The organism is Arenimonas oryziterrae DSM 21050 = YC6267, assembly GCF_000420545.1.
Lineage (GTDB): Bacteria > Pseudomonadota > Gammaproteobacteria > Xanthomonadales > Xanthomonadaceae > Arenimonas > Arenimonas oryziterrae.
Genome location: NZ_ATVD01000001.1, coordinates 454022 through 510210 on the forward strand (window position 1 = coordinate 454022; position 56189 = coordinate 510210).

Here is a 56189-nt window from a genome sequence, read left to right on the forward strand (position 1 = left end):
GCGCATACGCGGTGATCTTGAGGAACCACTGCGGAATCTCGCGCTTTTCCACGATCGCGCCGCTGCGCCAACCGCGGCCATCGATGACCTGTTCGTTGGCGAGCACGGTCTGGTCGACCGGATCCCAGTTCACGACCGAATTCTTGCGGTACACGATGCCTTTCTTGAACAGGCGCGTGAACATCAGCTGTTCCCAGCGGTAGTACTCGGGCGTGCAGGTGGTGACTTCGCGGCTCCAGTCGATCGCATAACCGAGCGACTGCAGCTGGCCGCGCATGTGCTCGATATTGGCGTAGGTCCACTTCGCGGGCGCGGTGTGATTCTTGATCGCGGCGTTCTCGGCGGGCAGGCCGAACGCATCCCAGCCCATCGGCTGCATCACGTTGTAGCCGGTCATGCGCCGGAAGCGGCTGATCACGTCGCCGATGGTGTAGTTGCGCACATGGCCCATGTGCAGCGCCCCCGAGGGGTACGGCAGCATCGAGAGGCAGTAATACTTGGGTTTGGACGAGTCTTCGGTGACTTCAAAGGCGCGGGTGTTGCGCCAATGGGCCTGCGCGGCCGATTCCACGGCCTTCGGGCTGTAGGCGCCGGGGTCTTGAGTGTCTTGCATGGGGGATAAGGGCCAACAGGCGAAATCAGGCGTTGAGGGTACCGCAGGCGGGGGGAGCACGAAAACGGGAACGCGCATTCCCACACGAAAACACCGTCATTGCCCTACGCCCGCACCGCCTTCCCACCGACGGCCGCGCACCGGCGACGCGCGCGAACCTGCCGATCACGCCGCCGGAGCCTGCCCATGCCCCTCCTGACCCCCGCCTGCCCGCCGGGCACCACCTGGCATCTGAGCTTCCAGGGCCGGCGTCGGCATGCCTGCCTGACGACGCCGGGGGACTTCCGGCAATACCTGCTGCGCCTGCGGGCCGTGGCCTTGCGCCGGGCCTGTGCTGTGCATGCTTACGCGTTGATGCCCGACCGGGTGCAGCTGCTCGTGACCGCCCTGCTCGCCGACAGCCTGCGTGGCCTGGTGCACGATCAGATCCGGCATGGCGCCGGCAAATACGGCAGCCCCTGGCTCAGCCGGCACGACTGCCGTGCCATCGACGGCGAGCATCACTTGCTTGCCGCCATGCGGCAGGTGGAAACCGCGCCGGTGCGTGCCGGCCTCGCGGCCTGCGCCTGCGTCTACCCCTGGAGTAGTCACCGCGCCAATGCCGAGGGCCAGCGCGATGCCCTGCTCAGCCCGCACCGGGTTTATCTGGCCCTGGGGCGGACGACGAATGAGCGCCGCGCGGCCTATCGCGGGCTTTGCCGCGAAAGCGACGATGCCGCTCTCGCGGCGAGGCTCGCCCAGGCCGGTAGCGAGCACGAGGCGATCGGATCGGCGCCTTTTCTCCCCGATGCGTGCGAGGACAGCACACCCGTCGTGTTCGAACCGGCGCCGTGGCCAGCTCTTCCCGCCGCAGCTCGGGGCGCTATGATCGACGCATGACCCGCCTCGCCCTGCTGCTGTTCGTGCTCGCCCTGCCCGCGCTGGCGCAGGAAACGGCCACTGCACCGATGCCGACCCCGGCCGTCGCGCCTGCGACGCCGGTCGCGGCCCTGCCCGCGAGCCGCCCGATTATCGGTGTGCTCAAGTTCCAGGACGAGACCGGCGCGATGTTCATGCAAGGCGGCGCCGGCCGCGCGCTGACCACAATGCTGACCAATGAACTGTCCTCGCGGTCGGCCTTCAACATCGTCGAACGCCAGAAGCTGCGCGCGGTCCTCGAAGAACAGAACCTGTCCGCGTCCGGCCGCGTCTCGGCCGAAACCAGCATCCAGATCGGCAAGCTCACCGGCGCGCAGTACCTGATCACCGGCACGGTCACCGCATTCGAGGAACAGACCGAGACCAAGGTCAAACGCGGCTTCCTCGGCGTCGGCGCCGGCATCGAGCAGGTTTCGCATGGCGGCTATCTCGCCGTGGACCTGCGCGTGATCGACACCACGACCGGCGAAATCCGCTACGCCCGCACGATCGAAGGCCGCACGGCGCCCAGCGAGGCCAAGGACATGAGCTCGGGCGCCTTCAACATCAGCTCCATCGACGACGGCCCCGGCTCGCGCGCCCTACGCGCCGCCGTCATCGAAATCATCGACTACCTCGAATGCGCCATGACCAAGCGCGACGTCTGCCTGGCCGATTTCGACGCGAAGGAAAAAGCGCGACTCCAGCGGACGCGGGAGTCGGTGCAGATTCGGCGGTAGATGTTCGCGTCCTACCTTTTGGCAATAGCCTAGAAATGAACCCGAAATTTCTTAGAAACGGCCTCGCCGCATCGTGCTTCGGCTTTTTTGCCGTGGCCTCCTGGTTCGCCATGGCCGCCTATGCCTCTCACTTTCCCGAGAGGGGCCGTAGCGCCATGTGGCTTCCCGCCACGCTGGGACTTGCCGCCTTCATGCACTTGGGCATCGCCGCAGCAAACCACGTTGGGCATCGCACTCCCGCATGGCTTGGCTACATCCCAATAGGCTTCGTTGCTGCGTTGCTGGCTTACCGGAACCTGGGATAGTAGCGAGTCAGGCGAAATTGTCGGCCTGGAAGAGGTTGGCATTGGGCCAGTTCCCGCAGCTCTTCCAACGATTGAACCAGTTGGAAGTCGCTACTCATAGGCTCAATACAGCGAACGGCAGATCGCTCGCTGAGCTACACAAAGATGACAAAATTCAGGAGTTTGGACCGAAATGAAAATGCCTACCAAAATCCTGTTCTTCCTCACGCTGGCACTTGCGCCGGCTTGCGCGACGGCCTGTCGACAGCTTCAGCCGGACGTGCGGTTCGAGCTTGCACAGACGGTTGTCGTCGGTTGGGTATCCAGTGCAACCATGCAAGACCTGGAGTCCTTGCCGCCCGGAAGCGATGACTTCGCCGCGTTCGACAAGGTGATCGACGGCAATCGCGATCTCCGCATTGTTGTTACCGAGACGCGCAAAGGCCACGCCACAAACAGGTTGAGCATCAAAGTAGGTTTGTGCACCGGCAGCTTCATCAATGCAGGGCAAAGAGTCATCGCCTACCAGTCCACCGACGGAAGCTGGTCGGTTTCCGACCTTCCCATGGACAGCGCCGAAAAATGAGGTTTCCGACACGGGAGTCCGTTTCAGTCCGGACCTGAAATCCACACTGCGCCAAGGCCATTGAACTGAATTCGCGGAACCCAGCAGTTCGCCGAAGCGCGTCAGGTGCAAGCGCTGTCGCCGCTGGAAAAGGTCAGCGTCCACTACAACTGGACCGAAGCCAAAGGCGTCGCCTGCGTGCGCTACGACGGCATCTACTTCGACAAGTCCGCGCCCACCGCGCAATCGTTCCGCACGTTCCGGGGCGAAACCTGTCGCCATCCGCAGGCCGCCGGAACACTGGTCCAGGTGGAACTGTCGGAGCACACCGCCAGCCGCGAAGCCGCCTACCAGGTCGATCTGATGGAGCTGACGGACGAGGTCTTCGACGGCATTCGTTTCACTGAGCCGCCGGCAACCACGACGGCTAGTCCGACTCGCGGTTGATCTCTTCCTGCATGTTGTATTTCGAGTAGCCGGCGGGAATCGCGAAGCGCGCTTCGTCGACCGCCTGCGTATCGAGCTCCAGCGTCACGCGGCCGCGCACGCTCCCGTCGGGGGCGTAGCAGACCTGGGACAGCGGAAGGCTGTCCTTGGCGCGCGGACGCGCGGTGGTCTGCGTGGCGCTCGGGGCGAAGCGCTTGCTCATGCCCTCGAAACTCTGGCCATAGCGCTGCATCGTGATGATGCCGCGACTGAAACCGCGTTGATCGGCCGCCGGAATCGGCAAGGCCGCGGGCGTCGCATAACAGTCTTCCTGCACGCGCACGCCGTTCTCCCACCGCTCGACGACCTCGCAGCTCACGCCGGCGACCGTTTCCCGGCGATCGGTGTCGCGGATTTCGATCTTCGGCTGCGCCATGCCGGCCGTACGCATCAGCTCTTCCATGTTCGGCATGCTGGCGCAGTCGAGGCCGCTCTTGCGCATCTGGGCGCACTGCGCCTTGAGCTGCTCCTGGATCTTGCCGAGCTGGTTGTCCATGTAGATGCCGGTGCTGTTGGCGACATCGCCGGTGTAGTCGAGCGCATCCTCGTCGACTTCGATCTGATGGAAACGCTTCTTGTCGTGCATCAGATAGGTGATGAGTTCTTCGCTGCCGTCGAAAAGGGTCGTGACATCCATGTCGGCGGTTTTGGTGTCCATGCGCAGCTGGCTGCCGGAGACCTGCACCTGCTGCATCATCGCTTCGCATTGGCCTTCGACGCGGAAGTGCAGGCTGGCATCGGCGAGCGCGGCATTCGTGCCGAGCAAGGTGGCGGCGATCAGCCAGCGGTTCACGACCGGACGCTTCAAGACTGCACGTTTCATGGCGGGCCCCTCGGACGATTGGCCGCAGTCTACGCCGGCGCGGCGGGTGGTTGGCCAACGTCCGGCACATGGTGGCCGCGGGCGGCGACAGCGACACTGCGTCGCCCGCCCCGCCCCTCGCCGCACCGGACCCGATCATGCCCCTCGCCATCCGCACCCGTCGATTGACGCGCCAGTTTCCTGGCGGCTTCGGCGTCCGCGATCTCGACCTGAACGTGCCGGCCGGCAGCATCTACGGCTTCCTCGGACCGAACGGTGCCGGCAAGACCACGACGATCCGCCTGCTGCTCGACCTGCTGCGCCCCGACAGCGGCGAGATCGCCTTGTTCGACCAGCCGCTGGACCGCAAGACGCGCACGACCCTGGGCCTGGTCGGCGCGCTCGTGGAATCGCCGTCGCTGTATCTGCATCTGAGCGGCCGCGAGAACCTCGACATCACGCGTCGCCTGCTCGACGTGCCGAAGGCACGCATCGAACAGACGCTCGAACGCGTCGGCCTGCGCGAGGCGGCCGATCGCCGCGTGCGCGACTACTCCCTGGGCATGCGCCAGCGCCTCGCGATCGCGCTGGCCCTGCTCGGACAGCCAAAGCTGCTGATCCTCGACGAGCCGAGCAATGGCCTTGATCCGGCCGGCATTCTCGACATGCGCCAGATGCTGCGGCGCCTGGTCGATGAAGACGGACTCACCGTGTTTGTGTCCAGCCATCTGCTCAGCGAAATCGAACTCATCGCCAGCCACGTCGGCGTGCTGCATGGCGGACGACTGCGTTTCGAAGGGCGCCTCGAAGACCTGCGCAGCCGCGTGAAACCGCGCCTGATCCTGCGCTGCGACTCGCCGCTGCGCGCCCTTGAATTCCTGCTCGCGCACGGCGAAGACGCCAGCCTGACCGACCCGCAGACACTACAGGTCCAGTTGACCGTGCGCACCGGCGGCGAGATCAACCATCTGCTCGTGACCCACGGCATCACCGTGACCCATCTCGCGCGCGAGACGGTGTCGCTGGAATCGCTGTTCTTCGATCTCACCCTCGACAGCGCCCTGGAGCACGCCGCATGAGCCCGCTGATGCGCGCCCTGTCCGCGGAGAGCGTCAAGCTGCGCGGCACGCTGGCGCTGTGGATGTGCCTGATCGCGCCGACCGTCGTCGTCGCGCTGTACGTGCTGCAGATGAGTTTCAGCAAGATGGGCGATCACGCCCTCGGCGATCCGGCCGCCGCCTGGCGCCTGTTCGCACAATCGTGCCTGGCGCTGTGGGCGATCCTGATGCTGCCGCTGTTCGTCACGCTGGAAGCGGCGCTGCTGGCCGCGCTCGAACACAACGAACGCCTGTGGAAGCACCTGCTCGCCCTGCCGGTGCCGCGTCGCGTGCACTACCTGGCCAAACTCGTCGCGCTCGCGGCGATGGTGCTGCTGGCCACGGGCGTGCTGGCCGTGCTGATCCCGATCGGCGGCGGCGTGCTGATGCTGGTCAAACCCGCGATGGGTCTGGCCGGCGCACCGCCCTGGGAATTCATCGCCACGCGCGGCGCCGGACTGTTCGTCGCCGCCCTGCTGATCGTCGCACTGCATACCTGGATCTCGATCCGCTGGCGCAGTTTCACCGTCGCGGTCGCGACGGGCATGACGGCGACGGTCATGGGTTTCCTGATCGGACAGTCGGAACGCTTTGGCCACTGGTTTCCGTGGACGATGCCGATCCAGATTCTCGCCGGCGAAGGCAAGTACGTCGCTTTCGTGCTCGTCGCGGGACTCGCCGGCGGCGCCTTGGTGACCGTGTTCGGCCTGTGGGACTACCTGCGCCGCGAATTCGCCTGACGCGAACTGCGAGCGGGCTTCAGGGACAGGGCGTTGCCTTGACCTGCACCTGGCCCACGGCTTCCTGCAGATCCATGTCGATCGCACTCAGGATGGTGCCGTCGTATACCCAGGGACCGGTCTGCGCGGCCCCTTTCGGACCACCACCCATCCATAGTTTTGCTTCACTGCCCGGCGTCTCGACGAAGATGCCGATTTCGCGCGCCTTGGTACCGCTGAAATCCCACGCGACTTTCGCAGTGATCGCGCCTTTGTCCGCATCGCAACGGCGGAACGTCGCCGGCGTGACCGAAAAATGCGGATCGACGACGAGCTTGGGCGGCGGCAGCGGTGTCGCAACGGGAACCGGCGCAGGGATAACCGCAGCCGGCAGACTCGGCGCGGCGGCGGGCGCCGTCTCGCGCTGGCACGCGGCAAGCAACACGACGATGGAAAGCACTGCCAATCCTGCGGTCTTGTTCATGCCTTGCCCCGATACCTTGAATGATCCTGCGCGCGCAGGGACGGCACGAGTCTAGCGCAGTCGCCGTCGCTCATTCCTGCCAGGCGAACACGTCCTCGACACCGGTGCCGAAAGCGCGCGCGATGCGGAACGCCAGCTCCAGCGAGGGCGCATATTTGCCGGCTTCCAGGGCGATGATGGTCTGTCGCGTCACCTGGCAACGGCGCGCGAGTTCTTCCTGCGTCATCTCGCCACGCTCGAAACGCAGGCGGCGGATCTGGTTGCTGACCGGGACCGTGCTCACGCGCGGTCGCGCCGGTATTGCCAGACCGCGGAGAAATGTTCGGCCAGAATGGAGGCGATCAACAGTCCGATCAGCCAGTGCGCGATGTTCAGCGGCGTCGCATACGACGCGAACACCGAGCCGCCGAACCCGAGATTCAACACCAGGCCAATCAGCGCGACGACCAGCACGATATGCGCATGCGCGGCGGCACGCGCGGCGATCTGCCGATCGCGCTCGTCCTCGACCGCTTCCTGGCCGGCGCGCGCCCGCAAGGCCGCCATGAGCACATAACTCAACACCAGCATCAGCACGATGTTGCGTCCGAGCGAGCGCACGCCCGGCTGTTTCAGATCGGTCACCTGCCAGCCCATCTGCTGCATCTTCAGCACGAAGAACACCGCGACCACGCCGGTGAACGCCAACGACAGCGTCGCGAGCTGCTCGCCGAGCGACCACGACAGCCCGGCCAGGGGCGCGGATTTGGACCACAGATAGAACGTGATCCAGGCACTGCCGATCAGGATCGCATTGCCGATCCAGCCGTAGTCTCGGTCGGGCGCGAAATACAGCAGGTACAGACCGACCAGGGCCATCAGGCTCAGGGCGATGTCGCGGACGCGGGTCAGACTCATGGCGTAACCTCCACAGAACTAAATGTAATCTATGTATTACATTATGTGCTGTCAAGTGCACATCTATCGAGGCCGGACTGTCCTGCCCCGGCATAGGACTGCGTGCGCCTAGCCGGTAGATTGACCCGCCGGCCTCGCCTGCCAGCCCCCGATGGAGACCCCCGAATGTTGCTGCGTTGCCTGCTTGCCTGCCTTATCAGCGCCCCCGTTTTTGCGGCCCCGTCACCTGCCCCGGCCGTTCCGGTCGAACGCGAGTTTCGCGACTGGGTGGTGACCTGCGACAACCTGCGCCACTGCGTCGCCGAAGGCGCCGATGCGGACACGCCCAGCCTGGTCCTGCGCTTCGTTCGCGCCGCCGGTCCGGAGGACGACCTGTCCCTGGAAATCTTCGGCGCCGATCCCGGCCCCTTGCTGCCCCGCCTGCAACTCGACGGCAAACCGCTGCCGCTGGCGGCCGAGCGCTGGGATCACGACGACACCGATCCGCAGGCACCCTGGCTGACCACCGACGCCGACGTCGTCACCGGCGTGATCGACACGCTGCGCAACGGCCAGCGCCTGTCGGTCGGCGACACCGGCGCTTCGCTCGACGGCCTGGTCGCTGCCCTGTTGTTCGTCGACGACGTGCAGCAACGGCTCGGCCACGAAAGCGCCTGGATCCGCCGCGGCGACGCGCCGGCTGACACCGTGCCGGCCGCGCCGAAGCCGCCGAAGCGCCAGGCCCGGCCCTATGCCGGCGCCGCGCTCGACAAGAAGAGCGAGCAGTCCCTGATCGACGCGGCCGCCGTGCTCGCGCTCGCACCCGAGTCGGACTGCGACGTGGAAGCCGAAGACGAGCCCGAGCGCCACGCGTTCCGTCTCAACGACACCGACGCGCTCGTCCTGCTCGAATGCGGTCGCGGCGCCTATCAGTCGGGCTATCGCGCCTTCCGCGGCCCGATCGCGCAGCCGGACAAGCTGCGCCGGATCGGACTGCCGGGGATTCCCGGCGACGCCGCCGAAGATTGGCTGATGAATGCCGACTACGACCCGAAGACCGCGCGACTGAGCGAATTTTCCAAGGGCCGGGGCCTGGGCGATTGCGGCAGCGAACACGAGTGGTTGTTCGACGGCCGCGACTTCGTGCTGGTCGCCGCCGCGCGGCAGACGCGTTGCCAGGGCGTGATGCTTGATTTTCCGAGTCTGTGGCGCAATGAATGAGGATCGCTGCGATCCGCGCCGGATCGCGCATTCCTGACCCAAGATCGATCGGACCGCCATGACCCAGCCCGCCCACGTTTTTGACGCCACCCTGCCCCGTTTCGAGGACGAGGTCCTCAAACGCTCGCTGCAGGTGCCGGTGCTGATCGATTTCTGGGCAACCTGGTGCGGCCCGTGCAAGACGCTGGGCCCGATCCTGGAAAAGCTCGCGGCCGAATTCAACGGCGGCTTCATCCTGGCCAAGGTCGATGTCGACGCCGAGCAGCAGCTGGCCGGCTATTTCCAGATCAAGTCGATTCCGACGGTGATGCTGGTCAAGGGCGGCGAAATCGTCGACGGCTTCCCCGGCGCCCTGCCCGAGGGCCAGCTGCGCGAGTTCCTCAAGCATCACGGCGTGGAAGCCAAACCCGCCGACGAGGCAGCGCCTGCAGAAGACGTCGCTGCGCCGCCCGTCGATCCGCACGCGGAAGTCGTGCGCCTGCGCGCGGCGATCGCGGCCGAACCGGACAAGGACGAACTCAAGCTCGATCTCGTGCTCACGCTGTTGCAGACCGGCGGTGTCGCCGAAGCAGAAAAGCTGCTTGATGCCCTGCCCGCGAATCTCGCCACCGACGAACGTGCGGTGAAGGCGCGTGCGCGCCTGGGCTTCGCCGCCCTGCTCAAGGACGCGCCGCCGCGCGAGCCCCTGCTCGCCGCGATCGCCGCCGACCCCGATGACCTGCGCGCGCGCCATCTGCTGGGCGTGCGGCAGATCGTCGAAGGCGATTCCGAAGCCGGACTGCAGCAGTTCCTGGAAATGCTGCGGCGCAACCGCGCCTATGAAGACGGCCTGGCGAAGAAGGCGCTGATCGATGCCTTCCGCGTCGTCGAGGACGAGGATCTGGTCGGCGCCTACCGCCGGAAGATGGCGTCGGTGTTGTTCTGACGCCCATGTCGGCCCGCCGCCTGCGTCGCCTGTTCAATATCTATCCGCCGTTCCTGTTCTCGGGCATCCGGGTGCCGACGGTGTCGGACGACTACCGGCAGGTGCGCGTCGAGCTGCGCCAGCACTGGTACAACAAGAATTACGTCGGCACGCATTTCGGCGGCTCGCTGTTCGCGATGACCGATCCGTTCTGGATGATCATGGTCATGCGCAACCTCGGGCCGGGCTATCTGGTCTGGGACAAGGCGGCCGAGATCGAATTCGTCAAACCGGGCCGCGGCACCGTCTGGGCGGAATTCCGTCTCGAGGACGCGGTGATGGAGGAAATCCGGGCGGCCACCGAGGGCGGCGATAAGCTGCTGCGCTGGTTCGACACCGAGGTCCGCGATGCCGGCGGCGACGTCGTGGCGCGTGTCCGCAAGCAGGTCTACGTGCGCCGCAAACGACCCGATTCCGCCCCCGGTCCGGCGACCTAACCCGGTTCGGCAGGAAACTGTGACGTGGCTCGCAGTTTCACATGAGTGTTCCCGGCCGATGCCAGCTGGCTTATGCTCCCCAATCCAGCCCTTGCCCTTGCGGTAGCCATGCCTTCCGAAGAGCTCTCACCCGAAGAACTGTCGGCCCTACTGACCAGCTACATGCCCGAGATCCCCGGTTACCGGGTCATGCGGCGCATCGGCAAGGGCGGCATGTCCTACGTCTATCTCGGCGTGCAGGAGTCTCTGGACCGGCAGGTCGCGGTGAAGGTCATGTCGCCCGAGGCGCTGACCGACGAGAAGAGCAAGCAGCGCTTCGAGCAGGAAGCCCGCACGATCGCCAAACTCGAGCACCCCTGCATCGTCGGCATCCACGAGGTCGGACGCACGCCGCAGGGTCTGCTGTATTACGTGCTGCCCTACCTGGCCAAGGGCCATCTGGGCCAGCGCGATTTCACCGCCGACGAAGGCCGCGTCACCGAAGTGCTGCGCTCGCTGCTGTCCGCGCTCGAATACGCGCATGCGCGCGGCATCGTGCATCGGGACGTCAAGGCCGAGAACGTGCTGTTCGACAATGCCGACCGACCCTTGCTCACCGACTTCGGCATCGCGCTGTCCAAACGCGACAACACCCGCATCACGTCGGCCGGCCTCGCGGTCGGCAGCGGCGGCTACATGGCGCCGGAACAGGCACGCGGCGAAGCGGTCGACGGTCGCGCCGACCTGTACAGCGTCGGCGTGCTCGCCTACGAATTGCTGACTGGCCGACTGCCCTATCTGTCGAGCGATCCGCTCGCACTGGCGCTGATGCATGCGCAGGATCCGATTCCGCGCCTGCCCGTCGAGAAAAAACACTGGCAGCCGTTCATCGACCGCGCGATGGCGAAAGCGCCCGACAACCGCTATCGCAACGCGCAGCAGATGCTCAGCGCGCTCAACCAGATCGCCACGCGCGAACGCAGTGCAGCCGGCGAAAGCCCGCGCGCCGCACCGATGGGCGGCGAACCCGGCACAGCGCTGAGCGCGCGTCCGTGGTTCAAGCCCGTGCTGTTCGGTGTGCTCGGCATCGCCCTGATCGCGATCGTCGCGATCGCGATGCGCCAGCGCCCGGAGGCGCCTCCGAAAGCGCCGGATTTCTACACCGGCGAAGAACCGGCCGCCCCCGCGACGCCCGCGCCGGTGACCGCGCAGACACCGCCGGCGATGCCGACGACCACGCCCACCACACCCCCCGCGACCACGCCGCCAAAAACGCCCGGCACGACGACGCCCGCGCCCGAGGTACTGCCGTCGCCGTTCGCGCAGGTCAAGACCAATGTCACGGTCACGCCGCTCGACTACGACCCGGCTGTGCCCGGCGCACGCGAATTGTCGGCCGCGCGCCGGCAGATCAAGGCCAATCGCCTGAGCACGCCCGTTGGCGACAACGCCGCCGAATCCCTGCTGGTCGTGCGCCGACTTGCGCCGCGCCATCCCGACCTGCCCAAGCTCTCCGATGAAGTCATCAGCGGTTTCGGCAAGACCGTGCTCGATGCGATCAAGGCCGGTCGCGACGACACCGCGAAGAACACCTACCAGCGCGCGCAGAAATTCGCGCGCGACACCGGCCGCCTGCAGGGCGCCGCGTGGACGAACCTGCAGACCTTGTTCCCGCCCGCCTTGATCGCGCGCCTGGAAAAAGACACCAAGAGCTTCAACTACGCCGGCATCGGCAAGACCAAGGCGCTCGCCGCGATCCTGGAAGTACCGCAGGAATCGCTGGAGCCGGCCTGGAGCCGCGCCAACACCAATGTCCTGCCCAAGCCCGGCGACCTGATCGCCAAGGGCAACGGCCCGACCCTGGTGCTCGCGACCTTGCCGACCGAATCACGCACGGGACTGGCGGTCATGCGCGAGGAAGTCACGCGCGGCGACTACGCGCAGTTCGCCAACGCCACGCGCCGCGCGCCCAGCCGTTGCAGCAATGCGCGCAACGCCCTCGCGACCATCTTCGGCGGCAAGCGCAGCTGGAACAGCCCCGGCTTCGCGCAGACCGACGCGCATCCGGTCGTCTGCGTGAGCCATGCCGACGCGCGCGCGTACGCCGAGTGGCTGAGCCGGCGCACCGGCGAACGTTATCGCCTGCCGACGCAGGCCGAATGGCGCAGCTTCAACGACTACCGCGGCGGCGATGCCTGCCGCAGCGGCCAGGTCGCCTGCGGCGCCAAGGGCACGGCCTCGGGCAGTTCGTTCGTGGCCAGCCCGATCGGTATCCAGGACCTGCACGGCAATGTCAGCGAATGGCTGGGCGATGCTGCGGCGGGCAACCGCTTCTTCGCCGGCGGATTGAGCTGGCGCGACCCGCCGACAACGGCCGCGAGCCGCGTCAGCGCCGAAGCCGGCGACAAGGGCTACGACGAGGTCGGCTTCCGACTGGTGCGCGAACTGGGTCCGCAAGATCTCGACAAGCCCTGATCGGCACGACGCGCACGCTACACTAGGCGCATGCGCAAACTGCAATCGTTGTTCCTCACCGGCCTGCTGACCCTGCTGCCGATCTGGCTGGTCTGGATCGTCTTCAAGTTTGTCTTCGTGCTGCTGTCCGACATCAGCCGTCCGGTCATCGGCCCGATGACCGCACAGATCGCCGCGAGCGATCCGCGCTTGCTCGGCTGGCTGGACGACAATTGGGTGCAGACCGCAATCGGCCTGGTCGTCACCCTCGCCTTCATCATCACGGTCGGCGCGCTCGCGCGCCGCGTCGCCGGACAGACGATGCTGGCCTGGGTCGAAAAATTCATCGCGCGCATTCCGCTGGCCAAGACCATTTACGGCAGCGCACGGCAATTGCTCGACCTGCTGCAGACCAAGCCCGACGGCACCCAGCGCGTGGTGCTGATCGACTTTCCGCACAACGAGATGAAATCGGTCGGCTTCGTCACCCGCATCCTGCACGACGAACATACCGGCGAAGAACTCGCCGCGGTGTACGTACCGACCACGCCCAATCCGACCTCCGGCTATCTGGAGGTCGTGCCGGTGGGCAAGCTCACGCCGACCGACTGGACCGTCGACCAGGCGATGACCTTTATCATCTCCGGCGGCGCGGTTAGTCCCGATCGCATCCCGTTCCAGCGGCCGGCTGCGAAATAATCCCCGCCTCCCGCCCGGAGATCACTTGCCCATGATCGAATTCACCCGCGCGCAAAAACTCTTCGTCGTCCTCGCGGCCTTTTTCGTCGCCAACGCCGTGCTCGCCGAGTTCATCGGCGTCAAGATTTTCGCGCTCGAGGAAACGCTGGGCCTGCAGCCGTTCGAATGGAACCTGTTCGGACAGAGCGGCTCGCTGAATTTCACCGCGGGCACCCTGCTGTGGCCGATCGTGTTCATCATGACCGACACGGTCAACGAGTATTACGGACGACGCGGTGTTCGTTTCATCAGCTGGCTCGCGGTGGGCCTGATCCTCTATGGCTTCGCGTTTGCGTTCGCCGCGATCCATCTCGCGCCCGCGACCTGGTGGATCGGCGTCGCCGCCGAGCAGGGCGTGCCGGACTACCAGGCCGCCTTCGCGGCGGTGTTCGGCCAGGGCCTGTGGACGATCTGGGGCTCGGTGATCGCTTTCCTGCTCGGTCAGCTCATCGATGTCAGCGTGTTCCACCGCATCCGCCGTGCCACCGGCGAACGCGCGGTCTGGCTGCGCGCGACCGGGTCGACGGCGATTTCGCAGCTCATCGACAGCTTCGTCGTGCTCTACATCGCCTTCGTCATCGGCCCGCAGCACTGGTCGATGGGCCTGTTCCTCGCCGTCGGCACCTTGAACTACGCCTACAAGATGTTGGCGGCGCTTGCCCTGATACCGCTGCTGTACGCCATGCGCTCGCTGATCCATCGTTACCTGGGCCATGACCAGGCCCGGGACATGATGGCGGCCGCAGCACAGGAGTAAGCTCGGCCCGTACCCGGGCGCACCGCTGACCAATGGCACGTGCATGTCGCCCACCGAGCCGGCCCAATGCCGGGTCGGGTGCCCACCACCCCAAGCCGGAATCCGTTCTATGGCGGGAGCATTGCGCAGACAGATCAGCAACAGCTCGGGCCTGATGCTCTTTGCATCGGTGCAATTCGTCGTGCTGACCTTGCTGGCCATGTGGGTGTATCCGGGCGGCGCGAAATTCGACCTCGCCAGCGACCACTACCTTTTCTTCGGCAACTTCTTCAGCGACCTCGGCGCGACCCACACCTACGCCGGCCACCGCAACTTCTGGTCGATGGCGTTGTTCGTCGTCGCCGCCACCGTCAACGGCCTGGCCCTGATGCGCTTCGGCAACGCCTGGCGCGCCGTCTACGCGCGCCGGCGGCATGCGCGCGGCGCCGGCCAGCTGTCCCAGGCCAGTCTCGTGGTCAGCGGCGTGTGCTTCATCGGCATCGCGGCCACACCCTGGGATCACCTGCTGTCGGCGCACATGAACTTCGTACATGCCGCGTTTTCGCTGCTGCTGGTCTACGTGGTGTCGCTGATCGTGTTGCAGGCACAGAACCGCTGGCCGCGCCGCTACATCGCGCTCAATGTGCTCTATCTGATGGTGCTGGCCGGCTACGTGCTGATGCTGTTCATGGGCCCGACGCTGGAAACCGCTGCCGGCCTGGGCGCACAGGTCGTCGCGCAGAAAATCATCGTGTATTCGTCGGTGTTCAACATCGGCGTGCAGGCCCTCGGCGTGCGCGGCCACCTCACCGGACTTTGACGTGTTTCCCTTCCCCCCGTTTCAGAACCCACGGAGTTCCGCATCCATGCGTCCGATGATTCTTCCCCTGGTGCTGGCCGCCGCGTTCGCGGCGCCGGCACTGGCACAGCCTGTTCCGGCCGCCGCCAAACCGGTCACTGTTCCCGGCGTCGACCAGGTGGTCGTCAAAACCCTCGCCAACGGCCTGAAGATCGTGGTCTGGCCCGACCACGACATTCCCAATGTCGCGCTGTACAACTGGTACCGCGTCGGCAGCCGCAACGAGCACGCGGGCATCACCGGCATCTCGCATTTCTTCGAACACATGATGTTCAACGGCACGAGCACGCGCAAACCCGGCGAATTCGACCGCGTCATGGAAGCCAACGGCGGCGCCAACAACGCCTACACCAGCAACGACGTCACCGTGTATCAGGACTGGTTCCCGCGCAGCGCGCAGGAAATCATCTTCGATCTCGAAGGCGACCGCATGGCCAACCTCAGCTTCGACCCGAAGGTCGTCGAGAGCGAGCGCGGCGTGGTCTATTCCGAGCGTCGTTCGTCGGTGGATAACGACAACCTCGGCGCGCTGATCGAACAGATCGACGCGACCGCATTCGTCGCCCATCCCTACCAGATTCCGACCATCGGCTGGCCGTCCGACATCGAGGGCTGGAAGCTCGGCGATCTCAAGGATTACTACCGCACCTACTACGCGCCCAACAATGCAGTCATGTTCGTGGTCGGCGACGTAAATCCCGACGAGATCTTCGCGCTCGCGGAAAAACATATCGGCAAGATCCCCGCGCAGCCCGCACCGGTCGCGGTCACGACCAAGGAACCCGAGCAGCTCGGCGAGCGTCGCGTCGACCTCAAGCGTCCGGCGCAGACGCCGGTGCTGGTGTTCGCCCATCACGCGCTCAGCGGCGGCGACGCCGATGCCCCGGCCCTGCAGTTGCTGATGTCGATCCTCGCCAGCGGCGATTCCTCGCGTCTGTACCAGGACCTGGTCGAACATCAGCAGCTCGCCGTCGACATCGGCAGCCAGACCAGCGCTGGCTTTGATCCCGGCCTGGTCTATTTCTACGCAGTGCTGCCGCCCGGCGGCGATCTGGCCAAGACCGAAGCGGCGCTCGACGCCGCGCTCGCGAACATCGCAAAGAACGGCGTGACCCAGGCCGAACTCGACAAGGCGCGTACGCAGAAGCTCGCCGCGTTCTGGCGTTCGATGGCAACCATCTCCGGCAAGGCGCAGGCGATGGGGACGTATGAAGTGTTCTCCGGCGACTATCGCAAGTTGTTCGACGCGCCCGCGTCCTACGACCGCGTCACCCCGGCCGACCTCCAGCGGCTCGCCGCCAAGATCTTCCGCCGCGACAACCGCACCGTGGGAACGGTCGCGCAGTCGCCGGCCCCGTAAGGACACGACTTCATGACCACTCCCTATCGTTTGTTTCTCGCGACCGTTCTCGCGGCATCGCCGATGCTCGCGCTCGCCGATGGCGTCGCCCTGCCCGCCTATGAGCAGGTCACGCTCGCCAATGGCGCGCAACTGCTGCTGATGGAAAAACACGACGTGCCGTTGATCGCGCTCGACGTGCGCCTGCGCGGCGGCGCACTCGCCGATCCTGCGGGCAAGGAAGGCAGTGCCGCCTTGCTCGCGGAGCTGCTGAAAAAAGGCGCGGGCAAGCGCAATGCCGCGCAGTTCGCCGAGGCGATCGATGCCGCGGGCGGCAAGCTCAACGTTGGCAGCGATCTGGAATCGCTGGATCTCTCGGCCGAGTTCCTGTCGCGCGATGCGCAGCTGATGATCGACCTGAGCGCCGACGCCCTGCTGCGTCCGGCGATGGATGCCGGCGAATTCGCCAAGGTGCGCGAACGCGCGATCCAGTCGATCGCCGCCGCCAAGGACAGCGATCCGCGCCAGCTGGTCGGTCCCTACGGCCGCGCCTGGCTGTTCCGCGGCCATCCCTACGGCCGACCGGCCGATGGCGACGAGACGAGCCTGGCGACGGTCACGCTCGCCGACCTGCAGGCGTACCGCACGCGGCTCGGTGGCGATCGCCTGATCATCGCCGTCGTCGGCGATTTCCAGACCGCCGACATGAAGCAGCGTTTGCAGGCCGCGTTTGGCGGCTGGGGTAAGGCGCAGGGCGAGCTGCCGACCGTGCCGGTGAAGGCCAAGGAAACCGGACGGCGCGTGCTGCTGGTCGACAAGCCGGGCGCAACGCAGAGCTATTTCTGGCTGGGCAATGTCGGCGTCGACCGCCGCGATCCGGAGCTGCCCGCGCAGACGCTGGTGAACACGGTGTTCGGTGGCCGCTTCACGTCGATGATCAATACCGAGCTGCGCATCAAGTCGGGCCTGAGCTATGGCGCGAGTTCCGGCCTGGCGCGCTTCGACAAACCGGGCACGGCGCAGATCACCTCGTTCACGCGCACCGAAGCGACCGGTCAGGCGATCGATCTCGCGCTCGCCACGCTCGACCGCCTGCACAAGGACGGCATCGCCGCGGACATGCGCGAATCGGCCAAGAACTACGTGCTCGGGCAGTTCCCGCCCGATCTCGAAACCGGCCCCGATCTCGCTGACAAACTGGCCGAGCTGGCGTTCTACGGCCTGGATCGCAGCGATGTCGACGCCTACGGCGAGCGCATCCGCGCCGTGACGCCCGAGCAGTTCGCCAAGGGCATCACCGTGTATCCGGACACGAAGGATCTGGCGATCGTGATCATCGGCGATGCGTCGAAACTGCGCGAAACCGCAAAGAAATACGGCCCGGTCACCGAGATGAAGATTTCCGACCCGCACTTCGCGCCCTGACCCGGGCGCCGACGAACGCCGTCTTTCCGCAAGGGAAGGCGGCGTTTTTCTTTGCGGGCGTTACTCAGACTTTTCGCTGCATTTCCGGCCGCGCCAGCAGCACTTCCGCACCGGTCTTCTGCCGCAACCTCAGCGCCAGCGCATCGCGCGCGTCGTCTTCGCCATGCACGAGCACGATTGGCGGACGACCGCCGATATGCGTGGCCCAGGCGATGAGCCCGTTCTGGTCGGTATGCGCCGACAGGCCGCCAACCGTATGCCGCTGCGCGCGCACCAGAACCTCTTCGCCGAAGATGCGCACGCGCTCCGCTCCGTCAACGAGACGGCGGCCCAGCGTCCCCTGCGCCTGGTAACCGACAAAAACGACGTGGTTGCGGGGATTGGGCAGCCCGTGGCGCAGGTGATGCCGGATGCGTCCGCCGTTGCACATGCCCGAACCGGCGATGATGATCGCGCCGGATTGCACGCGATTGATCGCCTGCGAGGCGGAAACGTCGGCGGTGAAATGCAAGTTGGGCAGGCGGAAAGGATTGGGCTTGTCGCGCCAGACGCGGCGCGCGTCCTCGTCGAACAGTTCTTCGTGGCGGTCGTAGACCTCGGTGACTTTCGCCGCCATCGGACTGTCGAGAAAAATCTGCCACGCCGCCAGACCCCAATCGTCGTAGTGACGTGCGAACCAATACAGCAGTTCCTGGCTGCGGCCGACCGCGAAAGCCGGGATCAGTACATTGCCGCCGTCGCGTTTGGCCTTGGCGAATATCTCGCCGAGCTCCACGATGGTGTCGGCGCGATCGCGATGCGTGCGGCCGCCATAAGTCGATTCCATGAGCAGAAGATCGGCCTGCGGCACCGGTGTCGGGTCGCGCAGGATCGGCGTGCCGTTCGGACCCAGGTCGCCGGAGAACACCAGCCGACGCGTACCGCTGGCCTCATCGGCGCGAATCTCTACGCTGGCCGAGCCCAGGATATGCCCGGCATCACGCAGCACCAGGGTCACGCCGGGCAGGATTTCCAAGGGCACGTCGTAGGGATGACCTTGCACCTGTTTCATCACGCGGGCGACGTCCTCGCGCGTGAACAGGGGCTGGTGATCGCTGCGTCCCTCGCTGCGGTGACGGTTGTCGCGTTCGGCGTCCATCTCCGCGAGTGAAGCCGCATCCTCGAGCATGACCTTGAGCAGATCGGCGGTCGCCGCCTGCGTGTGGATCCGCCCGCGGAACCCGCGCCGCACCAGCAGAGGCAAGCGCCCGCAGTGATCGATATGCGCATGGCTGAGCACGACCGCGTCGATCTTGCCGGCTTCGAAAGCGAAGGGCTCGGCATTGCGCGCTTCGTCGGCCTCGCTGCCCTGGATCATGCCGCAGTCGAGCAGCAGGCGATGGCCGTTGGCTTCGACCTCGTGACAGGAGCCGGTCACTTCGCCGGCGGCACCGTGGAATCGGACGAGCATGGGCGTTCTCCCTGGCTGTCCGGACATTGAATCACGTCTGTCGCGGCCACGTATTTGCCAAAAGAGAAGGCCGGGTTTCCCCGGCCTTCATCTGGTGTTGTCCCGGTGTCGGTCGCCAGCGAGCTGGCTCCTACATGCCGATTTCCTTGAGCAGGCGCGGCGCCGGATACACCTGTTCCATGATCCAGGTGATGTAGCGGCTGTCGACCGAGATCATGCGGTTGTAGGTGCCATCGAACACCCAGTTCGAGCTCACGCTTTCCCAGTTGCCGTCGAAAGCCAAGCCGACCAGCTCGCCGCGCGCGTTCATGACCGGCGAGCCGGAATTGCCGCCGGTGATGTCGAGGTTGGACAGGAAATTCACCGGCAGCGTACCCAGCTTGGCGTCGGCATGGCTGCCGTAGCGCTTGGCCGAGACCGCGTCGAGGATCGCCTGCGGTGCATTGAACGGATCCTGCCCCGTCGCCTTCGCGGCCATGCCTTCGGCCGTGGTGAACGGTTCGAACGTCGCGCTGCCCTTGGCGCCGTAGCCGGTCACGTTGCCGTAGGTGATGCGCAGGCTGGAATTCGCATCCGGATACACGCCTTCGCCCTTGCTGCGCTTGTAGTCCTGTACAGCCGCGAGATAGACCGGGCGGTAGCGCAGGTTCTCGCCGGTGCGCGCCTTGCCCTCGTCCTCAAGCTTCATCAGCGTCGGTGTCAGCGCAACCGCCAAGCGGATCATCGGATCGGTGCTCGCCTCGAACGCGGCCTTGTCGGCCTTGAACCATTCCAGACGCTTGCCGACATCGCCCATCTGCGAACCGGCATACAGCGTGTCGACGGCGCGCGTCACGGCGGCGGCATCGTTGCCGCCCAGCCAGGTGTCGACGGCGGCTATGCGCTGCGAGGCCGGCAGCTGGATGTACTGGCTCAGCCAGTAGGTCATCAGCTGCTTTTCCATATCCGGGTGATAGCGCTGCTGCAATTCCTTCAGACCGCCCTCGATGCGCGGCAGATCGCGGTCCTGATAGCCGGGCGAACGCTCGGCATTGGGTTTGGCCTTTTCGATCGACAGGCGGTACAGGCTGCGCGCCGAACCGAGCGTGCCCAGACCGACGATCTGGCCGACGACGAGATCGCGCTCGCGCGTCGAACGCGTCTGCGCGATCAGCGCGACGATCTTGTCGTGCGCTTCGAGCGCAGGCTTGCCCGCATCGCCACGCGTGGCCAACCAGGCGAGCAGCGCGTTCTCTTCCTTGCGCTTGCTGGCTGCGGCATTCACGCGCGCAAAGCCGGCGAGCTGGCCGTCGTAGTTCTTGAGCACGTTTTCCCAGCTCTTGACCGTGCTGGCGTACTTGATGGCGATATCGGGATTCTTCTCGCCTGCCGCATGCACGAGATCGCGCACGTGCTTGAGATGCGCGCCGACGGTCGGGTACGACCAGCCGGCGGTGTTGTCGAATTCATCCGCCAGGGCGTAGCGATTGGTGCTGCCCGGGAAGCCGGCAACCATGACGAAATCGCCCGGGCGCAGCGGCGTATGCGTGAACGGCAGGAAGTGCTTGGGCTGGTAGGGCACGTTGTCGGCGGAGAACGCCGCCGGCTTGCCGTCCTTGCCCACGTACGCGCGGATCAGGCTGAAATCGCCGGTGTGGCGCGGCCACATCCAGTTGTCGACTTCGCCGCCGTAGTTGCCGATGCTCGCTGGCGGCGCATACACCAGGCGCACGTCCTTGAGTTCGATCTGGCGGAACAGGCGGTACTGCAGACCGCCGAAGAAGCTGTACACGGTGCAGCGATAACCGGGCTCGGCTTCGCAGGCGGCGACCAGGGCTTTCTGCGCGGTTTCAATCGCCTTCTGGCGCGCCAGTCCGTCCAGCGTCGGCGCGACTTCGGCCAGCACCTGGGCGGTGACATCGGTGATCTGGTCCATGACGTACACGCGCGCATTCGGGCCGGCACTGACTTCGTCGCCGAGCTGGGCGGCATTGAAACCGTCGCGTATGAGATTGCGTTCGGGCGTGGAATTGAGCTGGATCGAACCGTAGGCGCAATGGTGATTGGTCGCGATCAGACCCTGCGGCGACACGAACGAGGCCGTGCAACCATTGATCGCCACGACCGCGCCCATCGGCTGACCGGTGAGATCGGCGAGCTGTTTGGCATCGAGTTTGAGGCCGGCCTGTTTCAGCGGTCCGGCGATCTCCGGCAATTGCTGCGGCACCCACATGCCCTCGTTGGCTTGCGCGGCGAAAGACAGGGTCAGGGACAGGGCGATGGAGGAGCTCAGAACCAGGCGACGCATGCGGGAATCTCCGAAGATGCGGAAGGAGGCAACGGCCGAGTATCAGGGACGCGAGGAGGTGAAGACCGTGCCAAAAGTTGGCTAGACTGTCCCGAGCCACCGGAGTACCCCGCATGTGCAAGCTCACCCCGCTCGCCCTGGCCACCGCCGCCCTGTTCTCGACCCCTGCCCTGGCCCAGCGCGGCCTGCCGCCGGCGGACGCCCTGGCGGTGAGCTGGCAGCGCATCTGCGCGACCGCGCAGAACGGCACCCTGCTGCTGGTGCGCTGCGGCGAAACCGCCGCCTCTACCGACCCCATGGCCGACTACATCGCCGCCACCGGCCAGCGCCTGGACGAGATCCCGGGCCAGGGCCGCATCGCGAGCCGCGATTTCACCGGCCTCAACACCAGCACCTTCGCCGACCTGGCGGGCAATCCGGTCACGGTCGCGTTTGGCCAGAATCAATTCGGCGGCCTGAGCCTGAATGCCGAAGACGAACTCGCGCCTCAGCTGTCGCTGTTCTTCTCCGCCGACGTGGGCCGCGTGAAACGCCGCCGCGGCGTGAACGAAGCCGCTTTCGATGCCGACACCAGTTCCTTCACCGCCGGCCTCAACTGGCAGGCCTCGCCGAGTTGGCTGCTCGGCATCGCGGCCAATCACACGCGCGAGAATCTCGACTTCAGCCTGAGCCAGGGCAGCGCCGACACGCGCTTCACCGGACTCATCGCCACAGCCAGCCATCCGTATGCCGGCAGCTGGAGCCTCGACGGTTACGCCGGCTATCAGCGCGGTCGCTACGACTTGCTGCGTTCAATCCACTACGTACTGCCCACCGGCAGCGGCTCGGTGACCGTCGACGGCAGTGCCTTCGCCAATCCCGATGCCACGCGCACCTTCCAGGGCGTCACCACGACCGGCAACTGGTCGAAGAACGGCTGGGACCGCACGCTGACCTTCGGCGTCGACGGCAGCAAGACCAAGATCGATCCCTACACCGAAGGTGGCGGCGTGGGCTTGGCGCTCGTTGTGCCCGGTCGCGCGGTCAAGACGTTCCGCGGGCTTGCGGACTTCTCGATCTCGCGGACGATTTCGCGCGACTGGGGCGTCTGGCAGCCGTCGCTGCGTGTCGGCTGGCGCCAGGAATTCAGCAACGAACGTCGTTCGGTCACGCTGCGTCTGGCGCAAGACCCGGTCAACAATCCGATCACCTTCGACACCGAGGATCCGGACCGCGGCTGGGGCGAGGTGGCCGTCGGCAGCGTGTTCACCTTTACCAAGGGCCGCTCGGGCTTCATCCAGTATCAACAGCGGTTCGCGCATGCGTATCTGCAGGAGCGGATTTTCGCGGTGGGGTTCCGTATCGAGCTTTGATCGGCACGAATGCGTCGCAGAAAAAGGCCAGGAAATTCCTGGCCTTTTTACGTCCTGAACTATGGTTCGATCAGGGCGACAGATTCATTTCCTGCAACAACTCCGGCGCCGGATACACCTTTTCCATCAGCCAGCGCAGATAACGCATGTCCACATGCACGGCGCGTTTGTAGCGCGGGTCGAATTTCCAGCTGGCGCTCACGGCTTCCCAGTTGCTGTCGAAGTTCAGCCCCACCAGTTGCCCGCGGGCATTGAGCACCGGCGAGCCGGAGTTGCCGCCGGTGGTGTCGAGGTTGCTGAGGAAGTCGACGGTCTGCGTTTTCAGCACGGGGTCGGCCGTGTGACCGAATTCGCCGCGCGCGATCGCCGCAAGCAGCGGCGCCGGCGCATCGAACGGCGCCTTGCCCGTGTGCTTTTGCACGATGCCCGCGACCGTGGTCACCGGCGCGTAGTCCACGCCGTCGCGCGGCGAAAACCCGGCGACCTTGCCGTAGCTCAGGCGCAGCGTCGAGTTTGCGTCCGGATAGATGCTGCGGCCCTGGCTGCGATACCACGCAATTTGCGCGGCCATGTAGGCCGGACGCAGACGCAGAAGTTCGCCGTCGCGGCGCTTGCGCTCGTCTTCCAGGCGCAGGGTGGCGGGCAACAACTTTGCAGCCAGCTGGAGCATCGCATCATCGCTCGCCGCCAGCGAAGGCGCCTCCGCCTTCAGGCTCGCCAGACGCACCGCTTCGTCGCCGAAGCGCGTGCTGCCATAGACGCGCGTCAGGATCTGCTGCAGCTCCTCGGGCGTGCGTCCGAACGCGGCATCGAATTCGGGCACGTGCTGTGCCGCAGGCAGCTGCTGATAGCGTTGCACGATGTCGGCGAGCAGGCGCTGCTCGACGACCGGCGAATAGCGGCGCTGCAGCTGCTTGAGCTGGCCTTCGATCAGCGCCTCGTCGCGCTGCTGGTACCCCGACTCGCGCGCCTGGTCCGGCTTGCCACGTTCGATCGCCAGTCGCTGCACGACCATCGCCAGGCGCAGCAACTGCGTCTGCGTGCTGACCTGTCCGATCAGCAGATCGCGTTCGCGCGTCGCACTCGCCTGCGCCAGCAAGGCCTGCGCCGCATCGATGTCGGCGCGCGTAGCTGCCGGCAGGGCGGCGCGATCGAGCCAGGCCAGCATCGCGTCCTCCTGTTGTTTTCGCGCGGCAATCCCGTCGCTGCGCACCAGGCCTTCAAGCTCACCCTGAAAGCGCTTGCGGCTGTTTTTCAGGCCCGCGAGTTGGCTGGCATAGGTCACGGCGGCGGCCGGATCCTTGCCGCCTTCGTCCTCGATGATGGCGATCAGGCGGCCCAAGGCATCGACCTGCGCAGGCAGACGCCAGCCGATCTGCTCGGCGAACTCGCTGGCCATGCGATGACGATAGGTCGTGCCGGGGTAGCCGGCGAGCATGACGAAGTCGCCCGCCTTCACGCCGTCGCGCGCGATCTGCAGATGCGCGGGCGCGCGATACGGCACGTTGTCGGCCCAATACGCCGCCGGTTTGCCGTCCTTGCCGACATAGGCGCGCAGCACGGTGAAATCGCCGCTGTGCCGCGGCCACATGAAGTTGTCGATGTCGTCGCCGTAGCGGCCGATCGCTTCAGGCGGCGCGTAGACCAGCCGGATGTCGCGCAATTCCAACTGGCGGATGAGATAGAAATCACTGCCGTAGTACATGTTGGCGATCGAGCAGCGCATGCCGGGTTCGCGCTCGCACTCGGCGACGAGTGCCTTCGACGCAGCGTCGACGGCATCGAAGTAGGCACGCCCGGTTTTTCCTTTCGCCGCTGCGAGCACGCGTTCGCTGACGCGATCGAACCCGGTCGTGACCAGGACGCGATAGTCGGGATTGGCCGGCAGCTCGTCGGCGCGTGCATGCGCGACAAAGCCTTCGCGCAGCAGATTTCGCTCAGGTCGGGAGTTGTACTGGATGACGCCGTAGGCGACATGGTGATTGGTGAGCACCAGACCGTCGGCTGATACGAAAGCACCGGTGGAGCCACCGACCTTGACCACGGCATTGAGCGGCGGCCCGGCCAGATTCGCCAACGAGCCCGGCTGGCCAGTGTATCCGGCGGCCTTGAGTTGCGCCGCGAGTGCGGGCATCTGCGACGGCATCCACATGCCTTCGTCGGCGAGGGCCGGGGTCGCGGCGATCAGGCCGCCAAGCAGGACAAGACAAAGGCGCACAGGGAATCCTTGGGCATCGGGACAGGCCGCGAAGATAGTCACAAGGCGCCGCCACGGGCAAATGCCGGACGTCGACCCGGAGGACCCTGTGGCAAGATGCGGCGATCCCCGACGCGCCGACCCGCTCAGCCCATGATCAAGATCAGTTTCGGAAGCGGCGGCGTGGTCTTGCCCGGCTGGATCCATGTCGATCTCAACCCGCATTGCCGACCCGACGTCGTCGCCGACGCCACGCGTCCGCTGCCGTTTCCCGATGCTGTCGCCGATTTCCTGCATTCGGAGGATTTCCTCGACCAGCTCAGCCTCGTCGAGGGCGAAAACTTCATCGCCGAATGCCGGCGCATCCTCAAGCCCGGCGGCGCGATGCGCCTGCTCACGCCCGATCTGCGCCGACTGGTCGATCTGTACGTGCGCGGTGCGCCGGAGCTGCTGACCTTGTGGGAAGAAGGCGTGGGCATCCCCCTGCGCACGCGCACGCTCGGCGAGGTGCTCAACGAGGGCATGCGCCAGTGCGGTCACCGCTTCGTCTATGACGAGCAAACGCTGCGCGCGCTGCTGGAGCCACGGGGTTTCCGCGTGACGGCCGTCGCCTGCAACCAGAGCGCCTGGCCCGAGCTGCGCGGCCTGGACCTGCGCCTGCCCGACACGGCGCTGAGCATGTATTTCGAGTGCACGCCGGTCTGAGCCCGCGGCCCGGTTCCGGCCGCCCCGGATCCCTACCCGGCCCCGGGTCCTGCCCGGCGGTATAATCGCGGTCTTTCCGTACTCCCTCGCAAGGAACGATTCGATGGCCGCGATGATGAAAGCCCTGGTCAAGCGCAAGCCCGAGAAAGGCATCTGGATGGAACAGGTGCCGGTGCCGACGCCCGGCCCGAACGAGGTGCTGATCAAGCTCGAGAAGACCGCGATCTGCGGCACCGACCTGCACATCTACAAATGGGACGAGTGGTCGCAGCGCACGATCAAGCCGGGCCTGGTCATCGGTCACGAATTCGTCGGCCGCATCGTCGAGCTCGGCACGGGCGTCACCGGTTACCAGATCGGCGACCGCGTCTCGGCCGAAGGCCATATCGTCTGCGGTCACTGCCGCAACTGCCGCGCCGGACGCCAGCACCTGTGCCCGAACACCGTCGGCATCGGTGTCACCCGCCACGGTGCCTTCGCCGAATTCATCACCATGCCCGCGTCCAACCTGTGGCCGATCCCGGACCAGATTCCGTCCGAGCTCGCCGCGTTCTTCGACCCTTACGGCAACGCCGCGCATTGCGCGCTGGAATTCGACGTGATCGGCGAGGACGTGCTGATCACCGGCGCCGGCCCGATCGGCATCATCGCCGCGGGCATCTGCAAGCACGTCGGCGCGCGCAACGTCGTGGTCACCGACGTCAATGACTACCGTCTCAAGCTCGCCGCCGACATGGGCGCGACGCGCGTGGTGAACGTCGCCAAGCAGTCGGTCAAGGACGTCATGAAGGACCTGCACATGGAGGGCTTCGACGTCGGCCTGGAAATGAGCGGCAATCCGGCGGCGTTCAACGACATGCTCGATTGCATGTACCACGGCGGCAAGGTCGCGCTACTCGGCATCCTGCCCAAGGGCGCCGGCATCGACTGGGACAAGGTGATCTTCAAGGGCCTGACCCTGCAGGGCATCTACGGTCGCCGCATGTACGAGACCTGGTACAAGATGACGCAGATGGTGCTGACCGGCTTCCCGCTGCAGAAAGTGCTGACGCACCAGGTGCACATCGACGATTTCCAGAAGGGCTTCGACCTCATGGATGCGGGCAACTGCGGCAAGGTCGTCTGCAGCTGGTCGTAAGCGCGCGGACCGGAACGTCGGGCAAAAAAAACGGGGCGCCGAAGCGCCCCGTTTCTTTTGGCAGTCGCCTGCCGGATCGCGTGGATCAGCCGCCGATCGACAGCGTCAGCACGAACGCGTCGGAAACGCGCGGATCGTCGATGTCGGTGTCGTAGTAGCCGAGCGCGGCATTGACCGGGCCGAAGTCGCGGTTCACGCCGACGTTCCAGTTGGTGTAGTTGTCGGTGTTGTCGGTGTTGGTGTGGCCGATGCCGGCGTCGAACTTCCAGCCGCTGCCGATATCCCAGCTGCCGTCCACGCCGACGAAGGTCGAGGCTTCGCCGCTGTTGGCGTAGTCGTTGGTGTAGCCGAGCGTGAAGGTCAGCATTTCGCTGTAGGCGAGCTTGCCGATCAGTTCGTTGTAGTCGATGTCGCCGTAGACGTCGCGCGCGCCGTAGTAGCTGTAGCGGGTCACGGAAACATCGAGGTTCCAGTCGTCGCTCAGGTCGGTCGCATAACCGATGTAACCGTCCACTTCGATATCCGGGCCGTCGCGGTCGGCGAAGTCGACATTCGAGCCCCAGACGCCGGCGTAGAAGCCCGAGTCGCCGAACGCGTAGTCGAGGCCGCCCTGCAGGGCGCCGTCTTTGTTGGTCTGGGAAACGCCGCGGAACACGTAGTCGCTGGTCAGCGCCAGGTTCCAGGTGAGGTTGGATTCGGTGGCGGTGTCTGCGGCGGCGTCGCTGGACGGCGCTTCTTCCTGCGTGGCTTCCGTGGTTTCTTCCTGCGCCATCACCGACATCGGGAGCGCAAGCAGGGCCAGAGTCAGGGCAAGGTTCAATTTCTTCAAGGACATGGTTGTCTCCTAATGGTTATATGCAGCGGCAAAGCAGGGGCATTATCGTGGATCGCCGGGCCCGAAACCGGGCCAGACCGCGCTATGTTGCGCCCGCGAGCCGGCGGGTTGCCGAATTTTTAACACAAAATTGCCATAAATTGCGATACGCGGGGGTATGCCTGGCCCCCGATCCGCCCCGCTTGGGCCGGGGGGAAGGCATGACCGATAATCCCCTCCCCCGCCTTCCCGAGCTTCCACGCCATGAGCAGCCCCACCAGCGACCGTTTCCGCAGCGAACTCGCGAGCATCCGCGAGCAGGGACTGTTCAAGTCCGAACGCGTCATCACCTCGGCGCAATCGGCGGAAATCGAGCTGGAAGACGGCCGCCGGGTCCTGAACTTCTGCGCCAACAACTACCTGGGCCTGGCCGACAATCCCGAGATCATCCAGGCCGCCAAGGACGCCCTCGACAGCCACGGATTCGGGATGGCCAGCGTCCGCTTCATCTGCGGCACCCAGGACCTGCACAAGCAACTGGAGCGAAAGATCGCCGAGTTCTTCGGCACCGAAGACAGCATCCTGTATGCGGCCTGCTTCGATGCTAACGGCGGATTGTTCGAGCCATTGCTCGGCGAACAGGACGCCATCATCTCGGACGCCCTCAACCATGCCTCGATCATCGACGGCGTGCGCCTGTGCAAGGCCAAGCGCTACCGCTACGCCAACAGCGACATGGCCGACCTCGAAGCGCAGCTCAAGCAGGCCCGCGCCGACGGCGTGCGCGACATCCTGGTGACCAGCGACGGCGTGTTTTCGATGGACGGTTTCATCGCACCGCTCGACGAAGTCACCGCGCTGGCGAAGAAATACGGCGCGCTCGTGCACATCGACGAATGTCACGCGACCGGTTTCATCGGCGCGACCGGTCGCGGCTCGGCCGAGGCGCGTGGCGTGCTCGACCAGATCGACATCTTCACCGGCACCCTGGGCAAGGCACTCGGCGGCGCGCTCGGCGGCTTCACGACCGGCAAACGCGAGGTCATCGAATTGTTGCGCCAGCGTTCGCGGCCCTACCTGTTTTCCAACTCGCTGCCGCCGCACGTCGTCGCCGCGGGCATCAAGGTGTTCGACATGCTGGCCAATGCCGGCGACCTGCGCGAGAAACTCGCCGACAACACCCGCTACTTCCGCGAGCGCATGACCGCCGCCGGCTTCGATCTCAAGCCCGGCATCCATCCGATCGTGCCGGTGATGCTGTACGACGCACCGCTGGCGCAGAAATTCGCTGCCGGCCTGCTCGAAGAAGGCATCTACGCGATCGGCTTCTTCTTCCCGGTCGTGCCCAAGGGCCAGGCACGCATCCGCACGCAGATGAGCGCGGCGCATACCCGCGAGCATCTCGATCGTGCGATCGCGGCCTTCACCAAGGTCGGCAAGGACCTCGGCGTGATCTCCTGATTCGTCACTAGAGCGATACGGACAACGCAGCGATTTCCTCGCCGCCGAGTTCGCGCCACTGGCCTTTGGCCAGGTCGCCCAGCACCAGCGGGCCGATCGCCACGCGGATCAGGCGCAACACGGAAATATCGAACGCCGCCAGCAGGCGGCGGATCTGCCGGTTCCTGCCCTCGTCGAGCACGATCTCCAGCCACGCGTTCTTTTCGCCGCTGCGCAGCAGGCGCACGGACTTGGCCGACATCCTGACTCCGTCGATGTCGACGTCGACCTGCAAGGCCGCGATCGTGCCCGCATCGGGGATGCGATCGACCTGCACGTGATAGGTCTTGTCGGGTCCGCGTTCGGGATCGGTGATGGTCGCCGCCCACGCGGGATCGTTGCAAAACAGCAGCAGGCCTTCGCTGGCCTTGTCCAGGCGCCCCACGGGCGCGATCCACGGCAGCCCGGCGCCGTCGAAACAGCGGTAGACCGTATCGCGTCCCTGCTCGTCTTTCGCGCTCGTGACCAGACCGCGCGGCTTGTTGAGCATGAGCACGCGACGTTCGACGACGGCGACCGTCTCGCCCGCGACGCGAATCGTGTCGACGCCCTGACGCACGGGAAATTCCGGATCGCGCACCACGCGTCCGTTGACGCTCACGCGGCCTTCGCGCACCCAGCCGGCCGCTTGCGTGCGCGAGGCCAAGCCCTGCTTCGACAGCACGCGTGCGATGCCGTGACGGGGGCTGACGGCGTCGGAGTTTTTTTTCTGCATCCGCATAGCATCGCCGAACGTATGTCCGATGGCTATGCACGGAGTCGCGATGTCGCAATCGCGAAGCCGGCATGGCCCTCCCCGATGTGCAGACAGCGTGATCGTCCGGACATCGATCCAAGCAGATTTAGTTCCGGTTCACCCTGCCATCACCGCGCGCTGAAGAGCATTACCCCCATGAGCGAGACCGATTCTTCCGCCACCTCCCCCGTCTGGCGTCGCGCAAGCGTGGCCCTGCTGCGCTGGTTCGATACCGGCCAGGACGTCGTCGTCGATGCCACGCAGGCCGACCGCGTCGACTGGCTGCGCGTCATTCCCTTCATCGGCCTACACCTGGCCTGTCTGGCAGTGTTTGTCGTCGGCGTGTCCTGGTTCGCCATCGCCGTGGCCATCGCGCTGTACGCCCTGCGCATGTTCGCGATCACCGGCTTCTATCATCGCTATTTCTCGCACAAGGCGTTCCGCACCTCGCGACCGGTGCAGTTCGCGTTCGCGGTACTCGGCGCCGCCAGCGTGCAGCGCGGCCCCTTGTGGTGGGCGGCGCATCATCGCCACCACCATCGCCATGCCGATACCGAACACGACATCCATTCCCCGCGCCATGGCTTCTGGCGCAGCCACATGACCTGGTTCCTGACGCCGCGCGGCTTCGGCACCAACCACGACGCGATCAAGGACCTCACGCGGTTCCCGGAACTGCGACTGCTCGACCGTTTCGACATCCTGGTGCCGGCTTTGCTGGCGGTGGGGCTCTACTGGCTCGGCGATACGCTGCAGTCGCAAGCGCCGGCGCTCGGCACGAACGGTCCGCAGTTGCTGGTCTGGGGCTTTTTCGTGTCGACGATCGTGTTGTTTCACATCACGGTCACCATCAATTCGCTCGCGCACCGCTGGGGCAGCCGCCGTTTCGCCACGCGCGACGACAGCCGCAACAACTGGCTGCTGGCCCTGCTGACGTTCGGCGAAGGCTGGCACAACAACCATCACCACTTCCCCGGCTCGGCGCGCCAAGGCTTCACCTGGTGGGAAATCGACCTGACCTACTACGCCCTGCGTTTCCTGTCCTGGTTCGGCCTGGTCTGGGATCTGAAGTCGGTGCCGCCAGCCTTGCGCAAGCCCACTGCGGCCGCACTGCGGGCGTCCTGACATGCGGATCGCCATCATCGGCAGCGGCATCGCTGGCCTCGGCGCCGCCTGGTTGCTGTCGCGCGAGCACGAGGTCGTGCTGTTCGAAAAACAATCGCGCCTCGGCGGCCATACGCACACGCACACCGTGCATCAGGCCGGGCGCGAGTACGCGATCGACTCCGGCTTCATCGTGCACAACCGCCTGAACTATCCGCTGCTGACCCGGCTGTTCTCCGAGCTGGGTGTCGCCACGCAGGCGACGACCATGGGCTTTTCCGTACAGGACGCGCGCAGCGGACTGGAATACAACGCGACCAATCTCGATGCGATGTTCTGCCAGCGGCGCAACCTGCTCTCGCCGGCCTTCATCCGCATGGTGCGCGACATCCTGCGTTTCTATCGCGAATGCGGTGCGCTGCTGCAGGAGCCTGGCGACGGCCCGACCCTCGCCGACTACCTGCATGCCAATCGCTACTCGGCGATGTTCATCGACAAGCATCTGGTGCCGATGGCGTCCGCGCTGTGGTCCTCGCCCTCGGCGACGATCATGCAATTCCCGGCCAAGTATCTCGTCCGTTTCATGGACAACCACCACATGCTGCAGGTCGACGAGCGCCCGGAATGGCGCGTGGTCACCGGCGGTTCGTCGAGCTACATCCGCGCGCTCGAACGCGACTGGGCCGTGGACGTGCGCCTGGACTCGGCGGTGCGGCAAGTCCGGCGCGCGCCCGAGGGCGTGTTGATCGCGACGGCGCAGGGCGAGGAACGTTTCGATCAGGCGGTGTTCGCCTGTCACAGCGACGAGGCCTTGGCCCTGCTGGCCGAACCGACGCCGGCCGAGGTCGACGTGCTGGGCGCGATCCCGTATCAGGACAACGATACCGTCCTGCATACCGATGCTCGTCTCCTGCCGACCCGCCGCAAGGCCTGGGCGGCGTGGAACGCCTATCTGCCGGCCGAGCCCGGGGCCGAGTGCACGGTGAGCTACAGCATGAACCTGCTGCAGTCGCTGGCGTCGCCCGAGCCTTTCGTGGTCACGCTCAATCGCAGCGCCGACATCGCACCGGACAAGATCCTGGCGCGCATGCGCTATCGCCATCCCGTGTACACGCACGCCAGTGTCGCTGCACAAGGCCGGCGCGACGCGATCAATGGTGTCGATCGGCTGTGGTATGCCGGCGCGTATTGGGGTTTCGGCTTCCATGAAGACGGCCTGCGCAGCGGCGTCGATGTCGCGCGCGCGCTCGGAGCGAACTGGTGACGCCGGCCCCGTTCAAGAGCGCGATCTACGAAGGCTGGGTTCGGCATCGCCGCTATTCGCCGCGTCCGCACGATTTCCGCTATCGGCTGTTCCAGTTGTATCTGGATCTGGACGAGCTTGACGACGTGTTCAAGCATCGCTGGTTCTGGTCGGTGGATCGTCGCAACCTCGCTCAGATCCGTCGCCGCGACTGTTTCGGCGATCCGGCCCTGCCGATCGGACAGGCAGTGCGCGATCGTGTCGAAGCGGACCTGGGGACACGGCCGACCGGCCCGATCCGCATGCTCACCCATGGCCGCTATTTCGGCGTGACCATGAATCCGGTGAGCTTCTACTACGGCTTCGCCGACGACGGACAGACCCTGGAATGGGTGCTCGCTGAAATCACCAACACGCCCTGGGGCGAACGCCACGCCTATGTCCTGCCCGTCGCCGAGGCGACCGCGCTGGGACGCACCCTGCACTGGCAGTTCGACAAGCGCTTCCATGTCTCGCCCTTCCTGCCGATGCAGCGGCAGTACCAGTGGGCGTTCGAGATTCCCGGCGAGCATCTGCGCGTGCACATGGACGTCCTGGCGGGCGCGGATCGCGAATTCGATGCCACCCTGGTGCTCGATCGCCATGAACTGAACGCCCACACGCTGGCTTCATGCCTGACGCGCTATCCCTGGCTTACCGCTAAGGTCGCGGTGGGGATTTATTGGCAGGCCGCCCGTTTGTGGCTCAAGCGCATTCCTTTCCAACCCCACCCGAAAACCCTCGCCGTACCACCGGCCCGGAGCCCCTGATGAGCAGTCCCGCCGAATCCCTGAGCGCCACCACCCGCAGCGAGGACGTCTACGGCAGCCTGACCCGCCTGCTGCGGCGTCGCCTGCTTGAAGGCCTGTCCGGACTGCGCGGCGGCCAGCTGCGCATCGTCGACGCGCTTGGCGAGACCGTCGTCGGTCAGGCCACGGGACCCGATCCGGTGCGCGCCACCTTGCAGGTTCACGATGGCGGGTTCTATCGCGCCGCCGCCAGCAACGGTTCCGTCGGCGCCGGCGAGTCGTATATGGACGGCCTGTGGAGCTGCGACGACCTCGTCGCCCTGGTGCGCCTGCTGGTTCGCAACCGCGATCGTCTCGACCGCCTGGAATCGGGCATGGCGCGTTTTGGCGGCTGGGCGATGCGCATGCTGCATGCGTTCCGGCGCAATACCCGCCGCGGCAGCCGCAAGAACATTGCCGCGCACTACGACCTGGGCAATCCCTTGTTCCGCCTGTTCCTCGACGAGAACATGATGTACTCCTCGGCGATCTTCACTCGCGCCGACGACACGCTCGAAGTCGCGTCGCGTCGCAAGCTCGACCGCATCTGCGAGAAGCTCGAATTGCAGCCGTCGGACCATCTCGTCGAAATCGGCACCGGCTGGGGCGGAATGGCCCTGCACGCAGCGCGCCAATACGGCTGCCGCGTCACCACGACCACGATTTCGAAAGAACAGCATGCGCTGGCCAGCGAGCGTATCGCTGCCGCCGGCCTGTCGGATCGGGTGACGGTCCTGCTCGAGGACTATCGCGATCTCACCGGCACCTACGACAAGCTGGTCTCGATCGAAATGATCGAAGCGATCGGGCACCAGTACCTGGACACGTATTTCGACAAGTGCGCCTCCCTGCTCAAGCCCGAGGGCCTGGGCCTGGTACAGGCGATCACGATCGAGGATCACCGCTACCAGCAGGCGCTGGATTCGGTCGATTTCATCAAGCGCCATGTGTTCCCCGGCAGCTTCATTCCCAGCGTGAGCGCGATGGTGGAAGCCGCGGGCCGCGCAGGCCAGCTGCGCCTGATCAATCTCGAGGATTTCGGTCCGAGCTATGCGCAGACGCTGCATCACTGGCGTCGCCGGTTCTTCGCCAATCTCGAGAAGGTGCGCGAGCTGGGCTACGACGAGCGCTTCGTGCGTCTGTGGGAATTCTATCTTTGCTATTGCGAGGGCGGTTTCATCGAACGCTCGATCAGCGATGTGCATCTGTTGCTCGCGCGTTCGGGCAACCGGCGCGAGCAGTTCCTTCCAGGTTTGTGATCAGGACATGAGCATGTGGCGCAAGGCCGCGAACGTGATTGGATTCCAATTGGTCTGGTTCGGCTGCATGGTCGGCGCCGGCAACGGCCTGCCCTGGCTGGGACCGCTGGCCTGCGCGATCTTCGTCATCGCCACGCTCGCTGCGGGCGGGCAACGGCGCGCGGACTTGCGTCTGCTACTGGTCGCGCTGCCGCTGGGCATTGCGCTCGACAGCGCCTTCGCGTGGTCGGGCTGGCTGCGCTATGCCGAGGCCTGGCCGTGGATCACCGTCGCGCCGCTATGGATCGCGGCCTTGTGGGCGGCCTTTGCGATGACGCTGAATCATTCGATGGCCTTCCTGCGCGGACGCTTCTGGCTGGCGGCGACCTTGGGCCTGATCGGCGGACCGCTGGCCTACTGGTCGGCCGCTGGTGCGTTTGATGCGGTGAGTTTCGGCGCGCCCGTGGCCTGGGTCCTGATCGCCTTGGCCCTGGCCTGGGGCGCGTTGATCCCGCTGATTTTCCGGCTCGATGCGAACCTCGCGAGCCGACTGCACCACGAAGGAAATGCCGCGTGAGCATGCTGTCGCTGTTGCTGTTGATCTGGGGCGTCTCGGCGCTGGGCATGGCCGCGATCTGGGCGGTTTCGATGCGCGTCAACAACGTCGGCTACGTCGATGTCGCCTGGGCGGGACTCATGGCGGTCGCGGCGTTGCTGGTCGGCGCGTTCGGCGAAGGCGCCGAGGTGCCGCGTGGACTCGTCGCCCTGTTCGGCAGCCTCTGGGGCACGCGCCTTTGCCTGCATCTGCTGCAGCGCGTGCTGCACGAATCCGAGGACGGTCGTTACCAGGCCCTGCGCGCGGCCTGGAACGGCAGTCGCGGCAAGTTCTTCCTGTTCTTCCAGGCACAGGCGCTGATCGTGACCTTGTTCGCCCTGCCCTTTATCGCCGCCGCCAGCCGCCACGACAACAGCTTCGACATCTGGATGATCGCGGCGATCGCGACCTGGTTGCTGTCGGTCGGCGGCGAAAGCCTCGCCGATCATCAGCTCGCGCGCTTCCGTGCCGACCCGGGCAATCGCGGCAAGTCCTGTCGCGCTGGCCTGTGGTCCTGGTCGCGGCATCCGAACTATTTCTTCGAATGGCTGCACTGGTTCAGCTACCTGTTTCTCGCGATCGGCAGCCCGACGGTCTGGCTCGCCCTGGTCGGGCCGGTGCTGATGTTCGCTTTCCTGTACCGCGTCAGCGGTATTCCCTGGACCGAGGCCCAGTCGCTGCGCACGCGCGGCGACGACTATCGCCGATACCAGCAGCAAGTCAGCGCTTTCTTTCCCTGGCCGCCCAAGCGCGGCTGACCCGCACGGAGTTTCCATGTCCCTGATCGATCTTTGCGAACGCGGCCTGATCCCCGACCCGATCACGCGTCTCGGCATCCGCCGTCTGTGCACGCAGCGTCTGCGCGAGGAAGGCGCGTTCGACCTCGACCAGGCCGATCGTCGTTTCCGCGATTTGCTGCGCGGACTGCGCCATAGTCCGATCGCCATCGAAACGGCGGCCGCGAACGAACAGCACTACGAGGTGCCGACGCGGTTTTTCCAGCTATGCCTGGGCAAGCGCCTGAAGTATTCGAGCTGCTACTACGCACGCGGCGACGAAACCCTGGAGCAGGCCGAAGACGCGATGCTCGCCCTCTACGGCGAACGCGCCGAACTCGCCGATGGCCAGCACATTCTCGAGCTGGGCTGTGGCTGGGGATCGCTGACCCTATGGATGGCCGAGCGTTACCCGAATGCGCGCATCACGGCCGTGTCCAATTCCAACACGCAGCGCGAGCACATCGAAGCGGTCTGCCGCGAACGCGGTTTCGACAACGTCGCGGTGGTCACCTGCGACGTCAACCGCCTGGAACTGGTGGCCGGGCAGTTCGATCGCTGCGTCTCGATCGAGATGTTCGAGCACATGCGCAACTACGACACGTTGTTCACGCGCATCGCGTCCTGGCTCAAGCCGGGCGGGAAATTGTTCGTGCACATCTTCTGCCATCGCAGCCTGATGTATCCGTTCGAGACCCAGGGCGATGACAACTGGATGGGCAAGTATTTCTTCACCGGCGGGCTGATGCCGTCGGCCGACACCCTGCTGCATTTCCAGCAGCACCTGGCGATCGAGCAACGCTGGCTGTTGCCGGGCACGCACTACGAAAAAACCTCGAACCACTGGCTCGCCAACCAGGACCGGCATCGCGAAGAAGTCCTGGCCGTGCTGACCGCCGCCTACGGCGCCGACGAAGCCGCGCGCTGGCACCAGCGCTGGCGCATGTTCTGGATGGCGTGTGCGGAGCTGTTTGGCTACGACGGCGGTCGCGAATGGCTGGTGGCGCACTACCGCTTCGCGAAAGCCTGAGCCGCGTCCTTATTTCTTCTTCTTGCCGTCCGCCGGTGGCGTTTCCGCGGGCGGCGGCGCGGCGGCGGCCCCGGTGGGCTTGCCGGTGGCGACGGTGATGCCCTTGGCTTTCATCCAGGCATCGAATTCCTCGGCCGTCATGCGCTTGCCGTTCTGGTTCATGTCGAAGCGCCAGGGCGTGTTGTCGTCCTTGGTCTTGGGCACGTAGCCGGCGGCATTGGTGGTGGCCGCAGGCGCGTTGCTGCGCGCGGCAGGCGTGCTCGGCACTACGCGGGCGGCTTCGGCACGGGCGCGCGTCAGGATGTCCTGTGCGCTCAGGCAGGAGGTCGGAGCGACCTCGCTCCAGCGCATCTCGGGCGCGGCGACATTCAGGCCGCGGGCGATGGCCGGATCGGCAGGACGGCAATTCGCAGCGAGGCTGGCGCCGCTGAGCAGCAGCGACGAGGCCGCGAGGGCGATGGCGTGAATTTTCATGAAGTGCTCCGTGCCGTGATGCGTCGAGAATAGTCTCCGAGGCGATCGGAGGGCAACCCGAAGCGGGAAAAAACGAAGCCCGGCGTGAGCCGGGCTTCGAGTTTGCTGCAGATGAACGCCGATTAGTTCTGGACGTTCAGCTCGGTGCGACGGTTGCGAGCGCGACCTTCCTTGGTGTCGTTGGTGTCGATCGGCTTCAGTTCACCGAAACCATTCGGACCCACGAGACGGCCGGAGTCGATGCCGTGACCGGTCAGGTAGTCGTACACGACGCGGGCGCGACGCTCGGACAGACCCTGGTTGTACTGCTCGGCGCCGACGGAGTCGGTGTGGCCGGCAACTTCAACGCGCAGCTGCGGGTACTTGGCGAGGATGGACACGGCCTCGTCGAGGATCGCCACGGCGTCAGGACGCAGGGTGTCCTTGTCGAAGTCGAAGTTCACGCCCTTCAGATCGATCGTCAGCGGAACCGGGCAGCCGTCCGGGCCGATGGCCTGGCCAGCGGAGGAACCCGGGCACTTGTCGTTGCAGTTGTTCACGCCGTCGCCGTCGTCGTCCATGTCGGCGCAGGTCTGCTGCGGAGCGTCCGGGGTAACAACCGGAGCAGCCGCGGCACCCAGCGGGATCAGGGCGGCGATGCCAGCGTAGGCATCGGTGTAATGGTCGTCGGTACCCGCGCCGCCATCGTCCATGTCGAAGCGCGCACCGGCTTCACCACGGATCGACAGGCCGCCGATCTTCTTCTGGATGCCCACGCCCAGGATACCGAGCAGGTTCGTACCGACGCGGCTGCCCAGGATCGGGTTCAGACCGCCGTCGCGGTGACGCTGCGCGCCCAGACCAGCGGCGATGTACGGGTTCCAGTCACGGCCTTCGTTGACGAAGTGGTAGCGACCGACAGCCGACAGGCTCATCAGTTCCCAGTTGCGGTCAACGCGCTTGACGAAATCCGGATTCGTGTGGGTCAGCTCGGCATCAATCGAGAAATTTTCGGTGATGAACTTGCCAAAGCCGAGGGTGCCATACACTTCGTCGGTGACATTGCGGTCACGGTCGAAACCGGTCACGCCACCGCCCGCGGTGATGTACCAGCGGTCGTCATACGTCTGAGCCATTGCGGACTGGGCCAAGCTCATGGCACCGAGAAGGGCGCAGCACAGAAGCTTCTTCTTCATGTTCAACTCCATTGCACTAGTAAGAAAAGGTCACTTCGGTAATCGGCCCGGCGTGTGCCATGCCATACCTCATTAACGTCCGAAAGCCTTGGGCGTTAACTTGAACATAACAAAATAGGGTGTCACTGCCAAGTGAATTCTTCAGGCGGTGAGCAAATCCATGAAGCGGTGGATGGGGGTGGACTCGAACCGGGAGGTGTCCTGGGTCAGGGCCAGGATCTGCTTGACCCGGTGCGCCGGCAGGTGGCCACCGAGGGCATCCTCGAACTTCTTGAGCAGCACCGGGATGCCCTCCCCGCGGCGGTTGCGGTGCCCGATCGGGAAGTCGATCGAGACCTTGCCGGTCGAGGTGCCGTCCTTGAAGAAGACTTCGATCGAGTTGCCGATATAGCGCTTGTCGGGGTCGAAGTAGTCCTGGGTGAACTGGGGATTCTCCTTGACCTCCATCTTGGCCCGCAGGGCGTCGATGCGCGGGTCGGCCGCGACGGCGTCGGTGTAGTCGTCGGCGGTCAGGCGGCCGAAGATCAGGGGCACCGCGATCATGTACTGCAGGCAGTGGTCGCGATCGGCGTAGTTGGCCAGCGGACCGGTCTTGTCGATGATGCGCACGCCCGCTTCCTGGGTCTCGATCAGGATCTTGTCGACCTGGTCGAGCTTGCCGGCGACCTTGGAGTGCAGCGCCATCGCGCATTCCACCGCGGTCTGCGCGTGGAATTCCGCCGGGTAGCTGATCTTGAACAGGACGTTTTCCATGACGTAGCTGCCGAACGGACGCTCGAACTCGAACGCCTTGCCCTTGAAGAGCACGTCCGAAAAGCCCCAGGTCTTGGCCGTTACGGCGCTCGGATAGCCGACGCAGCCCTTGACCGCGTTCAGCGCATGCGTCACGGCCCGGCGGCAGGCATCGCCTGCGGCCCAGCTTTTGCGCGGGCCGGCATTGGGCGCATGGCGATAGGTGCGCAGCGCGCCGCCATCGATCCAGCTGTGGCTGACGGCATTGATGATCTCTTCCTTGCCGCCGCCCAGCATGTGGGTGGTGACGGCGGTCGAGGCGAGGCGGACCAGGATTACGTGGTCCAGGCCGACGCGGTTGAAGCTGTTCTTGAGCGCGTAGCCGCCCTGAATTTCGTGGGCCTTGATCGCGGCGCTGAGCACATCGCGGACCAGGACCGGCTTGCCGCCTTCGCGCTCGGCCTTGCGGCTGAGGTAGTCGGCCACGGCCAGGATCGCGCCGAGGTTGTCGGAGGGATGACCCCACTCCGCCGCCAGCCAGGTGTCGTTGAAGTCGAGCCAGCGCACCTGCACGCCGATGTTGTAGGCCGCCTGCACGGGATCGAGCTCGAAGGACGTGCCCGGAACGCGGGCGCCGCCGGCCAGGGTCGCGCCCGGCACGAGCGGGCCGAGATGCTTGACGCATTCGGGGTGCTTCATGGCCAGCATCGCGCAGCCCAGCGAGTCGAGCAGCATGTAGCGCGCAGTGGTGAACGCCTCGGCCGTGTCGATCTTGTAGTCGACGACATAGTTGGCGATGTCCACCATCGTCGAATCGGGATCGGGGCGCTTGGCGGATCGGGTGTCGTGATGGCTCATGGCGGTCTCGCGGACAGGTGGTGAAAGCGGGCTATTTTGCCAGAAGGCAGGGTCCCAAAGGAGAAGCAACGCGCCGCGGCCGGCGGACGGCCACCGCCCCGCTCCCGCCGATCGGCTTGTTTGCTTCACGCTAGTCGGGCATCGTTCCGGCCTTCCCTACGCCAGCGTACTCCGATGAGCACCCCGCCCTATCCGCACCTGTTCGCCCCGCTGGACCTGGGTTTCTGCACCCTGCCCAATCGCGTCCTGATGGGCTCGATGCATACCGGCCTCGAAGACAAGAGTCGCGACTACCCGAAACTGGCCGCGTATTTCCGCGAACGCGCCGAGGGCGGCGTCGGCCTGATGGTCACCGGCGGCGTGTCGCCCAATCTGGTCGGCTGGCTCAAACCCTTCGCCGCCAAGCTCAGCTGGCCCTGGGAAATCCACAAGCACCGGATCGTGACCAAGGCTGTGCACGAAGCAGGCGGCCGCCTCTGCCTGCAGATCCTGCACGCCGGACGCTACGGCTATCACCCGCTGACGGTGTCCGCCTCGCCCCTGCAGGCGCCGATCAACCCGTTCAAGCCGCGCGGCCTCAGTGCCTGGGGCGTGGAACGGCAGATCAAGGCCTATGTGAACTGCGCCCGCCTGGCGCGCGATGCCGGCTATGACGGCGTGGAAGTCATGGGATCGGAAGGCTATCTGATCAACCAGTTCCTTTCCGCGCGCACCAACAAGCGGACCGATGCCTGGGGCGGCACGCCGGAAAAGCGCATGCGTTTCGCCGTCGAAATCGTCCGCCGCATTCGCGAGGCCGTCGGCAAGGACTTCATTCTAATCTATCGATTGTCGATGGCCGAGTTGCTGCCCGATGGTTCGGACTGGAACGAGATCGTGATGCAGGCCAAGGCGATCGAAGCCGCCGGCGCGACCATCATCAATACCGGCATCGGCTGGCACGAAGCCCGGATTCCGACGATCGCGACCTCGGTACCGCGCGCGGCTTTCGCCGGCGTCACCGCCAAGCTCAAGCCGCATGTATCGCTGCCCCTGGTCGCGACCAATCGCATCAACATGCCGGAAGTCGCCGAACAGGTGCTGGCGTCCGGCCAGGCCGACATGGTGTCGATGGCGCGACCGCTGCTGGCCGATCCGGCCTGGGTCGCGAAGGCGCGAAGCGGCCGTCGCGACGAGATCAACACCTGCATCGCCTGCAATCAGGCCTGCCTGGATCATGCGTTCGAGAACAAGAACGCCAGCTGCCTGGTCAACCCGCGCGCCTGCGCGGAAACCGAGCTCAACTACACCCGCACGACCTCGCCGAAAAAGATCGCTGTCGTCGGCGCCGGTCCCGCCGGCCTGGCCTGCGCGTCGGTCGCCGCAGAGCGCGGACACAAGGTGACCTTGTTCGATGCGGCGCCGCAGATCGGCGGGCAGTTCAACCTCGCCAAGCAAATTCCCGGCAAAGAAGAATTCCACGAGACCCTGCGCTATTTCGGCAAGCAACTGGCCTTGCATGGCGTCGACCAGCGGCTTGGCGTGCGGGTGACCGCCGACGAACTGCAGGCCGGCGGCTACGACGAGATCGTGCTCGCCACCGGCATCACGCCGCGCAAGGTTGCTTTCCCGGGTTCGGACCATCCCAAGGTCTGCAGCTATCTGGATGTGCTGACGGGCAAGATCAAGGTCGGCGCCAGCGCGGCGCTGATCGGTGCCGGCGGCATCGGTTTCGACGTCGCCGAATTCCTCGTCCAGGACGCGCCCTCGCCCAGCGTCGATACCGCTCGCTGGATGGCTGAATGGGGCGTCCGACCGGATTTCGAAGGCCCCGGCGGCCTGACCAAACCCCATGTCGAGGCACCCGCCCGGCAGATCTGGCTGCTCCAGCGCAGCCCCGGCAAGCCCGGCGCCAAGCTTGGCAAGACCACGGGCTGGATCCACCGTTCGACGCTCAAGGCCAAAGGCGTGAAAGCCCTCGGCGGCGTGGAGTACTTGGGCGTGGACGATGCCGGCCTGCGCATCCGGGTCGGCGGCAAGGAAGAAGTGCTGGCCGTCGACGCGGTCGTGGTCTGTGCCGGCCAGGAGCCGCTGCGGGCCCTGGTCGAACCGCTGCAGGCGGCCGGCCGGACGCCGCATCTGATCGGCGGCGCGGACGTGGCCGCCGAACTCGATGCCAAACGCGCGATTTCCCAGGGCAGTCGCCTGGCGGCTACTTTTTGATCAAGTCTAGCCGCCTGGACCGTTCCGCCAAGACCTAAATCCCCGCCGTGACAGGCCTCCGACAAGCCTCCCGACAAGCGGTCCAGCCCAATTCCGCCCCAACAAAAACCGTGACTTGGCGCACATTCAGAGTAATCACTCCAAGTAAAATCAAGGGTTTATAACAACCCATTCAGGCAAGGTTCGGTTTTCCCCCGTAGGATGCGCCCCCGAACCGACCCGAAAGCACCCGGGTCACCCACGGTCCCGCAGTGCACGGTCAGCGGGAATTTCCAGGACGGCCTACTGAACCGCCGCCAGGAATGCGAGCCACGCTCGTCCATCCCCAACACGTTACGCCCGCCCTCGCCGCGCTGGTCTTTGGACCTGCAGGCAGCGATGCACCGCCAGGACGGACCACGGAGCAAGGACCCCGCGCAATGAAGCTTTCGTTCCTCCTTTGGCTGGCCAGTTTTCTGCCCCAGCCGGCCGCCGATCCCCTGTGTCTGGCGACCACCGTCTATCTCGAAGCCCGCGACCAGTCCGAACTGGGCCAGCGCGCGGTCGCCGAGGTGGCTCTGCGCCGCCAGGAAAGCGGTCGCTGGGGCGACTCGGTCTGCGAGGTCGTCACGGCGCCCAAGCAGTTCGCCCCCACCCTGGTGAACCCGGGCCTGCGCCTGAGCAATGTCGAAGCCTGGCAGCAGGCCGTGAACGTCGCCTTCGCGGCCCAGAAGGATTGGCAGCAGCCGATCGCCGACCGGCATGAGGTGGTTCCGGGGGCCAGCCACTTCGCGGCCCTGGATTTGGCACAGCCGACCTGGCGCAACTACCCGGAAGTCGCGACGATCGGCTCGCACACGTTCTATCGGGTCGACCGCCTGCGCGCGCGCTGAGACACGCGTTTCGGAAAAGAAAGAGCCGCCCAAGGGCGGCTCTTTCTATTTGCGGCGAACGCAGATCGCTCAGCGCTTGTCGATCGGAACATAAGCACGATCTTCCGGGCCGGTGTAATTGGCGCTGGGACGAATGATCTTGCCGTCCTCGCGTTGTTCGATCACGTGCGCCGACCAGCCGCTGGTGCGCGCGATCACGAACAGCGGCGTGAACATCGGCGTCGGAATGCCCATCATGTGGTACGCCGAGGCGCTGTACCAATCCAGATTCGGGAACATCTTCTTCAAATCCATCATCAGCGTCTCGATGCGCTCGCTGACGTCGAACAGGGTCTGATTGCCGCCGTCCTTGCACAGGGCGCGCGAGATTTCCTTGATGATCGGATTGCGCGGATCGCCGATCGTGTAGACCGGGTGACCGAATCCGATGACGATTTCCTTGCGCTCGACGCGGGCGCGGATGTCCGCTTCCGCCTCGTCGGCACTCGCGTAGCGAGAGATGATGTCCATCGCCACTTCGTTGGCGCCGCCGTGCTTCGGACCGCGCAGCGCGCCGATCGCCCCGGTGAGACAGCTGAACATGTCGGAGCCGGTGCCGGCGATCACGCGCGCGGTGAAGGTGCTCGCGTTGAATTCGTGTTCGGCGTACAGCACCAGCGACCGGTCCAGCGAGCGCTCGTGCAGCGCGCTCGGCGGCTCGCCGTGCAGCAGGTGCAGGAAATGCGCGGCGATGGAATCGTCGTCGGTTTCGCAGTCGATGCGTTTGCCGCTGCGGGTGAAATGCCACCAGTACAGCAGCATGGAACCGAAACTCGCCATCAGGCGGTCGGCGATGTCGCGCGCTTCCGCGGCCGGATGCGTTTCGCGCTCGGGCAGCACGGTACCCAAGACCGAGCAGCCGGTGCGCAGCACGTCCATCGGGTGGGCGTTGGCCGGCACGAGCTCCAGCGCGTCGGCGACGATCGCCGGCAGGCCACGAAGACGCTTGAGCTTGGTGCGATACGCCTTCAGCTGCGATGCCGTCGGCAGCGCGCCATGCACGAGCAGGTGCGCGACTTCCTCGAAGGTCGACTGCGTCGCCAGGTCGTGGATGTCGTAGCCGCGGTAGTGCAGGTCGTTGCCGCTGCGGCCGACCGTGCACAACGCGGTATTGCCCGCAGCGGTGCCGCTCAGGGCGACGGACTTCTTGGCCTTGGGAAGAACTTGTTCGGCAGGTGCGTTCATGGAGCGATCTCGTGGCAGGCGCCCGTAGGCGGTTGAATACGGATTTTAGCGCGTCGGCACCACCGGAAGCAGGGTGCGAACAGCCTGAAATCAGCCATTGCCCTTGTCGGCGAACAACTGGTCGAGCTTGTCTTCATAGGCGTGGTAGCCCAGATAGTCGTAGAGCTCGGCACGCGTCTGCAGTGTGTCGATGATGTTCTTCTGCGTGCCTTCGCGACGCACCGTCTCGTAGAAGTTCAGGGCGGCCTTGTTCATCGCGCGATAGGCACCGCAGCAGTACAGAGCGATGTCGACCTGCGCGTCGCGCAGTTCCTCGGTGGTGAAGAACGGCGTGGAGCCGAACTCGGTGAGGTTGGCCAGGATCGGTACCTTCACGGCCGCCTTGAAGCGACGATAGTCCTCAAGCGTTTTCATCGCCTCAGGAAAGATCATGTCGGCGCCAGCCTCGACATAGGCGCAGGCGCGCTCGATGGCGGAATCGATGCCTTCCACGGCAGCAGCATCGGTGCGCGCCATGATCACGAAACCGGCATCGGTGCGGGCGTCGACGGCGGCCTTGACGCGATCGACCATTTCGCCGAGCGACACGACTTCCTTGCCCGGGCGATGGCCGCAACGTTTCTGGCCGACCTGGTCTTCCATGTGCACGGCGGCCACGCCGGCATTGCTGAAGCTGCGGATGGTGCGCGCGATATTGAACGCGCCGCCCCAGCCGGTATCGATGTCGACGAGCAGCGGCAGCTGCGTGGCGTCGACGATGCGGCGCGCATCGGTGAGCACGTCCTCCATCGAACTGATGCCGAGGTCGGGCATGCCCAGGGAATTGGCGGCCACGCCACCACCGGAAAGATACAGCGCCTTGTAGCCGACGCGTTTGGCCATCATGCCGGCATAGGCGGTGATCGCGCCCATGACCTGCAGCGGGGTTTCTGCGGCGAGTGCGGCGCGGAAGCGCGCGCCGGCGGAGTGATTGCTGTCCATCGATAGTCCTTGCAAATGCGAAGGCGACCCGCAGGTCGCCTTCGTGTTTTCCTGCGATCAGCCCAGCAGGCTGGCGACGCCGGCGCGCTCTTCCTCGAGCTCGGCGAGGGTCTTGTTCATCATCTCGCGGCTGTAGTCGTCGATGACCAGGCCCGACACGATCTCGTACTTGCCGTCCTTGCACACCACCGGGAAGCCGTACATGACGTCCTTGGGAATGCCGTAGCTGCCATCGGACGGAATGCCCATCGTCGCCCACTTGCCATCGGTCCCGAGCACCCAGTCGCGCAGGTGGTCGATGGCGGCATTGGCCGCGGACGCCGCCGAGCTCAGGCCACGCGCTTCGATGATCGCCGCGCCGCGCTTGCCGACCTTCGGGATGAAGGTTTCGCGGTTCCAGGATTCGTCGCCGATCTTGTCCTTCAGCGAGCTGCCGCCGACGGTCGCGAAACGGTAGTCGGGGTACATGGTCGGGCTGTGGTTGCCCCAGACGACCAGTTTTTCGATGTCGGCCACGGCGACGCCGGCCTTGATCGCCAGCTGCGACAGCGCGCGGTTGTGGTCCAGACGCAGCATCGCGGTGAAATTCTTCGGATTCAGGTCCGGGGCCGACTTCATCGCGATGTACGCGTTGGTGTTGGCCGGGTTGCCGACCACAAGCACCTTCACGTCGCGCGAAGCGACCTTGTTCAGGGCCGCACCCTGCGCGGTGAAGATCTTCGCGTTCTCGAGCAGCAGATCCTTGCGCTCCATGCCCGGGCCGCGCGGACGCGCGCCAACGAGCAAGGCGACATCGGCGTCCTTGAACGCGACTTCGGCATCGTCCGTGCCGACCATGCCGACCAACAGCGGGAACGCGCAGTCTTCAAGCTCCATCATCACGCCCTTGAGCGCGGCCTGGGCTTTTTCCATCGGCAGTTCAAGCATCTGCAGGATGACGGGCTGGTCCTTGCCGAGCATTTCGCCGGAAGCGATGCGAAACACGAGCGAATAACCGATCTGGCCGGCGGCACCGGTAACTGCGACGCGAACGGGGGATTTCACGATGACACTCCTTCGATCAATTGGGACAGATTCTGTTGACGGCCCCGGCGCGGACCGGGGCGACGCGGGCGGGACTCAGGCCAGTTCGGCGAAGAATTCCTTGAACCGCTTCAAGCCTTCGGGCAACTGCGCCGTCGGGCAGGTGTAGGAAATACGCAGCGCGCGCGGCTCGCCGAACGCCGAACCGGGCACGCAGGCGACGCCCTTGGCTTCGAGCAGCAGATTGCACAGGTCGACGTCGTTCTCGATCTTCTTGCCGTCGTGCGACTTGCCGAACGCGCAGGAAATATCCGGGAACACATAGAACGCGCCCTGCGGCTTCGGGCAGATCACGCCGGGGATGGAGTTCATGACCGCCATGACCTGGTCGCGCTTAGCCTGGAATTCGGCGTTCTTGCTCGTCGGCACATCCTGCGGCCCGGTCAACGCGGCGATCGCGGCGGCGGTGACCACTTCCGGAATATTGGTGATGTGGTTGGAATTGAGCGTGGTGAGCGCCTTGGCCACGAGCTCGGGACCGACCATGAAACCGACGCGCCAACCCGGCATGCCATAGGTCTTCGACAGCGAGTCGACGAAGATCACGCGGTCGCGCAGGCTCGGCTGGAAATGCACGAAGTTGTGATAGCCCAGGCCGTCGAACACCATGCGGTTGTAGATGTCGTCGGTGACGATCCAGGTGTCGGGATACTTGACCAGCACGTCGGCGAGCGCGGAGATCTCGTCCTTGGTGTAGACCATGCCCGTGGGATTGTTCGGGTTGTTGAACAGGAAGATCTTCGGCTTGCTCGCGAGCGCGGCATCGAGCTGCGCCGGCGTGAGCTTGTAGTTCTGGCTCGCCGGGCACGGGAGCTCGAGGCTCTTGGCGTTGCAGATTTCGGCGATGTCGGCGTAGGTCGTCCAGTACGGCACGGCATAGGCGATCGTGTCGCCTTCGTCGAGCAGCGCCTCGGCGAGGTTGTAGAGCACGTGCTTGGCGCCGATGCCGGTCGAACAGTTGGCGCGCGTGTAGCCGGTCAGGCCGGTCGCTTCGATATGCTTGAGGAACGCGTCGAGCAGCGCATCGGAACCGCGATTGGAGCCGTACTGGCCCGAATCCTTGCCCAGCGCATCGCGGGCGGCCGCGTAGACATGCTCGGCCGGCAGGAAATTCGGCACGCCGATCGAGAAACTGATGATGTCGCGGCCGGCGGCCTTGAGGGACTTGGCTTTTTCGGCAACGGCCATGATGGCGCTGGGCTTGGCGCGGCCCATGCGCCGGGCGAGCTGGAGCATCGCGAACCTCGGCAAATTTGGTGGGGTTTTCCGATCGGAACGGGTCGTGAGAATCGGGCGGGAAAGCCCAAAAATTGTAGCACAGCGCCCCTCCCCGACCGGGGGGCTTGCCAGCGGCACACGGCAGGGATCAGGCTTGATCATGGAGAAGCCCATGACCCCTACTCGCAAACCTCGCGTCTCGCCCGTCCGTCTGGTTCTGCTGCTCTTGCTGGCGCTGCTGCTGCCGCTCTCGGCACTGGCCTACAACAAGAACCGCGTCGCCACGGATGCCAACGGCCAGCCCCTGCATATTTCCGGCAGCGTGGTCATCATCGAGCCGGATATCGAGCTGTCCGAAGTCCTGGCCGGCGGCGTCACCGAGCCCCGGCGGGAATGGACCCAGGCTGCGCGTCGGCTGTACCCGGCCGCGGTGCGTTCGCGGCTGACTGGCGCCAGCAAGACCCTGGTTCCGGACTACCGCATTCCCGTCGACCTGCCCCCGGCGTCGCGCATGGGCCAGATCATTCGGCTCAACGAAGCCGTGTCGATGAGCGTGCTGGCCTACTCTTCACCGGGCAACCAGCTCGCCACCAAGGGCAAGCGTCTGGACTGGACGCTCGGCCCGGGCGTGGAGGAACTGCGCAAAGCCACCGGCGCCGACTACGCGCTGTTCACCTACATGCGCGATAGCTACACCAGCGCCGGACGCAAGGCCTTGCGTGTCGTCGGCCTGCTGCTGCTCGGCGGCGACATCGGCGGCGGCTCGCAGATCGGCGTGACCACGCTGGTCGACCTGCGCACCGGCCAGGTCGTCTGGTTCAATTTCCTCGCCAAGCAAACCGGCGATCTTCGCGATGAGCAGGGCGCGTCCGCGACCGTGAACAACATGCTGCAGGGACTGCCGCTTTGAAGCGCCGGCACGCGCTCGCCCTGTCGCTGGCCCTGGCGTTTTCGGCGAACATCGCCCATGCCGGCGCCGCGATCACCTCGGCCAAGCCCGGCGAACGCCCCGCTCCGGGCACCGATGAAGCCGAACTGTGGTTCGCGATGGACGAAGCCGAGCTGCAGTTGCGCCAGGCGCCGCAGCTGGTGCGCGATCCGGCACTCAATGCCTATGTCCGCGACGTGACCTGCAAGGTGTCTGGCGAGTTCTGCAAGGACCTGCGCATCTACATCGTCGAGATGCCCTACTTCAACGCGTCGATGGCACCCAACGGCATCCTCATCGTCTGGACCGGCGCCTTGCTGCGCATGCAGAACGAAGCGGAGCTCGCCCTGGTCCTGGGCCACGAATTCGGCCACTACCGCGAACGTCACAGCCTGCAGCAGTGGCGCCGCATCAAGAAAAGCTCGGCCCTGCTCAGCACGTTTGGCATCCTCACTGCGGGCGCAGGCGTGGGATTGGCCGGACAACTGGCCGGCATCGCCGGTGGCGCGAGCATGATGAAATTCAGCCGCGACAAGGAGCGTGAGGCCGACCGCATTGGCTTCGGCAAACTCGTCGAACAAGGTTACGACCCGCACGTCGGCGAACGATTGTGGGACGGCATGCTGCGCGAGGAGAACGCCCGCGACTACGGCAAGCCGATGCCGGTGTTCGCCAGCCACCCGCAAACCGCCGAACGCCGCGACGACCTCAAGGCCGCCGCCGACGCGGTCGCCTCGCCCGGCAAGGAACTCGGCGAGGACCGCTACCGCGCCGCCGTGCATCCTTTCCTCAAGCAATGGCTGGAAGGCGAGCTGACCCGGCGCATGTACGCCACCTCGATCCAGGTCATCGGCGATCTGCGGAAAACTGCGGCGCCGGCCGACCGCGGTCTGTACACCTTCTTCCTGGGCGAAGCCCATCGTCGCCGCAACAAGAACGATGACAGGGCGCAGGCCGCAACGTTTTACGCACAATCGGTGGGCGAGCCGGGTGCACCGGCCGAAGCCTGGCGCGAACATGGCATGGCGTTGCGCGAAAGCGGACAGAAAGTGGCCGCCGCCTCGGCCTTGCACCACTATCTCGATGCGTCCCCGGATGCGCCCGATCGCGCCTTCGTGCTTAGCTACCTCGCCGAACTGGAGGCCAAACCGTGACCCGTCTGTTCCGCTGCGCCGCGCTGCTCGTCTTCATCGCCCTGCTGGCGTCCTGCGCCAGCCCTGGTCGCAAGCTGGTGGCGGCCAACAGCGGCATCACGGTGCTCGATCTGCAGCTCGACACCTCGTTGGACTGGTCGCGCACGAAAATCACCCGCGCCGAGGTCTGGACGATCGACGGCATTCCGCTGAACCGCTTCCTGGTCATCGCCAACATCCGTCCGAACGAACACGTCTTCCTGGCGGCACGCGAGCGCAAGGGCCGCCCCGACGGCCCGTGGTACCGACCGGGCATGCGCGCCGACGAAATTCGCGACGTATTGCTCGATGCGATGCGCGAGGACGGCTTCAACAACATCAGCAGCTCGAACCTGCGCCCGGCGAAATTCGGCACGGTAGATGGCCTGCGTTTCGACGCGGTGATGACCAGCAGCAACGGCCTCATCTACAAGGCGACCTTCGGTGCGGCCGAGTACAAGGGCAAGTTGACGCACTTCAGCTGGATCGCGCCGTCCGAGCACTACTACGAGCGCGACGTCGCGGCGGTGAATCGCATGTTCGATTCGATCCGCTTCGTGAAATAACCGGGCCGCCGCCAAGGGGCCAAAAAGAAAAACCCGTCACTCGCGTGACGGGTTTTTTGATTGCCGGCAGCGGCGTGCCGAAGCGAACGAACTCAGCGTGCGTCGAGCACCTGGTTCCACTCGGCCACGCGCGGCGCCTGTGCGGCGAGAACGGCATCGACATCACCCTCCAGGGTCACGCTGTCGATCTTGTCGCTGCCGCGGATCGCGTCGACGACCTTCTGGTCTTCGGCGCCGATGACTTCGCCGAACACGGTGTGCTTGCCGTCGAGCCACGGGGTCGCGACGTGGGTGATGAAGAACTGGCTACCATTGGTACGCGGACCGGCATTGGCCATCGACAGCACGCCCGGCTTGTCGTGGCGCAGGTCCGGACGGCATTCGTCCTCGAACTTGTAACCGGGGCCGCCGGTGCCGGCACCCTGCGGGCAGCCGCCCTGGATCATGAAGTCCGGGATCACGCGGTGGAAGTTCAGGCCGTCGTAGTAGCCCCGGCGAACCAGGTTCACGAAGCTGGCCACGGTGACCGGGGCCTTGTCGGCGAACAGGCGGAGGCGGATCGGGCCGCGGGCGGTATTGAAGGTGGCGATCAGGTCGGACATGGGGGCTCCTGAGAGGTCGGGACGGGCCTGAGCCCGCAAAGGGCACCTAGGATGCCACAGGGCCGGCCGTTTCGGCCGATCCGGGCCCGTTTCGGGCTATAATCGCCGGCTTCCTTCCCCAGAGTCAGCGCCGTCTTCCGGCGTGCCCCCTCATGTCCATCGAAAAGCTGCGCAACATCGCCATCGTCGCCCACGTCGACCACGGTAAAACCACCCTCGTCGACCAGCTGCTCAAGCAGTCGGGCACCTTCAGCGAACGCACGGTCACCACCGAGCGGATGATGGACAGCAACGACATCGAAAAGGAACGTGGCATCACGATCCTGTCGAAGAACACGGCGATCCGCTGGAAGTCGCCCGAGGGCGAGGAATACCGCATCAACATCGTCGACACCCCGGGCCACGCCGACTTCGGCGGTGAGGTCGAGCGCGTGCTGTCGATGGTCGATTCCGTGCTGATCCTGGTCGACGCAATGGACGGCCCGATGCCGCAGACGCGCTTCGTGACCCAGAAGGCGTTCGCGATGGGCTTCAAGCCGATCGTCGTCGTCAACAAGGTCGACCGTCCGGGCGCGCGCCCGGGTTGGGTGCTCGACCAGACCTTCGACCTGTTCGACCGCCTCGGCGCGACCGACGACCAGCTCGATTTCCACACCGTCTACGCCTCGGCGTTGCACGGCTATGCCGGTCTCGATCCGGAAGTGCGCTCGGGCAATATGGATCCGCTGTTCCAGTCGATCGTCGACCACGTCAAGCCGCCGCCGGTGAACATGGACGGCCCGTTCCAGATGCGCATCACCTCGCTCGACTACAACAACTACGTCGGCATCATCGGCGTGGGTCGCGTGCAGCGCGGCACGATACGCACGAACATGCCGGTCACCGTGATCGACCGCGACGGCAAGACGCGCAACGCCAAGGTGCTGCAGGTGCTCGGCTTCATGGGCCTGGAGCGCCATGAGGTGAAGGAAGCGAACGCCGGCGACATCATCGCGATCTCGGGCATCGAAGGCCTGAGCATCTCCGAAACCGTCTGCGACCCGTCCGCTGTCGAGCAGTTGGAAGTGCTCACCGTCGACGAACCGACGATCAGCATGACCTTCCAGGTGAACAACTCTCCGTTCGCCGGCAACAAGGACCGCAGCGGCGGCAAGTTCCTGACCTCGCGCCAGTTGCGCGATCGCCTGATGCGCGAGACGCAGCACAACGTCGCGCTGAAAGTCGAAGATACCGAGGACGCCGACAAGTTCAAGGTCAGCGGCCGCGGCGAATTGCACTTGTCGATTCTCATCGAAACGATGCGCCGCGAAGGCTACGAGCTCGCCGTGTCGCGCCCGGAAGTGATCGTCAAGGTCATCGACGGCGTGAAGCAGGAGCCGTATGAGTCGCTGGTCGTCGACCTCGAAGAGCAGTTCCAGGGCGGCGTGATGTCGCGCCTGGGCGAGCGTCGCGCGCAGATGCAGAACATGGAACCGGACGGCAAGGGCCGCGTCCGCATCGACTTCATCATTCCCGCGCGCGGCCTGATCGGCTTCCAGACCGAATTCCGCACGATCACCGCCGGCACCGGCCTGCTGTTCCACGTGTTCGACCACTACGGCCCGAAGGCCGACGGCAACATCGGCCAGCGCCAGAACGGTGTGCTGATCTCCAACGGCACCGGTCCGTCGCCGGCTTACGCGCAGATCGCGATGCAGGAACGCGGCCGCCTGATGGTCGAGCCGGGCGAAGAAATCTACGAAGGCCAGATCGTCGGCATCCACGCCAAGGACAACGACCTCACGGTCAACGCCCTGCGTGGCAAGCAGCTAACCAACTTCCGCGCCTCGGGCACCGACAAGGACGAGGGCCTGATCCCGGCCATCAAGATGTCGCTCGAGCAGGCGCTGGAATTCATCGACGACGACGAACTGGTCGAAGTCACTCCGGTCGCGATCCGCCTGCGCAAGAAAGAGCGCACCGAAAACGACCGCAAGAAGGCCGCGCGCGGCTGATCGCCTGCGGTTCGATCCGATTGCCCCGGGCCCGCCCGGCGCGCAATACTCGCAAGGCCCGGCATGAGAATGCCGGGCCTTGTCCGTTCCGGAGCCTGCGCATGCCCGTGAGCCGCCCGATCCCGATACGCGACGCCTACTTCCGTGGCATGCGCAAGTTCCGGACTTGCGACCCAGACGGGCATGTGGTCTGGTTCGGCCAGGACATGCCACCCGACAATGACGTTTCCTCGAAGGAATGACCATGCGCCGTCTCCTGCTTCTGGCCTGCGTGCTGCTGCTTGCGAGCTGCAAACCCGAAACGAACACGCCCGTGCCGGGCACGACGCCGTCCGCTGGCTCCGGGCCAGAGGTCGCGGAGCTCAGCCTGGTCGATGCACAGAAAAAGCTCGCCTCGGGTGAACTGACCGCGCGCGCATTGACGCAGGCCTATCTCGACCGCATCGCGCGCATCGACAAGGCCGGGCCGACACTGAACTCAGTCATCGAACTCAACCCCGACGCGCTCCGCGACGCCGATGCGCTCGACGCCGAACGCAAGGCCGGCAAGGTGCGTGGACCGCTGCACGGGATCCCGGTGCTGCTGAAAGACAACATCGACGCCGTCGGCATGGCCAATTCCGCGGGTTCGCTTGCGCTTGCCGGCAATCGCCCGACGCAGGATGCGTTCCTGGTCGCGCGCCTGCGCGCGGCCGGCATGATCATCCTGGGCAAGACCAATCTCAGCGAGTGGGCGAACTTCCGCTCGACACGCTCGACCTCCGGCTGGAGTTCGCGCGGCGGTCAGACGCGCAACGCGTATGTGCTCGATCGCAATCCCTGCGGCTCCAGCGCGGGCACGGGCACGGCGATCGCCGCGAGCCTGGCCACGATCGGCGTCGGCACGGAAACCGACGGCAGTATCATCTGTCCCTCGTCCGTGAATGGCCTGGTCGGATTGAAGCCGACGGTCGGACTGGTGAGTCGCAACGGCATCATCCCGATCTCGATTTCCCAGGACACGGCGGGCCCGATGGGTCGCAGCGTCACGGATGTCGCGATTTTCATGAACGCGCTCGCCGGTGTCGATGAAGCCGATCCTGCCGGGCACGCTGCCGCGGGTAATATTCCCGACGACTACGCCGCGTATCTCAAGGCCGACTCTCTCAAAGGAAAGCGCATCGGGGTGCTGCGGCAGACAATGGGCTTCAATCCCGAGGTGGATGCCGGCATCGAAAAATCGATCGCGGCCTTGAAGGCGGCGGGTGCGGAAGTGGTCGACGTCGAGCTGCCCACCTATGGCAAGTGGGACGCGCCGGAATTCGAGATCCTGTTGTACGAATTCAAGGACGGTCTCAACAGCTATCTGAAGAGCCATGGTTCGGCGCACGCTTCGCTCGAAGCGCTGATCGCCTGGAACACGGCCAATGCCGACAAGGCGATGCCGATCTTCGGCCAGGAAATTTTCGAGAAAGCGCAGGCCAAGGGGCCGCTCACCGATGCCGCCTATATCAAGGCTCGGGACGACGCGCGCCGCCTGGCCGGCAAGGACGGTTTGCTCGCCGCCCTGGATGGCGACAACCTCGATGCGGTTATCGCGCCGAGCATGTCGCCGGCATGGCTCACCGACCCGGTCAACGGCGATCACTTCACCGGCGCCGGTTACGGCGTGGCGGCGGTCGCAGGTACGCCCAGCATCACCGTGCCGATGGGCGAGAGCCACGGCCTGCCGCTAGGCGTGACCTTCATGGGACGTCCGTACAGCGAACCGGAACTGATTGGCTTTGCGTATGCGTTCGAGCAGGCGACGAAAGCGCGTAAGGCGCCGGAGTACAAGGCGACGATTTCGCCTTAGTCGCGGTGACGGTCAACGGTTCCCGGCTACTGCGGGAGCCTACTCCGGCAGAATGAGACGTCCGAGCCGGCCACCGTCGCCGCTGAACCAGAAGGTGCGGCCGGCAACATCTACGCTGTCGTAGCCGCGCCCTGTGAGCGGAGACCATGTCTCGGTCTCCGGCTGGAAGCTGTCATTTCCCTCAGGCCCCACGACGACGCAAATCGCTCCACTGGAAAGACACGCCGACCCGGACCGATATCCGCGCAGTCCGGGTATGACGCCCGATCCGACAAAGGGAAAGGCTTCGATCACTCTCGATATCGGTTCCGGAAAGTAAGTCACGTCATTGCCTGATCGATGGACTTGGGGTGGAATGGACTTCTTGCTGTCTTGCAAGAAATGAAGGTAACTAGCCCCCATTCGCAAGGCCAATCCCGTGTTGAGTGGATGCTCGTAGTCTCCTCCCACCATCAGATACCTGCCACTCATCGGCGTGATGGAAAAGAAGCCCGTCGCCGATGAGGATGGAACATCAGATTGTCCAACCGGAATCCAAACACTCTTAGCTTCTGGGTCGTCCAACAAGTAATGCGCGCGTGCGACGGCACCACCCGTCGCGAAGATAGTCAGCTTTTCCTGCTCGTACAAAATGCACGTTCCGCTCGCGGCAAAAGCAGCTTCCCCGGGCTCAGCCTCGGGTCCGTCATCCATCAAGGACCACGTCGATCCCGCGTCCGATGTCCGATAGATCTGAAACTTCCCATCGGTCGGATCTCCCAGCAGCCGCCCTTCTCTGCCATCAAAACTAAAGCAGTCGAAGAACACATTCGGATTGGTGCTCTGCAAGGTGAGCGCCCAATTGCGTCCACCATCGCGCGTGCGATAGACCCGCGAATCCTCGCCCGGCCCAATGCTCAGGATCACCGCCTCATCGGCGCTGAATCCCTCCACGTCGCGGAAATCGAGTTTCTCCGCGCCCGGCACCTTGAACACGCCCCAGGTTTTGCCGGCGTCGACGGTGCGCAGCACGGTGCCTTCGCGGCCGCTGGCCCAGGCGATGTCGTCGCTGACGGCGGACAAACCGCGCAGACGCACGGTGACTGGCGAGGCTAGCGACTGGATTTCGGGGAGTTCTGCGGATGCGGCGGAAGCCGCGAACGTGCCGAGGAAAAATGCGGCGGTGAGAATCCGCCGCATTCGCTCAGGCCTGCGCGGGCTTGGCGAGCTGGCCCTGCTTGCGCACGATCAGCATCGCGATTTCCAGCGACTGCTCGTAGTTCAGGCGTGGATCGACCGTCGACCGGTAAGCACGCTCGAGATCGGTCTCGGTCAGTTCGCGTGCGCCACCCAGGCATTCGGTGACGTTTTCGCCGGTCAGTTCCAGATGTACGCCGCCCAGGCGCGAGCCCAGCGCGGCGTGGATGTCGAAGCTGCGATCGAGCTCGCTGCGGATATTGTCGAAGCGGCGCGTCTTGAAGCCGTTCGACGTGCTTTCGGTGTTGCCATGCATCGGATCGCAGATCCACAGTACCCGCTTCCCTTCGCGCTGCACGGCCTGCACGAGCGCCGGCAGTTTTTCTTCGAC

53 protein-coding genes (2 of these 53 running past the window's edge) are annotated in these 56189 nt (G+C 65.4%); 33 read left to right on the forward strand and 20 right to left on the reverse strand.

What is annotated here, in order from left to right; translation table 11 throughout:
- On the reverse strand, positions 1 to 613 hold the 5' end (the start) of the coding sequence (leuS, locus tag G467_RS0102245; RefSeq protein ID WP_022968104.1) for a leucine--tRNA ligase. The gene continues 2033 nt to the left of window position 1, outside the view; the window shows 613 of its 2646 coding nt (coding positions 1-613); it begins with the start codon at positions 611 to 613; its stop codon lies beyond the left edge, outside the window.
- 186 nt (positions 614 to 799) lie between these two features.
- Between leuS and G467_RS17255 the strand changes: the two genes are divergently transcribed.
- The 4 genes from G467_RS17255 to G467_RS0102270 all read left to right on the forward strand — a co-directional run bounded on the left by G467_RS17255 (position 800) and on the right by G467_RS0102270 (position 3546).
- Positions 800 to 1492 carry a transposase gene (locus tag G467_RS17255; RefSeq protein ID WP_022968105.1) on the forward strand — a complete coding sequence of 231 codons (693 nt, stop codon included), beginning with the start codon at positions 800 to 802 and terminating at the stop codon, positions 1490 to 1492.
- Positions 1489 to 2250 (forward strand): CsgG/HfaB family protein, encoded by a 762-nt coding sequence (locus G467_RS15075; RefSeq protein ID WP_022968106.1) that lies wholly within the window; start codon positions 1489 to 1491, stop codon positions 2248 to 2250. The genes G467_RS17255 and G467_RS15075 overlap by 4 nt, the downstream gene beginning before the upstream one ends.
- 477 nt (positions 2251 to 2727) lie before the next feature.
- Entirely contained in the window at positions 2728 to 3120 is a 393-nt protein-coding gene (locus G467_RS0102265) for a hypothetical protein (RefSeq protein WP_022968108.1), read from the forward strand.
- 105 nt (positions 3121 to 3225) lie between these two features.
- Positions 3226 to 3546, forward strand: coding sequence for a hypothetical protein (locus tag G467_RS0102270; protein ID WP_022968109.1), 321 nt, complete (start codon positions 3226 to 3228; stop codon positions 3544 to 3546).
- Here the strand turns inward: G467_RS0102270 and G467_RS0102275 are convergent.
- Positions 3527 to 4408 carry a hypothetical protein gene (locus G467_RS0102275; protein ID WP_022968110.1) on the reverse strand — a complete coding sequence of 294 codons (882 nt, stop codon included), beginning with the start codon at positions 4406 to 4408 and terminating at the stop codon, positions 3527 to 3529. The two genes, G467_RS0102270 and G467_RS0102275, sit on opposite strands and share 20 nt — an antisense overlap.
- A gap of 137 nt (positions 4409 to 4545) precedes the next feature.
- On the opposite strand from G467_RS0102275, the gene G467_RS0102280 reads away from it, so the two are divergent.
- Positions 4546 to 5466 (forward strand): ATP-binding cassette domain-containing protein, encoded by a 921-nt coding sequence (locus tag G467_RS0102280; RefSeq protein ID WP_026802285.1) that lies wholly within the window; start codon positions 4546 to 4548, stop codon positions 5464 to 5466.
- Complete coding sequence (locus tag G467_RS0102285) at positions 5463 to 6224, forward strand: ABC transporter permease (protein WP_022968112.1); 762 nt, start codon at positions 5463 to 5465, stop codon at positions 6222 to 6224. The genes G467_RS0102280 and G467_RS0102285 overlap by 4 nt, the downstream gene beginning before the upstream one ends.
- Positions 6225 to 6243: 19 nt before the next feature.
- Here G467_RS0102285 and G467_RS0102290 read toward each other — a convergent pair whose 3' ends face one another.
- From G467_RS0102290 to G467_RS0102300, 3 genes are all read right to left on the reverse strand, one after another.
- On the reverse strand, positions 6244 to 6687 hold the full coding sequence (locus tag G467_RS0102290) for a hypothetical protein (RefSeq protein WP_022968113.1): 444 nt from the start codon (positions 6685 to 6687) through the stop codon (positions 6244 to 6246).
- A 70-nt stretch (positions 6688 to 6757) separates the two neighbouring features.
- Positions 6758 to 6970 carry a helix-turn-helix transcriptional regulator gene (locus tag G467_RS0102295; RefSeq protein WP_022968114.1) on the reverse strand — a complete coding sequence of 71 codons (213 nt, stop codon included), beginning with the start codon at positions 6968 to 6970 and terminating at the stop codon, positions 6758 to 6760.
- Positions 6967 to 7584 carry a DUF2178 domain-containing protein gene (locus G467_RS0102300; RefSeq protein WP_022968115.1) on the reverse strand — a complete coding sequence of 206 codons (618 nt, stop codon included), beginning with the start codon at positions 7582 to 7584 and terminating at the stop codon, positions 6967 to 6969. Before G467_RS0102300 ends, G467_RS0102295 begins: the two co-directional genes overlap by 4 nt.
- A gap of 165 nt (positions 7585 to 7749) precedes the next feature.
- Here G467_RS0102300 and G467_RS0102305 point away from each other — a divergent pair, with 165 nt between their 5' ends.
- The 9 genes from G467_RS0102305 (at position 7750) to G467_RS0102345 (ending at position 17715) form a co-directional block, all read left to right on the forward strand.
- Positions 7750 to 8784, forward strand: coding sequence for a DUF1176 domain-containing protein (locus G467_RS0102305; RefSeq protein ID WP_022968116.1), 1035 nt, complete (start codon positions 7750 to 7752; stop codon positions 8782 to 8784).
- A gap of 58 nt (positions 8785 to 8842) precedes the next feature.
- The gene (gene trxA, locus G467_RS0102310) at positions 8843 to 9709 is read left to right on the forward strand and encodes a thioredoxin (RefSeq protein WP_022968117.1); all 867 of its coding nucleotides are present in this window, start codon (positions 8843 to 8845) and stop codon (positions 9707 to 9709) included.
- A 5-nt stretch (positions 9710 to 9714) separates the two neighbouring features.
- The gene (locus G467_RS0102315) at positions 9715 to 10185 is read left to right on the forward strand and encodes a DUF4442 domain-containing protein (RefSeq protein WP_022968118.1); all 471 of its coding nucleotides are present in this window, start codon (positions 9715 to 9717) and stop codon (positions 10183 to 10185) included.
- A 108-nt stretch (positions 10186 to 10293) separates the two neighbouring features.
- Entirely contained in the window at positions 10294 to 12639 is a 2346-nt protein-coding gene (locus G467_RS0102320) for a bifunctional serine/threonine-protein kinase/formylglycine-generating enzyme family protein (protein WP_022968119.1), read from the forward strand.
- A 30-nt stretch (positions 12640 to 12669) separates the two neighbouring features.
- Positions 12670 to 13317: a DUF502 domain-containing protein gene (locus G467_RS0102325; protein WP_022968120.1), complete on the forward strand. Its 648-nt coding sequence runs from the start codon at positions 12670 to 12672 to the stop codon at positions 13315 to 13317.
- A gap of 31 nt (positions 13318 to 13348) precedes the next feature.
- Entirely contained in the window at positions 13349 to 14113 is a 765-nt protein-coding gene (locus G467_RS0102330; RefSeq protein WP_022968121.1) for a queuosine precursor transporter, read from the forward strand.
- 109 nt (positions 14114 to 14222) lie between these two features.
- Positions 14223 to 14912, forward strand: a complete 690-nt coding sequence (locus G467_RS0102335; protein ID WP_022968122.1) for a hypothetical protein — start codon at positions 14223 to 14225, stop codon at positions 14910 to 14912.
- A 46-nt stretch (positions 14913 to 14958) separates the two neighbouring features.
- Positions 14959 to 16311, forward strand: a complete 1353-nt coding sequence (locus G467_RS0102340) for a M16 family metallopeptidase (protein ID WP_022968123.1) — start codon at positions 14959 to 14961, stop codon at positions 16309 to 16311.
- 12 nt (positions 16312 to 16323) lie between these two features.
- Positions 16324 to 17715, forward strand: a complete 1392-nt coding sequence (locus tag G467_RS0102345; protein WP_026802287.1) for a M16 family metallopeptidase — start codon at positions 16324 to 16326, stop codon at positions 17713 to 17715.
- Between the two features lie 64 nt (positions 17716 to 17779).
- Here the strand turns inward: G467_RS0102345 and G467_RS0102350 are convergent, their stop codons facing one another.
- Both G467_RS0102350 and G467_RS0102355 read right to left on the reverse strand, forming a co-directional pair.
- Positions 17780 to 19165, reverse strand: a complete 1386-nt coding sequence (locus G467_RS0102350; protein WP_022968124.1) for an MBL fold metallo-hydrolase RNA specificity domain-containing protein — start codon at positions 19163 to 19165, stop codon at positions 17780 to 17782.
- Between the two features lie 130 nt (positions 19166 to 19295).
- A complete protein-coding gene (locus G467_RS0102355; RefSeq protein ID WP_026802288.1) occupies positions 19296 to 21377 on the reverse strand; it encodes a S46 family peptidase in 2082 nt (693 codons plus the stop codon).
- Positions 21378 to 21565: 188 nt separating this feature from the next.
- On the opposite strand from G467_RS0102355, the gene G467_RS0102360 reads away from it, so the two are divergent.
- On the forward strand, positions 21566 to 22804 hold the full coding sequence (locus tag G467_RS0102360; protein WP_022968126.1) for an autotransporter outer membrane beta-barrel domain-containing protein: 1239 nt from the start codon (positions 21566 to 21568) through the stop codon (positions 22802 to 22804).
- Between the two features lie 70 nt (positions 22805 to 22874).
- On the opposite strand, the gene G467_RS0102365 is transcribed toward G467_RS0102360, so the two are convergent.
- Positions 22875 to 24956: a S46 family peptidase gene (locus G467_RS0102365; protein WP_081644567.1), complete on the reverse strand. Its 2082-nt coding sequence runs from the start codon at positions 24954 to 24956 to the stop codon at positions 22875 to 22877.
- A gap of 198 nt (positions 24957 to 25154) precedes the next feature.
- Between G467_RS0102365 and G467_RS0102370 the strand changes: the two genes are divergently transcribed.
- Both G467_RS0102370 and tdh read left to right on the forward strand, forming a co-directional pair.
- A complete protein-coding gene (locus G467_RS0102370) occupies positions 25155 to 25706 on the forward strand; it encodes a class I SAM-dependent methyltransferase (RefSeq protein WP_022968128.1) in 552 nt (183 codons plus the stop codon).
- 103 nt (positions 25707 to 25809) lie between these two features.
- Positions 25810 to 26844, forward strand: coding sequence for an L-threonine 3-dehydrogenase (gene tdh, locus G467_RS0102375; protein WP_022968129.1), 1035 nt, complete (start codon positions 25810 to 25812; stop codon positions 26842 to 26844).
- 85 nt (positions 26845 to 26929) lie between these two features.
- Here tdh and G467_RS15080 read toward each other — a convergent pair whose 3' ends face one another.
- Positions 26930 to 27679, reverse strand: a complete 750-nt coding sequence (locus G467_RS15080; RefSeq protein ID WP_022968130.1) for a TorF family putative porin — start codon at positions 27677 to 27679, stop codon at positions 26930 to 26932.
- A 243-nt stretch (positions 27680 to 27922) separates the two neighbouring features.
- On the opposite strand from G467_RS15080, the gene kbl reads away from it, so the two are divergent.
- On the forward strand, positions 27923 to 29119 hold the full coding sequence (gene kbl, locus G467_RS0102390; protein ID WP_022968132.1) for a glycine C-acetyltransferase: 1197 nt from the start codon (positions 27923 to 27925) through the stop codon (positions 29117 to 29119).
- Positions 29120 to 29126: 7 nt separating this feature from the next.
- Here the strand turns inward: kbl and G467_RS0102395 are convergent, their stop codons facing one another.
- Positions 29127 to 29879, reverse strand: a complete 753-nt coding sequence (locus G467_RS0102395) for a pseudouridine synthase (RefSeq protein WP_051130366.1) — start codon at positions 29877 to 29879, stop codon at positions 29127 to 29129.
- A gap of 171 nt (positions 29880 to 30050) precedes the next feature.
- On the opposite strand from G467_RS0102395, the gene G467_RS0102400 reads away from it, so the two are divergent.
- The 7 genes from G467_RS0102400 to G467_RS0102430 are packed head-to-tail and all read left to right on the forward strand — an operon-like array spanning position 30051 to position 36707.
- Positions 30051 to 31019: an acyl-CoA desaturase gene (locus tag G467_RS0102400; RefSeq protein ID WP_022968134.1), complete on the forward strand. Its 969-nt coding sequence runs from the start codon at positions 30051 to 30053 to the stop codon at positions 31017 to 31019.
- 1 nt (position 31020) lies between these two features.
- Positions 31021 to 32262: an NAD(P)/FAD-dependent oxidoreductase gene (locus tag G467_RS0102405; RefSeq protein ID WP_022968135.1), complete on the forward strand. Its 1242-nt coding sequence runs from the start codon at positions 31021 to 31023 to the stop codon at positions 32260 to 32262.
- A complete protein-coding gene (locus tag G467_RS0102410; protein ID WP_022968136.1) occupies positions 32259 to 33050 on the forward strand; it encodes a DUF1365 domain-containing protein in 792 nt (263 codons plus the stop codon). The genes G467_RS0102405 and G467_RS0102410 overlap by 4 nt, the downstream gene beginning before the upstream one ends.
- Entirely contained in the window at positions 33050 to 34327 is a 1278-nt protein-coding gene (locus G467_RS0102415; protein ID WP_022968137.1) for an SAM-dependent methyltransferase, read from the forward strand. The genes G467_RS0102410 and G467_RS0102415 overlap by 1 nt, the downstream gene beginning before the upstream one ends.
- Before the next feature lie 7 nt (positions 34328 to 34334).
- Positions 34335 to 34883 carry a DUF2878 domain-containing protein gene (locus G467_RS15085; RefSeq protein WP_022968138.1) on the forward strand — a complete coding sequence of 183 codons (549 nt, stop codon included), beginning with the start codon at positions 34335 to 34337 and terminating at the stop codon, positions 34881 to 34883.
- A gap of 2 nt (positions 34884 to 34885) precedes the next feature.
- Complete coding sequence (locus G467_RS0102425) at positions 34886 to 35659, forward strand: DUF1295 domain-containing protein (protein WP_026802293.1); 774 nt, start codon at positions 34886 to 34888, stop codon at positions 35657 to 35659.
- A gap of 16 nt (positions 35660 to 35675) precedes the next feature.
- Complete coding sequence (locus G467_RS0102430) at positions 35676 to 36707, forward strand: SAM-dependent methyltransferase (protein WP_022968140.1); 1032 nt, start codon at positions 35676 to 35678, stop codon at positions 36705 to 36707.
- A 9-nt stretch (positions 36708 to 36716) separates the two neighbouring features.
- Here G467_RS0102430 and G467_RS17260 read toward each other — a convergent pair whose 3' ends face one another.
- The 3 genes from G467_RS17260 to G467_RS0102445 all read right to left on the reverse strand — a co-directional run bounded on the left by G467_RS17260 (position 36717) and on the right by G467_RS0102445 (position 39946).
- Positions 36717 to 37181 (reverse strand): hypothetical protein, encoded by a 465-nt coding sequence (locus G467_RS17260; RefSeq protein ID WP_022968141.1) that lies wholly within the window; start codon positions 37179 to 37181, stop codon positions 36717 to 36719.
- Positions 37182 to 37303: 122 nt separating this feature from the next.
- Positions 37304 to 38356 carry an OmpA family protein gene (locus tag G467_RS0102440; RefSeq protein WP_022968142.1) on the reverse strand — a complete coding sequence of 351 codons (1053 nt, stop codon included), beginning with the start codon at positions 38354 to 38356 and terminating at the stop codon, positions 37304 to 37306.
- A gap of 141 nt (positions 38357 to 38497) precedes the next feature.
- Complete coding sequence (locus G467_RS0102445) at positions 38498 to 39946, reverse strand: bifunctional 2-methylcitrate dehydratase/aconitate hydratase (protein ID WP_022968143.1); 1449 nt, start codon at positions 39944 to 39946, stop codon at positions 38498 to 38500.
- Between the two features lie 174 nt (positions 39947 to 40120).
- Here G467_RS0102445 and G467_RS0102450 point away from each other — a divergent pair, with 174 nt between their 5' ends.
- Positions 40121 to 42148: an NADPH-dependent 2,4-dienoyl-CoA reductase gene (locus G467_RS0102450; RefSeq protein WP_022968144.1), complete on the forward strand. Its 2028-nt coding sequence runs from the start codon at positions 40121 to 40123 to the stop codon at positions 42146 to 42148.
- A 419-nt stretch (positions 42149 to 42567) separates the two neighbouring features.
- Positions 42568 to 43020, forward strand: coding sequence for a cell wall hydrolase (locus G467_RS0102455; RefSeq protein ID WP_022968145.1), 453 nt, complete (start codon positions 42568 to 42570; stop codon positions 43018 to 43020).
- A 69-nt stretch (positions 43021 to 43089) separates the two neighbouring features.
- Here the strand turns inward: G467_RS0102455 and prpC are convergent, their stop codons facing one another.
- The 4 genes from prpC to G467_RS0102475 form a co-directional block, all read right to left on the reverse strand.
- A complete protein-coding gene (gene prpC, locus G467_RS0102460) occupies positions 43090 to 44244 on the reverse strand; it encodes a bifunctional 2-methylcitrate synthase/citrate synthase (RefSeq protein ID WP_022968146.1) in 1155 nt (384 codons plus the stop codon).
- A 90-nt stretch (positions 44245 to 44334) separates the two neighbouring features.
- Positions 44335 to 45225: a methylisocitrate lyase gene (gene prpB / locus G467_RS0102465; RefSeq protein ID WP_022968147.1), complete on the reverse strand. Its 891-nt coding sequence runs from the start codon at positions 45223 to 45225 to the stop codon at positions 44335 to 44337.
- Between the two features lie 57 nt (positions 45226 to 45282).
- A complete protein-coding gene (locus G467_RS0102470) occupies positions 45283 to 46269 on the reverse strand; it encodes a malate dehydrogenase (RefSeq protein WP_022968148.1) in 987 nt (328 codons plus the stop codon).
- Between the two features lie 75 nt (positions 46270 to 46344).
- Positions 46345 to 47544 (reverse strand): pyridoxal phosphate-dependent aminotransferase, encoded by a 1200-nt coding sequence (locus tag G467_RS0102475; protein ID WP_022968149.1) that lies wholly within the window; start codon positions 47542 to 47544, stop codon positions 46345 to 46347.
- Between the two features lie 154 nt (positions 47545 to 47698).
- Between G467_RS0102475 and G467_RS17265 the strand changes: the two genes are divergently transcribed.
- Genes G467_RS17265 through G467_RS0102490 form a run of 3 tightly spaced genes read left to right on the forward strand, consistent with a single transcriptional unit; the run spans position 47699 to position 50192 of the window.
- Positions 47699 to 48436 (forward strand): hypothetical protein, encoded by a 738-nt coding sequence (locus tag G467_RS17265; protein ID WP_051130367.1) that lies wholly within the window; start codon positions 47699 to 47701, stop codon positions 48434 to 48436.
- Positions 48433 to 49608, forward strand: coding sequence for a M48 family metallopeptidase (locus tag G467_RS17270; RefSeq protein ID WP_022968151.1), 1176 nt, complete (start codon positions 48433 to 48435; stop codon positions 49606 to 49608). The genes G467_RS17265 and G467_RS17270 overlap by 4 nt, the downstream gene beginning before the upstream one ends.
- Positions 49605 to 50192 carry a hypothetical protein gene (locus G467_RS0102490; RefSeq protein WP_022968152.1) on the forward strand — a complete coding sequence of 196 codons (588 nt, stop codon included), beginning with the start codon at positions 49605 to 49607 and terminating at the stop codon, positions 50190 to 50192. Before G467_RS17270 ends, G467_RS0102490 begins: the two co-directional genes overlap by 4 nt.
- A gap of 92 nt (positions 50193 to 50284) precedes the next feature.
- Here the strand turns inward: G467_RS0102490 and G467_RS0102495 are convergent, their stop codons facing one another.
- Complete coding sequence (locus G467_RS0102495; RefSeq protein ID WP_022968153.1) at positions 50285 to 50794, reverse strand: peptidylprolyl isomerase; 510 nt, start codon at positions 50792 to 50794, stop codon at positions 50285 to 50287.
- Positions 50795 to 50946: 152 nt separating this feature from the next.
- Here G467_RS0102495 and typA point away from each other — a divergent pair, with 152 nt between their 5' ends.
- Positions 50947 to 52788 carry a translational GTPase TypA gene (typA, locus tag G467_RS0102500; RefSeq protein WP_022968154.1) on the forward strand — a complete coding sequence of 614 codons (1842 nt, stop codon included), beginning with the start codon at positions 50947 to 50949 and terminating at the stop codon, positions 52786 to 52788.
- Positions 52789 to 53032: 244 nt separating this feature from the next.
- Entirely contained in the window at positions 53033 to 54622 is a 1590-nt protein-coding gene (locus G467_RS15105) for an amidase (protein ID WP_051130368.1), read from the forward strand.
- Positions 54623 to 54661: 39 nt separating this feature from the next.
- Here G467_RS15105 and G467_RS15110 read toward each other — a convergent pair whose 3' ends face one another.
- Complete coding sequence (locus G467_RS15110; protein WP_022968157.1) at positions 54662 to 55801, reverse strand: WD40/YVTN/BNR-like repeat-containing protein; 1140 nt, start codon at positions 55799 to 55801, stop codon at positions 54662 to 54664.
- 4 nt (positions 55802 to 55805) lie between these two features.
- Positions 55806 to 56189: the 3' portion of a class II 3-deoxy-7-phosphoheptulonate synthase gene (locus G467_RS0102520; RefSeq protein ID WP_026802295.1), read on the reverse strand. Its footprint extends 1011 nt past the window's final position; only the last 384 of its 1395 coding nucleotides appear in the window; its start codon lies off the right edge, out of view; it ends in the stop codon at positions 55806 to 55808.

Excerpts from the sequence above, each read along its gene's own strand:
- G467_RS0102400 (WP_022968134.1), top strand. The coding sequence starts at position 30,051 with ATGAGCGAGACCGATTCTTCCGCCACCTCCCCCGTCTGGCGTCGCGCA.
- G467_RS0102300 (WP_022968115.1), bottom strand. The coding sequence starts at position 7,584 with ATGAGTCTGACCCGCGTCCGCGACATCGCCCTGAGCCTGATGGCCCTG.
- G467_RS0102395 (WP_051130366.1), bottom strand. The coding sequence starts at position 29,879 with ATGCGGATGCAGAAAAAAAACTCCGACGCCGTCAGCCCCCGTCACGGC.
- G467_RS0102365 (WP_081644567.1), bottom strand. The coding sequence starts at position 24,956 with ATGTGGATGCCGTCGCAGATGCCCGCACTCGCGGCGCAACTCAAGGCC.
- G467_RS0102450 (WP_022968144.1), top strand. The coding sequence starts at position 40,121 with ATGAGCACCCCGCCCTATCCGCACCTGTTCGCCCCGCTGGACCTGGGT.
- G467_RS0102370 (WP_022968128.1), top strand. The coding sequence starts at position 25,155 with ATGATCAAGATCAGTTTCGGAAGCGGCGGCGTGGTCTTGCCCGGCTGG.
- G467_RS0102455 (WP_022968145.1), top strand. The coding sequence starts at position 42,568 with ATGAAGCTTTCGTTCCTCCTTTGGCTGGCCAGTTTTCTGCCCCAGCCG.
- kbl (WP_022968132.1), top strand. The coding sequence starts at position 27,923 with ATGAGCAGCCCCACCAGCGACCGTTTCCGCAGCGAACTCGCGAGCATC.
- G467_RS0102425 (WP_026802293.1), top strand. The coding sequence starts at position 34,886 with ATGCTGTCGCTGTTGCTGTTGATCTGGGGCGTCTCGGCGCTGGGCATG.
- G467_RS0102430 (WP_022968140.1), top strand. The coding sequence starts at position 35,676 with ATGTCCCTGATCGATCTTTGCGAACGCGGCCTGATCCCCGACCCGATC.
- G467_RS15075 (WP_022968106.1), top strand. The coding sequence starts at position 1,489 with ATGACCCGCCTCGCCCTGCTGCTGTTCGTGCTCGCCCTGCCCGCGCTG.
- G467_RS0102330 (WP_022968121.1), top strand. The coding sequence starts at position 13,349 with ATGATCGAATTCACCCGCGCGCAAAAACTCTTCGTCGTCCTCGCGGCC.
- G467_RS0102320 (WP_022968119.1), top strand. The coding sequence starts at position 10,294 with ATGCCTTCCGAAGAGCTCTCACCCGAAGAACTGTCGGCCCTACTGACC.
- G467_RS0102475 (WP_022968149.1), bottom strand. The coding sequence starts at position 47,544 with ATGCTCCAGCTCGCCCGGCGCATGGGCCGCGCCAAGCCCAGCGCCATC.
- G467_RS0102415 (WP_022968137.1), top strand. The coding sequence starts at position 33,050 with ATGAGCAGTCCCGCCGAATCCCTGAGCGCCACCACCCGCAGCGAGGAC.
- G467_RS17260 (WP_022968141.1), bottom strand. The coding sequence starts at position 37,181 with ATGAAAATTCACGCCATCGCCCTCGCGGCCTCGTCGCTGCTGCTCAGC.
- G467_RS0102305 (WP_022968116.1), top strand. The coding sequence starts at position 7,750 with ATGTTGCTGCGTTGCCTGCTTGCCTGCCTTATCAGCGCCCCCGTTTTT.
- G467_RS17255 (WP_022968105.1), top strand. The coding sequence starts at position 800 with ATGCCCCTCCTGACCCCCGCCTGCCCGCCGGGCACCACCTGGCATCTG.
- G467_RS0102340 (WP_022968123.1), top strand. The coding sequence starts at position 14,959 with ATGCGTCCGATGATTCTTCCCCTGGTGCTGGCCGCCGCGTTCGCGGCG.
- G467_RS0102360 (WP_022968126.1), top strand. The coding sequence starts at position 21,566 with ATGTGCAAGCTCACCCCGCTCGCCCTGGCCACCGCCGCCCTGTTCTCG.
- G467_RS0102335 (WP_022968122.1), top strand. The coding sequence starts at position 14,223 with ATGGCGGGAGCATTGCGCAGACAGATCAGCAACAGCTCGGGCCTGATG.
- G467_RS0102345 (WP_026802287.1), top strand. The coding sequence starts at position 16,324 with ATGACCACTCCCTATCGTTTGTTTCTCGCGACCGTTCTCGCGGCATCG.
- G467_RS0102280 (WP_026802285.1), top strand. The coding sequence starts at position 4,546 with ATGCCCCTCGCCATCCGCACCCGTCGATTGACGCGCCAGTTTCCTGGC.
- G467_RS0102405 (WP_022968135.1), top strand. The coding sequence starts at position 31,021 with ATGCGGATCGCCATCATCGGCAGCGGCATCGCTGGCCTCGGCGCCGCC.
- prpB (WP_022968147.1), bottom strand. The coding sequence starts at position 45,225 with ATGGACAGCAATCACTCCGCCGGCGCGCGCTTCCGCGCCGCACTCGCC.
- G467_RS0102290 (WP_022968113.1), bottom strand. The coding sequence starts at position 6,687 with ATGAACAAGACCGCAGGATTGGCAGTGCTTTCCATCGTCGTGTTGCTT.
- G467_RS0102440 (WP_022968142.1), bottom strand. The coding sequence starts at position 38,356 with ATGAAGAAGAAGCTTCTGTGCTGCGCCCTTCTCGGTGCCATGAGCTTG.
- typA (WP_022968154.1), top strand. The coding sequence starts at position 50,947 with ATGTCCATCGAAAAGCTGCGCAACATCGCCATCGTCGCCCACGTCGAC.
- G467_RS15080 (WP_022968130.1), bottom strand. The coding sequence starts at position 27,679 with ATGTCCTTGAAGAAATTGAACCTTGCCCTGACTCTGGCCCTGCTTGCG.
- G467_RS0102495 (WP_022968153.1), bottom strand. The coding sequence starts at position 50,794 with ATGTCCGACCTGATCGCCACCTTCAATACCGCCCGCGGCCCGATCCGC.
- prpC (WP_022968146.1), bottom strand. The coding sequence starts at position 44,244 with ATGAACGCACCTGCCGAACAAGTTCTTCCCAAGGCCAAGAAGTCCGTC.
- G467_RS0102350 (WP_022968124.1), bottom strand. The coding sequence starts at position 19,165 with ATGCTCGTCCGATTCCACGGTGCCGCCGGCGAAGTGACCGGCTCCTGT.
- G467_RS17265 (WP_051130367.1), top strand. The coding sequence starts at position 47,699 with ATGACCCCTACTCGCAAACCTCGCGTCTCGCCCGTCCGTCTGGTTCTG.
- G467_RS0102355 (WP_026802288.1), bottom strand. The coding sequence starts at position 21,377 with ATGTGGGTGCCGCAGCAATTGCCGGAGATCGCCGGACCGCTGAAACAG.
- G467_RS0102315 (WP_022968118.1), top strand. The coding sequence starts at position 9,715 with ATGTCGGCCCGCCGCCTGCGTCGCCTGTTCAATATCTATCCGCCGTTC.
- G467_RS15085 (WP_022968138.1), top strand. The coding sequence starts at position 34,335 with ATGAGCATGTGGCGCAAGGCCGCGAACGTGATTGGATTCCAATTGGTC.
- G467_RS0102285 (WP_022968112.1), top strand. The coding sequence starts at position 5,463 with ATGAGCCCGCTGATGCGCGCCCTGTCCGCGGAGAGCGTCAAGCTGCGC.
- G467_RS0102325 (WP_022968120.1), top strand. The coding sequence starts at position 12,670 with ATGCGCAAACTGCAATCGTTGTTCCTCACCGGCCTGCTGACCCTGCTG.
- G467_RS15105 (WP_051130368.1), top strand. The coding sequence starts at position 53,033 with ATGCGCCGTCTCCTGCTTCTGGCCTGCGTGCTGCTGCTTGCGAGCTGC.
- trxA (WP_022968117.1), top strand. The coding sequence starts at position 8,843 with ATGACCCAGCCCGCCCACGTTTTTGACGCCACCCTGCCCCGTTTCGAG.
- tdh (WP_022968129.1), top strand. The coding sequence starts at position 25,810 with ATGGCCGCGATGATGAAAGCCCTGGTCAAGCGCAAGCCCGAGAAAGGC.
- G467_RS15110 (WP_022968157.1), bottom strand. The coding sequence starts at position 55,801 with ATGCGGCGGATTCTCACCGCCGCATTTTTCCTCGGCACGTTCGCGGCT.
- G467_RS0102445 (WP_022968143.1), bottom strand. The coding sequence starts at position 39,946 with ATGAGCCATCACGACACCCGATCCGCCAAGCGCCCCGATCCCGATTCG.
- G467_RS0102275 (WP_022968110.1), bottom strand. The coding sequence starts at position 4,408 with ATGAAACGTGCAGTCTTGAAGCGTCCGGTCGTGAACCGCTGGCTGATC.
- G467_RS0102265 (WP_022968108.1), top strand. The coding sequence starts at position 2,728 with ATGAAAATGCCTACCAAAATCCTGTTCTTCCTCACGCTGGCACTTGCG.